Annotated in this window: 45 protein-coding genes and 2 pseudogenes (1 of these 47 running past the window's edge); 30 read left to right on the top strand and 17 right to left on the bottom strand. The window is 62.6% G+C overall.

Translation table 11 applies throughout. The features are described from left to right. Positions 1-128 precede the first annotated feature (128 nt). The 3 genes from DIE13_RS20020 to DIE13_RS20030 all read left to right on the top strand — a co-directional run bounded on the left by DIE13_RS20020 (position 129) and on the right by DIE13_RS20030 (position 2,453). Entirely contained in the window at positions 129-944 is an 816-nt protein-coding gene (locus DIE13_RS20020; RefSeq protein WP_124828715.1) for a DUF1835 domain-containing protein, read from the top strand. A 22-nt stretch (positions 945-966) separates the two neighbouring features. Further along, entirely contained in the window at positions 967-1,572 is a 606-nt protein-coding gene (locus tag DIE13_RS20025; RefSeq protein WP_124828716.1) for a TetR/AcrR family transcriptional regulator, read from the top strand. A gap of 233 nt (positions 1,573-1,805) precedes the next feature. Beyond that, on the top strand, positions 1,806-2,453 hold the full coding sequence (locus DIE13_RS20030; RefSeq protein ID WP_124828717.1) for a GNAT family N-acetyltransferase: 648 nt from the start codon (positions 1,806-1,808) through the stop codon (positions 2,451-2,453). Positions 2,454-2,520: 67 nt separating this feature from the next. On the opposite strand, the gene DIE13_RS20035 is transcribed toward DIE13_RS20030, so the two are convergent. Continuing rightward, complete coding sequence (locus DIE13_RS20035; RefSeq protein WP_096508218.1) at positions 2,521-3,045, bottom strand: Lrp/AsnC family transcriptional regulator; 525 nt, start codon at positions 3,043-3,045, stop codon at positions 2,521-2,523. 200 nt (positions 3,046-3,245) lie between these two features. Here DIE13_RS20035 and hppD point away from each other — a divergent pair, with 200 nt between their 5' ends. Next, positions 3,246-4,343 (top strand): 4-hydroxyphenylpyruvate dioxygenase, encoded by a 1,098-nt coding sequence (gene hppD, locus DIE13_RS20040; RefSeq protein ID WP_124828718.1) that lies wholly within the window; start codon positions 3,246-3,248, stop codon positions 4,341-4,343. 133 nt (positions 4,344-4,476) lie between these two features. Here hppD and DIE13_RS20045 read toward each other — a convergent pair whose 3' ends face one another. Further along, a complete protein-coding gene (locus DIE13_RS20045) occupies positions 4,477-4,671 on the bottom strand; it encodes a hypothetical protein (protein WP_124828719.1) in 195 nt (64 codons plus the stop codon). Positions 4,672-4,991: 320 nt separating this feature from the next. On the opposite strand from DIE13_RS20045, the gene DIE13_RS20050 reads away from it, so the two are divergent. Further along, complete coding sequence (locus DIE13_RS20050) at positions 4,992-8,582, top strand: indolepyruvate ferredoxin oxidoreductase family protein (protein WP_124828720.1); 3,591 nt, start codon at positions 4,992-4,994, stop codon at positions 8,580-8,582. Positions 8,583-8,729: 147 nt separating this feature from the next. Here DIE13_RS20050 and DIE13_RS20055 read toward each other — a convergent pair whose 3' ends face one another. Beyond that, positions 8,730-11,000, bottom strand: a complete 2,271-nt coding sequence (locus DIE13_RS20055) for an NADP-dependent malic enzyme (RefSeq protein WP_124828721.1) — start codon at positions 10,998-11,000, stop codon at positions 8,730-8,732. A 463-nt stretch (positions 11,001-11,463) separates the two neighbouring features. On the opposite strand from DIE13_RS20055, the gene DIE13_RS20060 reads away from it, so the two are divergent. From DIE13_RS20060 to DIE13_RS20090, 7 genes are all read left to right on the top strand, one after another. After that, on the top strand, positions 11,464-12,150 hold the full coding sequence (locus tag DIE13_RS20060; protein WP_006752465.1) for an orotate phosphoribosyltransferase: 687 nt from the start codon (positions 11,464-11,466) through the stop codon (positions 12,148-12,150). A gap of 242 nt (positions 12,151-12,392) precedes the next feature. Continuing rightward, positions 12,393-12,995, top strand: a complete 603-nt coding sequence (locus DIE13_RS20065; RefSeq protein WP_124828722.1) for a YbhB/YbcL family Raf kinase inhibitor-like protein — start codon at positions 12,393-12,395, stop codon at positions 12,993-12,995. Positions 12,996-13,223: 228 nt separating this feature from the next. Further along, a complete protein-coding gene (locus DIE13_RS20070) occupies positions 13,224-13,796 on the top strand; it encodes a flavodoxin family protein (protein WP_096508212.1) in 573 nt (190 codons plus the stop codon). A gap of 165 nt (positions 13,797-13,961) precedes the next feature. After that, the gene (gene argC / locus DIE13_RS20075) at positions 13,962-14,912 is read left to right on the top strand and encodes an N-acetyl-gamma-glutamyl-phosphate reductase (protein WP_124828723.1); all 951 of its coding nucleotides are present in this window, start codon (positions 13,962-13,964) and stop codon (positions 14,910-14,912) included. Between the two features lie 431 nt (positions 14,913-15,343). Continuing rightward, positions 15,344-16,771, top strand: coding sequence for a DUF2957 domain-containing protein (locus DIE13_RS20080; RefSeq protein ID WP_124828724.1), 1,428 nt, complete (start codon positions 15,344-15,346; stop codon positions 16,769-16,771). A gap of 161 nt (positions 16,772-16,932) precedes the next feature. Continuing rightward, entirely contained in the window at positions 16,933-18,174 is a 1,242-nt protein-coding gene (locus DIE13_RS20085; protein WP_124828725.1) for a DUF2957 domain-containing protein, read from the top strand. A gap of 16 nt (positions 18,175-18,190) precedes the next feature. Continuing rightward, complete coding sequence (locus DIE13_RS20090) at positions 18,191-19,024, top strand: OmpW family protein (RefSeq protein WP_124828726.1); 834 nt, start codon at positions 18,191-18,193, stop codon at positions 19,022-19,024. Between the two features lie 204 nt (positions 19,025-19,228). Here DIE13_RS20090 and DIE13_RS20095 read toward each other — a convergent pair whose 3' ends face one another. Continuing rightward, the gene (locus tag DIE13_RS20095) at positions 19,229-20,149 is read right to left on the bottom strand and encodes a LysR family transcriptional regulator (RefSeq protein ID WP_124828727.1); all 921 of its coding nucleotides are present in this window, start codon (positions 20,147-20,149) and stop codon (positions 19,229-19,231) included. Between the two features lie 97 nt (positions 20,150-20,246). Between DIE13_RS20095 and DIE13_RS20100 the strand changes: the two genes are divergently transcribed. After that, positions 20,247-21,518 carry an MFS transporter gene (locus DIE13_RS20100; RefSeq protein ID WP_124828728.1) on the top strand — a complete coding sequence of 424 codons (1,272 nt, stop codon included), beginning with the start codon at positions 20,247-20,249 and terminating at the stop codon, positions 21,516-21,518. A gap of 73 nt (positions 21,519-21,591) precedes the next feature. Here DIE13_RS20100 and DIE13_RS20105 read toward each other — a convergent pair whose 3' ends face one another. Continuing rightward, positions 21,592-22,227 (bottom strand): LysE family translocator, encoded by a 636-nt coding sequence (locus DIE13_RS20105; protein WP_124828729.1) that lies wholly within the window; start codon positions 22,225-22,227, stop codon positions 21,592-21,594. 71 nt (positions 22,228-22,298) lie between these two features. Beyond that, a complete protein-coding gene (locus DIE13_RS20110; protein ID WP_311768336.1) occupies positions 22,299-23,375 on the bottom strand; it encodes an NAD(P)-dependent oxidoreductase in 1,077 nt (358 codons plus the stop codon). Here DIE13_RS20110 and DIE13_RS20115 point away from each other — a divergent pair. Then, entirely contained in the window at positions 23,265-24,026 is a 762-nt protein-coding gene (locus DIE13_RS20115) for a Mut7-C RNAse domain-containing protein (RefSeq protein WP_124828731.1), read from the top strand. The genes DIE13_RS20110 and DIE13_RS20115 overlap by 111 nt on opposite strands. Before the next feature lie 79 nt (positions 24,027-24,105). Here DIE13_RS20115 and DIE13_RS20120 read toward each other — a convergent pair whose 3' ends face one another. Beyond that, a complete protein-coding gene (locus DIE13_RS20120) occupies positions 24,106-24,339 on the bottom strand; it encodes a hypothetical protein (RefSeq protein WP_124828732.1) in 234 nt (77 codons plus the stop codon). Between the two features lie 369 nt (positions 24,340-24,708). Here DIE13_RS20120 and DIE13_RS20125 point away from each other — a divergent pair, with 369 nt between their 5' ends. Genes DIE13_RS20125 through DIE13_RS20140 form a run of 4 tightly spaced genes read left to right on the top strand, consistent with a single transcriptional unit; the run spans position 24,709 to position 28,967 of the window. Beyond that, the gene (locus tag DIE13_RS20125) at positions 24,709-25,914 is read left to right on the top strand and encodes an efflux RND transporter periplasmic adaptor subunit (RefSeq protein ID WP_124828733.1); all 1,206 of its coding nucleotides are present in this window, start codon (positions 24,709-24,711) and stop codon (positions 25,912-25,914) included. Positions 25,915-25,924: 10 nt separating this feature from the next. Continuing rightward, on the top strand, positions 25,925-26,623 hold the full coding sequence (locus DIE13_RS20130; protein ID WP_124828852.1) for an ABC transporter ATP-binding protein: 699 nt from the start codon (positions 25,925-25,927) through the stop codon (positions 26,621-26,623). Positions 26,624-26,641: 18 nt separating this feature from the next. After that, complete coding sequence (locus tag DIE13_RS20135; protein WP_124828734.1) at positions 26,642-27,796, top strand: ABC transporter permease; 1,155 nt, start codon at positions 26,642-26,644, stop codon at positions 27,794-27,796. Positions 27,797-27,800: 4 nt separating this feature from the next. Next, positions 27,801-28,967 carry an ABC transporter permease gene (locus DIE13_RS20140; RefSeq protein ID WP_124828735.1) on the top strand — a complete coding sequence of 389 codons (1,167 nt, stop codon included), beginning with the start codon at positions 27,801-27,803 and terminating at the stop codon, positions 28,965-28,967. Between the two features lie 32 nt (positions 28,968-28,999). Here the strand turns inward: DIE13_RS20140 and DIE13_RS20145 are convergent, their stop codons facing one another. Further along, complete coding sequence (locus DIE13_RS20145) at positions 29,000-30,331, bottom strand: carotenoid oxygenase family protein (RefSeq protein WP_124828736.1); 1,332 nt, start codon at positions 30,329-30,331, stop codon at positions 29,000-29,002. Positions 30,332-30,347: 16 nt separating this feature from the next. Next, the gene (locus DIE13_RS20150) at positions 30,348-30,992 is read right to left on the bottom strand and encodes a DUF2239 family protein (protein WP_124828737.1); all 645 of its coding nucleotides are present in this window, start codon (positions 30,990-30,992) and stop codon (positions 30,348-30,350) included. Between the two features lie 296 nt (positions 30,993-31,288). Here DIE13_RS20150 and DIE13_RS20155 point away from each other — a divergent pair, with 296 nt between their 5' ends. The 6 genes and pseudogenes from DIE13_RS20155 to DIE13_RS20175 all read left to right on the top strand — a co-directional run bounded on the left by DIE13_RS20155 (position 31,289) and on the right by DIE13_RS20175 (position 36,687). Next, complete coding sequence (locus DIE13_RS20155; RefSeq protein WP_124828738.1) at positions 31,289-32,629, top strand: MFS transporter; 1,341 nt, start codon at positions 31,289-31,291, stop codon at positions 32,627-32,629. 62 nt (positions 32,630-32,691) lie between these two features. Next, on the top strand, positions 32,692-34,089 hold the full coding sequence (locus DIE13_RS20160) for an enolase C-terminal domain-like protein (protein ID WP_124828739.1): 1,398 nt from the start codon (positions 32,692-32,694) through the stop codon (positions 34,087-34,089). Positions 34,090-34,497: 408 nt separating this feature from the next. Beyond that, the gene (locus tag DIE13_RS20165; RefSeq protein WP_124828740.1) at positions 34,498-35,277 is read left to right on the top strand and encodes a hypothetical protein; all 780 of its coding nucleotides are present in this window, start codon (positions 34,498-34,500) and stop codon (positions 35,275-35,277) included. A 14-nt stretch (positions 35,278-35,291) separates the two neighbouring features. Next, positions 35,292-35,450 (top strand): annotated as a pseudogene (locus DIE13_RS33840) (TniQ family protein); the annotation flags it as partial. A gap of 3 nt (positions 35,451-35,453) precedes the next feature. Then, entirely contained in the window at positions 35,454-36,356 is a 903-nt protein-coding gene (locus tag DIE13_RS20170; RefSeq protein WP_244097722.1) for a hypothetical protein, read from the top strand. Between the two features lie 43 nt (positions 36,357-36,399). Then, positions 36,400-36,687 carry a CopG family ribbon-helix-helix protein gene (locus DIE13_RS20175; protein ID WP_124828742.1) on the top strand — a complete coding sequence of 96 codons (288 nt, stop codon included), beginning with the start codon at positions 36,400-36,402 and terminating at the stop codon, positions 36,685-36,687. 170 nt (positions 36,688-36,857) lie between these two features. Here DIE13_RS20175 and DIE13_RS20180 read toward each other — a convergent pair whose 3' ends face one another. Next, entirely contained in the window at positions 36,858-37,166 is a 309-nt protein-coding gene (locus DIE13_RS20180) for an H-NS family nucleoid-associated regulatory protein (protein WP_124828743.1), read from the bottom strand. Positions 37,167-37,865: 699 nt separating this feature from the next. Between DIE13_RS20180 and tssI the strand changes: the two genes are divergently transcribed. From tssI to DIE13_RS20210, 6 genes and pseudogenes are all read left to right on the top strand, one after another. Continuing rightward, positions 37,866-43,835, top strand: coding sequence for a type VI secretion system tip protein TssI/VgrG (gene tssI, locus DIE13_RS20185; protein ID WP_124828744.1), 5,970 nt, complete (start codon positions 37,866-37,868; stop codon positions 43,833-43,835). Between the two features lie 17 nt (positions 43,836-43,852). Then, positions 43,853-44,116, top strand: a complete 264-nt coding sequence (locus DIE13_RS20190; RefSeq protein WP_124828745.1) for a hypothetical protein — start codon at positions 43,853-43,855, stop codon at positions 44,114-44,116. Between the two features lie 36 nt (positions 44,117-44,152). After that, the gene (locus tag DIE13_RS20195; RefSeq protein WP_244097723.1) at positions 44,153-44,449 is read left to right on the top strand and encodes a PAAR domain-containing protein; all 297 of its coding nucleotides are present in this window, start codon (positions 44,153-44,155) and stop codon (positions 44,447-44,449) included. Positions 44,450-45,132: 683 nt separating this feature from the next. Then, positions 45,133-46,380: pseudogene (locus DIE13_RS20200) on the top strand (ATP-dependent nuclease); the annotation flags it as partial. Positions 46,381-46,382: 2 nt separating this feature from the next. After that, positions 46,383-47,792: a DUF2130 domain-containing protein gene (locus DIE13_RS20205; RefSeq protein WP_124828746.1), complete on the top strand. Its 1,410-nt coding sequence runs from the start codon at positions 46,383-46,385 to the stop codon at positions 47,790-47,792. 611 nt (positions 47,793-48,403) lie between these two features. Further along, positions 48,404-49,522, top strand: a complete 1,119-nt coding sequence (locus DIE13_RS20210) for a site-specific integrase (protein WP_124828747.1) — start codon at positions 48,404-48,406, stop codon at positions 49,520-49,522. A 4-nt stretch (positions 49,523-49,526) separates the two neighbouring features. Here the strand turns inward: DIE13_RS20210 and DIE13_RS20215 are convergent, their stop codons facing one another. The 7 genes from DIE13_RS20215 to traI form a co-directional block, all read right to left on the bottom strand. Further along, entirely contained in the window at positions 49,527-50,435 is a 909-nt protein-coding gene (locus DIE13_RS20215; protein WP_124828748.1) for a DNA adenine methylase, read from the bottom strand. 15 nt (positions 50,436-50,450) lie between these two features. Further along, the gene (locus DIE13_RS20220) at positions 50,451-51,953 is read right to left on the bottom strand and encodes a hypothetical protein (RefSeq protein WP_124828749.1); all 1,503 of its coding nucleotides are present in this window, start codon (positions 51,951-51,953) and stop codon (positions 50,451-50,453) included. A gap of 865 nt (positions 51,954-52,818) precedes the next feature. Further along, positions 52,819-53,049, bottom strand: coding sequence for a type I toxin-antitoxin system ptaRNA1 family toxin (locus tag DIE13_RS20225; protein ID WP_124828750.1), 231 nt, complete (start codon positions 53,047-53,049; stop codon positions 52,819-52,821). A gap of 66 nt (positions 53,050-53,115) precedes the next feature. After that, complete coding sequence (gene trbL / locus DIE13_RS20230) at positions 53,116-54,549, bottom strand: P-type conjugative transfer protein TrbL (RefSeq protein ID WP_124828751.1); 1,434 nt, start codon at positions 54,547-54,549, stop codon at positions 53,116-53,118. A 10-nt stretch (positions 54,550-54,559) separates the two neighbouring features. Further along, positions 54,560-54,751, bottom strand: coding sequence for a hypothetical protein (locus DIE13_RS20235; RefSeq protein ID WP_124828752.1), 192 nt, complete (start codon positions 54,749-54,751; stop codon positions 54,560-54,562). Positions 54,752-54,761: 10 nt separating this feature from the next. Further along, entirely contained in the window at positions 54,762-55,541 is a 780-nt protein-coding gene (gene trbJ / locus DIE13_RS20240; protein WP_124828753.1) for a P-type conjugative transfer protein TrbJ, read from the bottom strand. A gap of 173 nt (positions 55,542-55,714) precedes the next feature. Then, positions 55,715-57,671, bottom strand: partial view of a TraI/MobA(P) family conjugative relaxase gene (traI, locus tag DIE13_RS20245; RefSeq protein WP_124828754.1) — the 3' portion only. It continues 29 nt past the right edge of the window; 1,957 of the gene's 1,986 nt are visible here — the last part of the coding sequence; the start codon falls outside the window, past its right edge; the stop codon is at positions 55,715-55,717.

The raw sequence follows: 57,671 nt of genomic DNA on the forward strand, positions 1-57,671 counted from the left end.
GGCGGCCCCCGGGCCGCCCCCCAGGGTTCCGCCGCCCCCCAACACCCCCCTACCACGCGGCCCCCCCGCCCTGGGCGCCTCTCCACCGCCCGCCCGCCCGGCGGTTTTCTTTTGTTGATGACAGGCCGATGAGTACCATTCACGTGATTCAGGGCGGCACCGCTGCCGCGTCGCTGCGCGAGGCCCTCGCACAAGCCGGACGCGACGAGCTAGTCGTCGGATTGCTCGACGATCTCGCCGTCGGGCCGCTGAAGGGCGCCGACGAGACGCCCGACACGCGCGCCGCCTTCTGGCAGCGCGTGCTCGGCGACCAGGTTCCCGACTGGAACGCGGAAGTCGAACACGAATTCGCACGCCTCGACCAGCTCGCGATGGACACGGGTCAGGTGGTCGTCTGGCACGCGCCGAGCGTCGGCGACAAGCTACTGCTGCGGCGCGTCGCCTATCATCTGCGCAACGTGCCGCAGCGCCTGAACGAGGTACGGCTGTCCGCGGCCGACCTCGACGCGCCCGAGCGCGCGGCGCTGGCCCGCAGCGACCAGGCATGCTCGACCGGGATGTTCTCGCCCGCGGCGCTTGCCCGCAAACGGCCGGTGGCCGCGCCGATCTCGGTGCTGCGCATCGGTCGCCTCGCGCTCGAATGGCAGGAGGCGAAACACCTGAATGCCGAGCTGCGCTACTGGGTCAGCAACACGATCAAGAGCGGCCAGTACGCGGACCTCGATGCGCTGATCGTCGCGCATGCGGAACCCGGCTGGCTGCCCGCGCGACAGCTCGTCGGCGCCATCATGGCCGGCGCCGACCGCGGCGGGATGTTCGTCAGCGACGCGATCGCCTGGTGGCGCTGTCGCGAACTCGCGGCGGCCGGACGACTCGAGTTGCAGGACGACGCGCCGACCGCCCTCTCTTCCACGCAGGTGCGCGCGGCAGCCGCGTATCGCTAACGCTACTCTTCAGCATTCGACCATGGCCCGTACCCGAGCGCCCGACCACGAATCCCAGCGCGAGCAGATCCTCGATCTCGCCGCCGAGAAATTCGCGCAGACGAGCTACCCGAGCACGTCGATGTCCGATCTCGCAACCGCGAGCGGCACGTCGAAGGCACGTCTTTACCACTATTACGAGAGCAAGGAAGCGATCCTGTTCGACCTGCTCGATCGCTACACGAAGCGGTTGATGCTGATCATCGCGGAGGTCGAGGGCGCGAGCCAGCGGCGCGGGCTCAGCGAGCGCGACGCGTTCGCCGAACTCGTGCGCGCCTTCCTCGCCGAGTACGAGACATCGCACAGCCGCCACGTCGCGCTGCTCAACGACGTGAAGTATCTGGAGGACGCGCAGCGCGAAATCGTGCTCGATCGCCAGCGCGACATCGTCGCGGCCTTCTCGCGTCAGCTCGCGCGCGCCTATCCGGACCGGATCTCGAAGGAAAACCAGACGTCGGTCACGATGATGGTGTTCGGGATGATCAACTGGACGTTCACATGGCTGAAGCCGGGCGGCCGCCTCGGCTACCGCGACTTCGCCGAACAGGTCATCGACCTGATGGAACGCGGGCTGGCCACGGGCGCCTGATTGCCGCGCAGCAACATGCGTTGCGCAGCAGGCACAGTGCGGCGCCCCGCCGCACATTTCATGCGATGAATTTAAAATCCCTTTAAAATCAATAAGATATATTGTTAACTAAGCAGATTTAGAATTCATCCTCAAGACAAAGTACGGGTTTTCCCCAATCCTGGGGCTGCACTCGGGTAAAATGCTGCTGCAATGCACAACCCGTTGTGCGGTCACACACTGAGGAACCCACGATGAACATGCAATTCAACGGCCGTGCCGATGCTGTCGGCAGCGCCGCCAATGCGCCGGTTCTCGTCAGGGAACTGGCTTCCAAAGACCGTGAGCAAATGCTCACCCACTTTCTCTCGCTCGACGAAGAGGACCGCCTGCTGCGCTTCGGCCAGATGGTCCCCGACCACGTGATCGAGAACTATGTCCGTACGATCGATTTCGGTCGCGACACCGTATTCGGCGTGTTCGACCACGCGCTCGAGCTGATCGGCGTCGGCCATCTGGCATACCTGCCGGCCGACGGCGACAAGCGCACGGCCGAATTCGGCGTGTCAGTGCTCGAAAGCGCTCGTGGCCGCGGCGTCGGCTCGAAACTGTTCGAGCGCGCGGCCATCCGCAGCCGCAACACGCGCGTGACGATGCTGTACATGCACTGCCTGTCACGCAATGCAACGATGATGCACATCGCGAAAAAGTCCGGGATGCGTATCGAGTATGCGTACGGCGAAGCCGACGCGTACCTGTCGCTGCCGCCGGCAGACCACTCGACGATCGTCGCCGAGATGCTGCAGGAGCAGGCCGCGGTGTTCGACTACGCGCTCAAGCGCCAGGCCCACCGCACGTCGAAGTTCATCGAATCGCTGATGCCCGCCGCGCTGACGGCGTGACGTCGGCCGCCCGGGCTGCCACACGGCGCCCGGTCTTCTCCTTTTCCCTCCGCCACGGCGCGGCGCCCTAGCGCACCGACCGGATCGGCAACGCCGTCGTCTCCTTGAAACATTCGAGCGAAAAGCTCGTCTTCACGTCGATCACCGACGGATGGTGCAGCAGATGCTCCTGCACAAAGCGGGAGAAATGCGCCATGTCCTCGACCTGCACGCGCAGCAGGTAATCCATGTCGCCCGTCATCGCGTGGCACGCGACCACTTCCGGCCAGGTCTGCACGGCCGCGCGGAACAGCTCCGCGTGGGTCGCGCCCGCGCGCGCAGACGTCTCGTCGGCACGGACCGGCGCCAGGCCGCCGCGCTTCTCGAGCCGCACGCTCACATACGCAAGCAGATCGAGACCGAGCTTCTGCGGATCCAGCAGCGCAACGTAGCCGGTGATCACGCCGATCTCCTCGAGCCGCCGGATTCGCCGCAGACACGGGCTCGGCGACAGGTTCACACGCTCGGCGATCTCCTGATTCGACAGGCGGCCGTTCTGCTGAAGAATCGCGAGAATCCGCCGGTCGATCGCATCCAATTCGACCTGCGCCATTTTCTGCCCCCCATGAATTATTTTGAGACTAGTAATTGCGCCATCGTAGGCACGGACGATCAAGTTCGCAAGTTTACGCTCCGCCCTGCCCGCTACACTTTGTCGCATGAACCGATGCGTGGCGCGCGCCACCTTCGACATGAAACCGGCCCGGACCCTGTAACGCCCGGGCGAATCGCAAAGCACACTGGAGACACGGCATGCAGATCCCCAACTGGGAAAACCCCGTCGGCACCGACGGCTTCGAATTCATCGAATACACCGCACCGGATCCGAAAGCACTCGGACAACTGTTCGAACGGATGGGTTTCACAGCGATCGCACGCCACCGCCACAAGGATGTGACGGTCTACCGTCAGGGCGACATCAACTTCATCATCAACGCCGAACCCGATTCGTTTGCACAACGCTTCGCGCGCCTGCACGGCCCGTCGATCTGCGCGATCGCGTTTCGCGTGCAGGACGCCGCGAAAGCATACAAGCGCGCACTCGAACTCGGCGCATGGGGCTTCGACAACAAGACGGGCCCGATGGAGCTGAACATCCCGGCGATCAAGGGCATCGGCGATTCGCTGATCTACTTCGTCGACCGCTGGCGCGGCAAGAACGGCGCGCAGCCGGGCGCGATCGGCGACATCAGCATCTATGACGTCGATTTCGAGCCGATCGCCGGCGCGAACCCGAACCCGGCCGGCCACGGCCTCACCTACATCGACCACCTGACGCACAACGTGCATCGTGGCCGCATGCAGGAATGGGCGGAATTCTACGAGCGCCTGTTCAACTTCCGCGAAGTGCGCTACTTCGACATCGAAGGCAAGGTGACGGGCGTGAAATCGAAGGCGATGACGTCGCCGTGCGGCAAGATCCGGATTCCGATCAACGAGGAAGGCTCGGACACGGCCGGCCAGATCCAGGAATACCTCGATGCGTACCACGGCGAAGGCATCCAGCACATCGCGCTCGGCACGAACGACATCTACGGCGCGGTCGACGGCCTGCGCGGCAAGGAAGTAAAGCTGCTCGACACGATCGACACGTACTACGAGCTGGTCGACCGCCGCGTGCCGAACCACGGCGAATCGCTGGAAGAGCTGAAGAAACGCAAGATCCTGATCGACGGCGCGCGCGACGACCTGCTGCTGCAGATCTTCACCGAGAACCAGATCGGGCCGATCTTCTTCGAGATCATCCAGCGCAAGGGCAACCAGGGCTTCGGCGAAGGCAACTTCAAGGCGCTGTTCGAATCGATCGAGCTCGACCAGATCCGCCGCGGCGTGGTTCAGGACAAGGCCTGACCCATCGCGCGATGCGGCGGCCCGAGGTAGCCCGGGCGTCCGCGCGAACCGGCGGCACAAAGAAAAAGGGCGGGAATCACGAGATTCCCGCCCTTTTGTCGTTCCGGCGCGGCCCGACGGCCGCGCGAACGGATCAACGCACGCTCGCCTTCGGCGCGACGGCGTGCCCGGCTGCCGGCTGCGCGTCGGCGTCCTGCGCCGGCGCGATCTGACGCATCTGTGTGCCTGCTGCCGCCAGCGCGCTCGCGCCTTGCGCGTGCACCGGGCCGGTCATCGCGAAAAACGCGGCGGACACGATCAGGAAACTCTGGATATGACGTGTGTTCATTGCACCTCCTTTAAAACTGCCGGCGCCTCCCCGGTTGCATCGAATCGGGCCGACGCGGCCGGGCACCTCCGGCAGGTCGACAAGATTAACGGCATTTGTAGGAAGAAGGGAACGGCTTTACATGCTTTTACATGATGTAACTCAGCGCCTCGCGCAATTTCGGTGATGCATCGCGGCAGGCCAGCTGGTGGGCGGCGGGTTTATCCCAGTGCTACCATCACTTAAAACCGGCCAATATGCCGGCCACTGCCGACATGTTCACAAGACATCGAAGCAACTGAAGTTTTGGAGATCCCAAACTGGGTGGAGGAGACATTTCAATGAATGCCCCGCTAGACGCAGGCCAACGCGCGTCGCTTGAAGCCGCGCTGAAGTCCGTCACGCTTGACGACAAATACACGCTCGAACGCGGCCGCGCATACATGAGCGGCATCCAGGCACTGGTGCGTCTGCCGATGCTCCAGCAGGAACGCGACCGCGCCGCCGGCCTCAATACGGCCGGCTTCATCTCCGGTTATCGCGGCTCTCCGCTAGGCGGCCTCGACCTGTCGCTGTGGAAGGCCAAGCAGCACCTCGCCGCCCACCAGATCGTATTCCAGCCCGGTCTCAACGAAGACCTCGCCGCCACCGCCGTGTGGGGCTCGCAGCAGGTGAACCTGTATCCCGGCGCGAAGCACGACGGCGTGTTCGGCATGTGGTACGGCAAGGGTCCTGGCGTCGACCGTACCGGCGACGTATTCAAGCATGCGAACTCGGCCGGCTCGTCGCGGCACGGCGGCGTACTCGTGCTCGCCGGCGACGACCACGCGGCGAAATCCTCGACGCTCGCGCACCAGTCCGAACACATCTTCAAGGCGTGCGGGCTGCCGGTGCTGTTCCCGTCGAACGTGCAGGAATATCTCGACTTCGGCCTGCACGGCTGGGCGATGAGCCGCTACTCGGGCCTGTGGGTCGCGCTCAAGTGCGTGACCGACGTGGTGGAATCGTCGGCATCGGTCGACATCGACCCTCATCGCACCCAGATCGTGCTGCCGACCGACTTCATCATGCCGGACGGCGGCCTGAACATCCGCTGGCCGGATCCGCCACTCGTGCAGGAAGCGCGGTTGCTAGACTACAAGTGGTACGCGGCGCTCGCGTATGTGCGCGCGAACAAGATCGACCGGATCGAAATCGATTCGCCGCAGGCGCGCTTCGGCATCATGACGGGCGGCAAGGCGTATCTCGACGTGCGCCAGGCGCTGATCGACCTCGGCCTCGACGACGAAACCTGCGCGCGGATTGGCATCCGGCTCTACAAGGTCGGCTGCGTGTGGCCGCTCGAAGCGCAGGGTGCGCAGGCATTCGCGCGCGGCCTCGACGAAATCCTCGTCGTCGAGGAAAAGCGCCAGATCCTCGAATACGCGATCAAGGAAGAGCTGTACAACTGGCCCGATACGCAACGGCCGCGCGTGTTCGGCAAGTTCGACGAGAAGGACGGCGCCGGCGGCGAATGGTCGGTGCCGATGGGCAACTGGCTGCTGCCCGCGCACTACGAACTGTCGCCCGCGATCATCGCGAAGGCGATCGCGACGCGTCTCGAGAAGTTCGAACTGCCGTCCGACGTGCGCGCACGCATCGCCGCGCGGCTCGCGGTGATCAACGCGAAGGAAATGGCGCTCGCGAAGCCGCACGTGCAGACCGAGCGCAAGCCGTGGTTCTGCTCGGGCTGTCCGCACAACACGTCGACCAACGTGCCTGAAGGCTCGCGTGCGATCGCCGGCATCGGCTGCCACTACATGACCGTGTGGATGGATCGCAGCACGAGCACCTTCAGCCAGATGGGCGGCGAAGGCGTGCCGTGGATCGGCCAGGCACCGTTCACCGAAGAAAAGCACGTGTTCGCGAACCTCGGCGACGGCACCTATTTCCACTCGGGCCTGCTGGCGGTGCGCGCGGCGATCTCGTCGAAGGCGAACATCACCTACAAGATTCTCTACAACGACGCTGTCGCGATGACGGGCGGCCAGCCGGTCGACGGCGTGCTGACGGTGCCGCAGATCACGCACCAACTCGCGTCCGAAGGCGCGAAGAAGATCGTGATCGTCACCGACGAGCCGGAGAAGTACGACAGCCAGAAAACGCTGCTCGCGCCGGGCGTGACGATCCATCACCGCGACCAGCTCGACGACGTGCAGCGCGAACTGCGCGAGATCGAAGGCACGACGATCCTGATCTACGATCAGACTTGCGCGACCGAGAAACGCCGCCGCCGCAAACGCGGCACGTATCCGGATCCGGCCAGGCGCGTCGTGATCAACGACGCGGTGTGCGAAGGCTGCGGCGACTGCTCGGTGCAGTCGAACTGCCTGTCGGTCGAGCCGCTCGAAACCGAATTCGGCACGAAACGCCAGATCAACCAGTCGAGCTGCAACAAGGACTTCTCGTGCCTGAAGGGCTTCTGCCCGAGCTTCGTCACGGTCGAAGGCGGCCAGTTGAAGAAGCCGAAGGCCGTGGCAGTCGACGGCGGTGGGCTGCCGCCGATTCCTGAACCGACGCTGCCGGCAATCGACCGTGCGTACGGCGTGCTCGTCACGGGCGTCGGCGGCACGGGCGTCGTCACGATCGGCGCGCTGCTCGGGATGGCGGCGCACCTGGAGAACAAGGGCGTAACCGTGCTCGACGTCACGGGCCTCGCGCAGAAGGGTGGCGCCGTGATGAGCCACGTGCAGATCTCGCACGCACCGACCGACATCCACGCGACGCGGATCGCGATGGGCGAAGCGGACCTCGTGATCGGCTGCGACGCGATCGTCACGGCCGGTGACGAATGCACGTCGCGGATGCGCCATGACACGACCCGCGTGGTCGTCAACAGCGCGCAGACGCCGACCGCCGAGTTCATCAAGAACCCGAACTGGGCGTTCCCGGGCCTGTCCGCGGAGAACGACATCCGCGCTGCAGCCGGCGAGGCCGTCGATTTCATCGACGCGAACCGCTTCGCGGTCGCGCTGCTCGGCGACGCGATCTACACGAACCCATTCGTGCTCGGCTACGCATGGCAGAAGGGCTGGCTGCCGCTCACGCTCGCGTCGCTCGAACGCGCGATCGAGCTGAACGCGGTGTCGGTCGAGAAGAACCGGGCGGCGTTCGGCTGGGGCCGGCGCGCCGCGCACGACCTCGCGAGCGTGAAGCAGGCCGCGGCCGGCGATGCACGCCCGGCGCAGGGCGCCACGGTAATCGCGCTGCACACGAAGAAGGCGGTCGACGCACTGATCGCGAAGCGTGTGACGGTCCTCACCGCGTACCAGAACGCCGCGTATGCATCGCGCTATTCGGCATTCGTCGACAAGGTGCGGGCAGCAGAACGCGCGCTGGCCGACGGCAACGCCATGCAGGAGCCACTGACCGAAGCGGTCGCGCGCAACCTGTTCAAGCTGATGGCGTACAAGGACGAATACGAGGTCGCGCGGCTGCAGTCCGATCCCGCGTTCCTCGCACGCCTGTCGTCGCAGTTCGAAGGCGACTGGAAGCTGAAATTCCACCTCGCGCCGCCGCTGTTCGCGAAGACGGATGCACACGGCCATCTCGTGAAGAAGGCGTACGGACCGTGGATGATGTCGGCCTTCCGGCTGCTCGCGAAAGCGAAGTTCCTGCGCGGCACGAGGCTCGACCCGTTCGGCCGCACCAGGGAGCGCCGCACCGAGCGCGCGCTGATCGGCGAGTACGAAGCGCTGATCGGCGAAGTGCTGGCCAGGCTGAGCGAAGCCAACCGCCCGCTCGCACTCGAGCTCGCGGCGCTGCCGGACGGCATTCGTGGCTACGGCCACGTGAAGGAGAACAACCTGCGCGCGGTGCGCCAGAAGTGGGACACGCTGCTCACGCAGTGGCGTTCGCCGACGGACGGTCATTCGCGCCAGCAGGTAGCGTAACGGCAGACGGCGGGCGTTCACGATCAGGATGCTCGCCCGCACTGCCGCGGTTCACCGGAAAGCCCATAAAAAAAACGCCACGGAACGCAGGTTCCGTGGCGTTTTTCATTGCGCCGCGCACGAGGCGCGGCACACGCGGGCGCGAACTTACTTCGTGTTCGCGTTCGCGGCGGCCACCGCCGTCATGTTGATGATCCGGCGCACGGTCGCGGCCGGCGTCAGGATGTGGACCGGCTTCGCTGCGCCGAGCAGGAACGGGCCGACCGTCACGCCTTCGCCGCCGACCATCTTCAGCAGGTTGTACGCGATGTTCGCCGCTTCGACGTTCGGCATGATCAGCAGGTTCGCTTCGCCCGACAGCGTCGTGCCCGGGAAGGCAGCCTTGCGGACCACTTCGGACAGGGCCGCATCGCCGTGCATTTCACCGTCGACTTCGAGGTTAGGGGCACGCTCGCTGATCAGCCTGCGGGCTTCCGCCATGCGGCGCGACGACGCCGAGGGCGCGCTGCCGAAGTTCGAGTTCGACAGCAGCGCGGCCTTCGGCACGATACCGAAGCGCTCGATCTCGGCCGCAGCCTGGATCGTCATGTCGGCGAGCTGTTCCGCGCTCGGCAGTTCGTTCACGTACGTGTCGCACAGGAACAGGTTACGGCCCGGCAGCATCAGCAGGTTCATCGCCGCGTAGTGCTCGGCGCCCTTCGCACGGCCCAGCACCTGCTCGATGAACTTCAGGTGCGTGTGGTACGTGTCGATCATCCCGCAGATCATCCCGTCCGCATCGCCAAGGTGCACGAGCATCGCGCCGATCAGCGTGTTGAACTTGCGCAGCGCGGCCTTCGCGACTTCCGGGGTCACGCCGTCGCGCGCGCCGATGTCGTGATAGGCCTGCCAGTAGCGGTGGTAGCGCGTGTCGTCTTCCGGATTCACGATCTCGAAATCGACGCCGGCCTTCAGCTTCGAGCCGATCTTCTGCAGGCGCATCTCGACGACCGACGGACGGCCGACGATGATCGGCTTTGCGATCTTCTCCTGCAGCACGAACTGAGCGGCACGCAGCACGCGCTCGTCCTCACCTTCGGCGAACACGATGCGCGCCTGCTTCTTCTTCGCGGTCGCGAACACCGGGCGCATCACCATGCCCGTGCGGTAGACGGTCGCGCCGAGCTGCTCGCGATACGCATCCATGTCCTCGATCGGGCGCGTGGCGACGCCCGAATCCATCGCGGCCTGCGCGACGGCCGGCGCGATCTTGATGATCAGGCGCGGGTCGAACGGCTTCGGAATCAGGTAGTCCGGCCCGAACTCGAGCGAGTGGCCTTCATAGGCCTTCGCGACTTCCTCGCTCTGGTCGGTTTCCTCGGCCAGTTCGGCGATCGCGCGCACGCATGCGAGCTTCATTTCTTCCGTGATCGTCGTCGCGCCGACATCGAGCGCGCCGCGGAAGATGAACGGGAAGCACAGCACGTTGTTGACCTGGTTCGGGTAGTCCGAACGGCCGGTCGCGACGATCGCGTCCGGACGCACGGCCTTCGCGTCTTCCGGGCGAATTTCCGGCTCCGGGTTCGCGAGCGCCAGGATCAGCGGGCGGTCGCCCATCGTCTTGACCATGTCCTGCTTCAGCACGCCCGCGCTCGAGCAGCCCAGGAACACGTCCGCGCCGACGATCGCATCGGCGAGCGTGCGTGCGTCGGTGGTCGCCGCATAGCGCTGCTTCGACGGATCGAGGTTGCCGCGCCCTTCGTAGATCACGCCCTTCGAATCGGCGACGAGGATGTTCGACTTCGAGAGACCGAGGTTCACCAGCAGGTCCAGACACGCGATCGCTGCGGCGCCCGCGCCCGAACACACGAGCTTCACTTCCGACAGCTTCTTGCCGACGACCTTCAGACCGTTCAGGATCGCGGCCGATGCGATGATCGCGGTGCCGTGCTGATCGTCGTGGAAGACGGGGATCTTCATGCGCTCGCGCAGCTTCTGTTCAATGTAGAAGCACTCCGGCGCCTTGATGTCTTCGAGGTTGATGCCGCCGAGCGTCGGCTCGAGCATCGCGATCGCCTCGACGAGCTTGTCGGGGTCGGACTCCGACAGTTCGATGTCGAACACGTCGATGCCCGCGAACTTCTTGAACAGGCAGCCCTTGCCTTCCATCACCGGCTTCGCGGCGAGCGGGCCGATGTTGCCGAGGCCCAGCACGGCCGTGCCGTTGGTGATGACGCCGACGAGGTTGCCGCGCGACGTGTACTTCTGCGCGTCGAGCGGATCGGCGTGGATCGCCTCGCACGCCGCGGCGACGCCCGGCGAATACGCGAGCGAGAGGTCGAGCTGGTTCGACAGCGGCTTGGTCGGGGTGACCGAAATCTTGCCGGGTTTCGGGTTCAGGTGATACGCGAGAGCAGCCTGCTTCAGTTGTTCGTCCATGATTGACCTGCGAGAGACATGCGAAATTTTGACGGTTCAGTACACAGCACCTTGAGCCGCGTCTGCTTGAATCGAGGGGATGGTCGACTGCGAGACGGCACGCGACGCGCCGGGTCGGCACGCCATCGAACCTTGGCGGGTAGTGGCAAGAAGAAAGTACAAAGTACTGAACGATTTCTAAGGGTCGCTTAGTGTACACCCCCTAAATGGCGCACGTTGGTGCAGCGCCGCATCCTCGGCATCAGCATCCAGCTGGTCGAACCCCGTTTGTTTCGCCGGTGGTGAGCGGCGCGCCGAACCTGCGCGAATTCCGCCGAAAACCGGCCTGAATCGGGTAAAATAGCGGGCTACGCGCGCAGCGATGCGATCGGCCCTCCGATCGCGCCCCGGCCCCTCCGGCAGGTTCCCCTTGCTGCGCCACCGGGCCCGCGCCCGCTCTTCGCTCATCACCCAAGGAATGCCCATGACAGGCTACGATCGTCAGTCGATCTCGGATACGACCGCCAAAATCCTGCTCGAAGTGCAGGCGGTGCACTTCAACGCCGAAAAACCGTTCATCTTCACGTCCGGCTGGGCGAGCCCCGTCTATATCGACTGCCGCAAGCTGATCTCGTATCCGCGTGTGCGCCGTGCGCTGATGGAAATGGCGGAAACGACGATCATGCGCGACGTCGGCTTCGAGCAGATCGACTCGGTGGCGGGCGGCGAGACGGCCGGCATCCCGTTCGCGGCATGGCTCGCGGACCGCATGATGGTGCCGATGCAGTACGTGCGCAAGAAGCCGAAGGGTTTCGGCCGCAACGCGCAGATCGAAGGTCATCTGGAAGAAGGTTCGCGCGTGCTGCTGGTGGAAGACCTGACGACCGACAGCCGCAGCAAGATCAACTTCGTCAACGCGCTGCGCACCGCGGGCGCGACGGTGAACCACTGCTTCGTGCTGTTCCACTACAACATCTTCAAGGAAAGCGTGTCGGTCCTGAAGGACATCGACGTCGACCTGCACGCGCTCGCGACCTGGTGGGACGTGCTGCGCGTCGCGAAGGCATCGGGCTACTTCGAGACGAAGACGCTCGACGAAGTCGAGAAATTCCTGCACGCGCCGGCCGAATGGTCGGCTGCGCACGGCGGCGCGACGGCCCCGAAGGAATGACGCCGCGCCGGCATGCAGGCCGGCATCCTGGCTGAAAAAAACCGCTCGCTTCATCGCGAGCGGTTTTTTTTCGTCCGTCGGATCCGCATCAGGAACGATCGAAGTCGCGCGCCGCACGTGCGTCGCTCATCGAACCCTAATGCTAGACTTGATCCATCGCCGCCATCAGCTGCGCGAGCTACGCACAACGCCAACAAACGCCGGGCTCGTCGGGCCGGCCCACGTGACGGGAGAAGCGCCATATGCGTGTGGATCGCCGGATCACTTCGCCTGCGCCCTCGGGTCGTCCGCCTGCGTTCATCGCCGCCCTTCTCTGCATCGCCGTCTGCGGCGCATTCGCCATTCGGCCCGCGCGCGCCGAAGGCCCGTTCACCGTGTCGAGCGACGACCTGACGCCGGGCGGGCGCGTCGGCCCCGCGAACGTGTTCGATCGCGGCGACTGCAAGGGCGAAAACCGCTCGCCGCAGCTCACGTGGCGCAACCCGCCCCCCGGCACGCGCGGCTACGCGGTCACGATCTTCGATCCCGACGCACCCGGCCACGGCTGGTGGCACTGGGCCGTCGCCGGCATTCCCGCAACCGTCACGAGCCTGCCCGCCGATGCGAGCGCGTCCGGCTTCCTGCGACGCATCGGCGCGAGCGAGGCGCGCAACGACTTCGGCACCGACGGCTACGGCGGCCCGTGCCCGCCGCCTGGCAAACCGCACAGCTACGTGATCACCGTCTACGCGCTGAAGGGAACGGACCTGCGCGTCGCGCAGGGTCGCCCCGCGCCGATGTTCGAGCACGAGATCGGCACGCTGACGATCGGTACCGCGCGGCTCACGGTCACTTACGGGCAATAGCCGAGCGCGCATCGCACGCACCGTATCGCGCCGGCCGCCTGGCCGATTCCCCGCAGCAACGAATTTCTGTGCGCGCACGGCGCGCGTTTTTCCCGTCATTCCGGCTTGCTAGACTCTGCTGCACCGGTCGCGGCATCCCGCCGTGCATCCGCCGCGTCGCCTGACCGCGACGCGTGACGCGGCAGGCCGCGGCGCCTGCCGTTGTCGTCCCTTTCCGGAGAACGCTTCATGTCGAACATCGTCATCGTCTATCACAGCGGCTACGGTCACACGCAGAAACTGGCCGACGCCGTTCACGCGGGCGCGCAGGACGCCGGCGCCACCGCACGCCTGATCGCCGTCGGCGAGCTCGACGACGCGAGCTGGGCTGCCCTCGACGCGGCGGATGCCATCGTGTTCGGCGCGCCGACTTACATGGGCGGGCCGTCCGCGCAGTTCAAGCAGTTTGCCGACGCAACGTCGAAACCGTGGTTCACGCAGAAGTGGAAGGACAAGATCGCCGCGGGCTTCACGAACTCGGCGACGATGAACGGCGACAAGTTCTCGACGATTCAGTATTTCGTCACGCTCGCGATGCAACATGGAATGGTGTGGGTCGGCACGGGCATGATGCCGGCCAACTCGAAGGCGGCCACACGCAACGACATCAACTATGTCGGCGGCTTCACGGGCCTGCTCGCGCAGTCGCCGGCGGACGCGACGCCCGACGAGGGCCCGCTGCCGGGCGACCTCGAGACCGCGAAGGCGTTCGGCCGGCGCGTTGCCGAAGCAACGGCCCGCTGGGTGGCCGGCGGCCGCTGAACGCGCCCGCGCCGCCGGCGAAGCAATGCCGGTGCGCGTCAAAGGGACACAAGACGGCCCGCAGGCCGTCTTTTTTTCGCCCCGTGCGGTGCAGGCCCGCCGGATGACGTCTTAAAATATTGGTTTAAGGGCGCCGCGGCTCCCGTTTCATTCAGCGAGAACGAAATGAGCACCAAAGTTTTTGTCGACGGCCAGGAAGGCACGACCGGCCTCAAGATCTTCGAATACCTGTCGGCACGCAACGACATCGAGATCCTGCGCATCGATGAGGCGAAGCGCAAGGACGTCGACGAACGCCGCCGCCTGATCAACGCGTCGGACGTCACGTTCCTGTGCCTGCCCGACGTCGCGTCGCGCGAATCGGCATCGCTGGTCGAGAACCCGAACACGACGCTGATCGACGCGAGCACCGCATTCCGCACGAGCGCCGACTGGGCGTACGGTCTGCCGGAACTGACCCGCACGCAGCGCGAGAAGATCCGCACGTCGAAGCGCATCGCGGTGCCGGGCTGCCATGCGTCGGCCTTCGTGCTCGCGATGCGTCCGCTCGTCGACGCGGGCATCGTCGCGCCGACGTTCGCCGCACACAGCTACTCGATCACCGGTTACAGCGGCGGCGGCAAGTCGATGATCGCCGAGTACGAAAGCGCAGCGCCGGGCGGCAAGCTCGCGAGCCCGCGTCCGTACGCACTCGCGCTCGCGCACAAGCACCTGCCGGAAATGGCCGCGCACACGGGCCTGGCGCACGCGCCGATCTTCACGCCGATCGTCGGGCCGTTCCTGAAGGGTCTCGCCGTGACGACCTACTTCTCGCCCGAGCAGCTCGCGAAGCGCGCGACGCCGCAGGACGTGCAGCGCGTGTTCGCCGAGTACTATGCGGACGAACCGTTCGTGCGTGTCGCGCCGTTCAACGCGGACGCGAATCTCGACAGCGGCTTCTTCGACGTGCAGGCGAACAACGACACGAACCGCGTCGATCTGTTCGTGTTCGGCAACGAAGAGCGCTTCGTCACGGTCGCGCGACTCGACAACCTCGGCAAGGGTGCGTCGGGCGCGGCGATCCAGTGCATGAACCTCAACATCGGCGCCGCCGAGGACAGCGGCCTGAAGCGCTGATCCTCCTTGCACGCGATGCAAAGCCGGCCGCTGGCCGGCTTTTTATTTACCCGTGCCAGGCAATATATAAAACCATGCCCGCGCATTTACAAATATTTACAAGCTTTCCATTGCGCGATTACCGGTGAATTAATTCACCCTTCTTTTTATCCAGTAAATCCCGAATAGGGATAAACCGGATACCGTCACTTTAAACGCTGCCGTTATACGCAGGAAGGCCGTTCGCAAGCCGGCCGTGCGTGGCAGCGGCCCCACTTCGGCAGCGCCTCGCCAGCCTCGTCGCGTTTTAATTCTTACTTGAAGCCCCATCCGGAAAGGAATTGAAACATGCAGGTCGTTTCAATCGCCTTTTTTAGACGAGTTCATCAATTGACAGCAAAAACCCAGGCAGCGACATTAGCTCGCACAATTAAACGATTGGAGACAGCGGCATGTCGCACGCCTTATCGAAGGGGGTGGCAACGGCCTTTGCCATCGCCCCTTTCCTGATTGCCTGTGGTGGAGGAGACGGCGGCTCGCCCGCGCCGATCAACACACCACAATGTTCCGGGTCGAACTGCGGCACGCAAGGGCCGCCGCCATCGCAGCCCGTCAGCGGCGCGCTGTGCCCGGCGGACGCCGACATCGTGAAGAGCACGTATCTCGGCGGCGCCGGTAGCGGCGAGATCGTCAGCGTCAACATCGACGCGGTCGCGATGACCTACACGCTCAAGTGGCTCGAATCGCCGATTCCGCTCGCGACCGGCACGGTCACGCCGAGCCGCGCCGGCACGACCATCACCGGCAAGGTGATCCACCCGCCAACGGGCACGCTGCCGACAGCCGAACAGACGCGCTGCGCGTTCGTCCTCACGCCGGGCACCGGTACCGCGCCGAACGGCTCGACCTATTCGACGGCCGCCGACTTCAACCAGGCGAATCCGCCGATGCTGCTGGTCGGCATGGGTGTCGCAGGCGGCGGCATTCCAGGGGCGACGGTCCAGTACGACGGGCTGACGATCAGCCTCGCCGGTATCCCGCTCTACAAGAACGTCGGCCAGGTGCCGAACCGCCACTTCGATTTCTATCCGTTCCTCGGCTTCGCGAACACGACGACCGATCTCACGAAGCTACCGGGCACGTACAACGCACTGCTCTACCACCTCGTGCCGTCGGGCAACTATGCGACGAAGGGCATCAACGCGAGCGAGACGTTCGACGCGAACGGCGCATGCACATCGACCTCCGGCAGTTGCGAAACGACCGGCAATCCGTGGACGGTGAACGCGAACGGCAGCTACCTCGACAGCACGCAGGCCCCGCAGATCCTGCCGCAAACGTCGCTCCCGGTGGTCGGCACGACGGGCAAATCGGGTACCGCGCACATGGTGATCGGCCAGCTCAACGGCGCGACGGTGCCGGTGGTCGTCCGCACGGGCTACGTGTATCTCGGCACCGATGCGGCGCTGCACACCGACGCAAAGGTCGACGACGAATCGGGCATCGCGGTGCTCGCCGCTGCGAGCGCGATCCAGTCCGGCGCAATCGACGGCGGCTACGCGGGCGCGGATTCGAACTTCAAGTACACGGCCGCACTGATCCGCGGCAGCAACGCGTCGTTCATCAATCCGACCACCCAGGCCGAAGAAGACGGCTTCACGCTCGACTACGGTCAGACGACGGCAGGCCTGCTGAACGCAACGACCACGCCGCAGAGCGGCGCGAGCTACCCGTCCGCATCGGGCGTGGTGATCGCGACGGGCGGGCTGTATGCGGCGCTGATCCAGGGCACGGTGAACGGCGGCGTCACTCAGACGTCGGCGAATTCGACGACATCGTCGACACCGTACTTCGGCGTGGGTGCGCAGATCAGCAAGTAGCGATCGGGGACGCGGCGGCGGCCGGTGCGCCGCCGCGTATGGCAGGGAGAGGAAGGCACGACACGACGGCGTCAGGCACGACGCAAGCGCAACGCGCACAAGCAAACAGAAGCGGTCGACAGGGAGCCGGCCGCCGTACAAGACAAATCTGGAGGAGCAACATGAAGCGCAACCTCATTCTGGCGGCGGCCCTTGCCGCCCCCCTTCTTTCCGGCTGCGGCGGTGGCGACGACAATCCGCCCCCGCTCGTCGAAGACCGGCTCTGCCCCGCGTCGCTCGACTACAGCACCGTATTCACGGGCGGTGCGGGCAGCGGCGAACTCGCGAAGGTCCAGCTCGACACGACCAAGATGACCTGGCAGGTCACCTACGTCGAATCGCCGGTTCCGGAAACGACCGGCACCGTCACGCCGACCCGCGCGGGCACCGTCGACAGCGGCACGCTCACGCAGGAAACGCTGCTGCCGACCAACAAGCTGAACCAGTGCGCGTTCCGCCTGAACGGCGCGAGCCTCGATCCGTCGCGCCCGGCGCGCATCTTCGTCGGCGAAGGCGTCGCGGGCGGCACGATTCCGGGCAAGGAAATCCAGTTCAACGGCGTGCTCGGTCAGGCCGCGGTGCCCGACACGAAATTCCCGTACTACCCGTTCATCGGCTTCTCGTCGATCGAAACGGACATCACGAAGGTCGCGGGCACGTACAGCCATGTCGGCTTCGGCGAAGTGCCGTCGCAGAACTTCGCGCCGGCGTCGATCGATGCGAAGGTGACGATCAACGCCGACGGCTCGTGGACCAAATGCGACACGACCGGCCAGTTCGCCGGCGGCGCGTGCACGCAGCAAGGCACGAATTTCGTACAGTCGGCCGACGGCAGCGGAGCGTTCCAGAGCAACAACTACCAGAGCCAGCTGAAGCCGACGCTGTCGGCGACGCCGCAGGGCAAGGGCTTCATGATCGTCGGCAAGCTGCGCAACCAGCTCGTGCCGATCCTTGTGCGCACGGGTGTCGCGAACCCGAACCCGACGCCGGACAGCAACGGCGTGCCGGGCCTGAGCGCCGACGACGAATCGAGCATCTCGATCCTCGCGCCGCAAACGACCATCGCGCTCGGCTCGCAGAACGGCGAGTACATCGGCGTCGACAGCCAGTTCGACTACCGCACCACCGCTCTGGCCGACACGCAGGCCACGCTGCTCGATCCGTTCCAGCCGTCGCAGGCATCGCTTGCGACCGCGCTGAACCTCGACTACACGCAGGCGGTGCCGGGCACGGTCACGACGACCCACGTGGGCGCGAGCAGCACGACGCCGACCGGCAAGTTCATCTTCACGGGTGGCGTGTTCGGTTTCCTCGACAACGCGGGTTCGACGCCGTATTTCACGATCGGCGCGTTCGTCCAGTAAGAGGAGGCAAGCCGTGATGAAGAAGACCCTTCTCTGCGCGGCGGCCGGCGCCGCCGCCCTGGCGCCGCTCGCGGCGCACGCGCAGAGCGCCGGCAGCAACGTCGTCACGCTGGGCTGGTTCCACGTGATGCCGCAGCAGAGCAGCACGCCGATGACGACCAACGTCGCGCCGACGCCGATCAACACGCCGCTGCGGTTGCCGCCGTCGTTCACGTCGCCGGGTACCGGGCTGCGCACCAGCGGCGCGGATACCGTCGGCCTGACGGTCAGCCACTTCCTGACCGATCACATCGCGGTCACGTCGGTGGCCGGCGTGCCGCCGGTGTTCAAGGTGTCGGGCCAGGGCACGATCAAGCCGCCCGGCCCTGCCGGCGCGCTGGGCACGCAGAACATCGGGCTCGCGTCGGTCAACCCGATCGTGAAGAGCGTGCGGCAGTGGAGCCCGGCGGTGATCCTGCAGTACTACTTCGGGCAGGCGACCGCGAAGTTCCGGCCGTTCCTCGGCCTCGGCGTGTCGTACAACTGGTTCAGCGACCTGCAGCTCAACACGAACTTCATCAAGCAGACGCAGGACAACCTCGGCGCGATTCTCGCGGCGGGCGCGGGCAAGCCGGGTACGACATCGGTGGAGGCAAAGGCGTCGTCGTCGTGGCAGCCGGTGTTCAACGCGGGCCTGCAATACAACATGACCGAGCATTTCGGGCTGGTGGCATCGGTGACGTACATCCCGCTGAAGACGACATCGACGGTGACGATCAAGGCGGCCGACGGCTCGGTGCTCGCCGAGTCGAAGTCGGACCTGAAGGCGGACCCGATCATCAGCTACGTCGGGATGACGTACAAGTTCTGAGGCCGGCGACGGAGGACGAAACGAGGGAAGATGGATGACCCGCACCAAAAACGCGGGCAAAAAAAAGCCCGCCTAAGAGGCGGGCTGAATCCATATCAGAGGAGACATGGAGGAGACAGGTGTAACTATAGCGAATCGATTTCCGCATTGCAACATTTCCGTAGAGAAAATAAGGATTTTCCCTCGAATGCGCACTCTAGATCGCTAGTCAGTATCCGACCCCTTCATGTTTTCCCGCTCGAGCACGTCGCCGAGCGCATCGCCCAGCAGCGCGACCGGCCGCGTCAGGCGGACCGGCAGCGCGGCGTGCACGATCCACACGTTGATCCGCGTTTCCAGCCCCGTCGTTTCCACCACCCTCAGCGCATCGCGATGCGCGCTGCGTGCCAGCGCGTTCGGCGGCGCGATGCCGATGCCCGCGCCGCGCGCGACGAGCGACAACTGCAGCTCCGAGCCGAACGCCTCGACCGCGACATCGAACGGCAACCCGGCTGAGCCGAGCGCGCGGCTCAGCGCCGAGCGCATTCCGCAGCCGTCCTGGCTCAGCACCCACGGAAAACCCGACAGCACGTCAAGCGATAGCGGACCGTCCGGCAACGGGAAATCGCGCGCGGCGACGAGCACCGTCGGCTGCGTGCCGAGCAGGGTCGCCGCCAGCGTGTCGGGCAGCGCCGCGCTGGCCGGCACCATCACCGTCGCGACATCGAGCGAGCCGCGCTCGATGCCCTGCACGAGCGCCGGCGACCAGCCGGCCGTCACGCGCAACGTCAGCCGCGGAAATGCATCGCGCAACCGGTCGATCGGCCGCTCGAGCGCGAGTTCGGACAGGAACGGCGGCACGCCGATGCGCAGCTCGCCGGACGGCTCGCTGTCCGGCGCCCCCGCGGCCATCAGCTCGTCGACCGCGCACAGCACGTTGCGCGCGAGCGCGTAGACGTCGCGCCCGGCGGCAGTGGGCTTCAGCGGCTTGCTCTGCCGTTCGAGCAGCGACACGCCCAGCAGCGTTTCGAGATTCTGCACGCGGCGGGTAAGGCCCGGTTGCGTCAGATGGAGCCTCGCGGCAGCGGCGACCATCGATCCGCTGTCGACTACCGCGACGAACGCCTGGAGGTCACGCGTATTCAAAACAAACTCGCATAATCATGTTAGATATATTTCAATTGTCGCATAAACATCGGCCACCTACGATGGGGATTCCTTCGCTCCTCCCCCCAGGCTTCCGATGAACTGCCCTGCCGATTCCTGTCCTGCCGCCATGCGCCGCGGCGCACCGCCCGCGCTGAGCACGGGCATGACGCTCTTCTTCGCCGCGACGGTCGGCGTGATCGTGATGGACCTGTTCGCCGCGCAACCGCTGACGGGCCCGATCAGTGCCGACCTGCGCCTGCCGCCCGGCCTCACCGGCCTCGTCGCGATGCTGCCGCAGCTCGGCTACGCGGCCGGCCTGGTACTGCTGGTGCCGCTCGTCGACCTGCGCGAAAACCGCCGGCTGATCGTCGCGACGCTCGTCGCTTGCGCGGCGGCGCTCACGCTGCCGGCGTTCACGCGCTCGGGCGCCGTGTTCCTGGTCGCGACGCTGATCGCCGGCGCCGCGTCGAGCGTGATCCAGATGCTGGTGCCAATGGCCGCGTCGATGGCGCCCGAAGCACAGCGCGGCCGTGCGGTCGGCAACGTGATGAGCGGACTGATGCTCGGCATCCTGCTGTCGCGGCCGCTCGCAAGCCTGATCGCGGGCACGGCGGGCTGGCGGGCGTTCTACGCGCTGGCCGCGCTCGCGAATGTGGCGATCGCCATCGTGCTGGCACTGCGGTTGCCGGTGCGCCAACCGGCGGTGACGGCCGGCTATCGCACGCTGCTCGCGTCGATGGGCCGGCTGCTCGCCGACGAACCGGTGCTGCGCCGGCATGCGCTGTCGGCCGCACTCGCGATGGCGGCGTTCAGCGCGTTCTGGACGGCCATCGGGCTGCGGCTCGCGCAGCCGCCGTTCGGCCTCGACCTGCACGGGATCGCGCTGTTCGCGTTCGCCGGCGCGAGCGGCGCGATCGTCACGCCGCTCGCCGGCCGCGCAGGCGATCGCGGCCACGGCCCGGCCGCGCAGCGCATCGCGCACGTGACGATGCTCGTGGCGCTCGCCGTGCTCGGTGTCGCCGGCGCCGGCTGGTTCGGCTTCGACGTGCACGCGCATCGCGGCGTCGCGCTGGCACTGCTGGCCGGCGGCGCGGCGCTGCTCGACGCGGGCGTGATCGTCGACCAGACGATCGGCCGGCGCGCCATCAACCTGCTGAACCCGGCTGCGCGCGGGCGCCTGAACGGCTTGTTCGTCGGGCTGTTTTTCGTCGGCGGCGCACTCGGCGCGGCGCTCGCGGGCAGCGCGTGGGCGTGGGGCGGATGGAGCGCCGTGTGCGGCGTCGGCTTCGCGTTCGCCGGCGCGGCCGCGGGGTTCGGTCTGTCGGCCGCGCGCCGGACCGGTGCGGCCGCATTGCCGCGCGCATAGGCCGAGGCCGGATGTGCAAACGCCCCGCCCTCTGACGAGGCGCGGGGCGTTGCGCAGGCCGCGAGGCCCGGAATCAGTGACGGACCAGCGCCATCATCGCGCCGAAACCGACGAAGATGCCGCCCGTCAGCCGATTGAAGATCTTCGCGACGCTTTGGCTCTTCAGCGTCGCGCCGATCCGCGTGCCGAACGACGCGTAGACGAGATACCAGCTCACCTCGATCACCGCGAACGTGACGACCAGGATGCCGAACTGCGGCAGCGTCGGCTCCGACGCGTTAATGAACTGCGGCAGCAGCGCGGCCGCGAACAGGATCGCCTTCGGGTTGCTGCCCGCGACCAGGAAGCCATTGCGGAACAGCGCCAGACGCGATGCCGACGCGCCCGGCGACACCGCGTCGACGTCGGCGGCCGGCGCGTCGTCGACGCGTGCGCGCCACGCCTTGACGCCGAGATAGATCAGATAGGCGGCGCCCGCGAAGCGCAACGCGTTGAACATCGCCGGCCATGCCTCCAGGACCGCGCCGAGGCCCGCCGCCGACACCGACAGCATCAGCACCAGCGCACTCAGGCAGCCGGCCATCGTTGACGACGAGCGGCGCAGCCCGTGCCGCGCGCCGTGCGTCATCACGAGCAGCATGTTCGGGCCCGGAATCGCCGACACGACGAACACCGTCGCCACGAAAAGCCACCACGTATGCAGGTTCATGACCGCCTCGACCGAAAGAAAAACGAAACGTCGATTATGCCGCGTGTGCCGCGCTTCTGTCGCGCGCCGGCTCAGCGGCCCGCGCGGCGCAGCGCGACTTCGCCGAGCACCGCGAAGTCCTGGTCGCCGCCGCCGTGCGCGAGTGCGTCGAGCAGGCTGTCGCGCACGACGCTCGCCACCGGCAGCGGCACCGCCGCCGCGTCGCCGGCTTCCAGCGCGAGCCGGACGTCCTTCAGGCCAAGCCGCGCCTTGAAGCGCGCGGGTTCGTAGCTGCGCTCGGCGATCATCCCGCCGTAGCCCTGGTAGACCGGCCCGGGAAACACGCTGTTCGTGATCACGTCGAGGAAATCGCGCATCGCAACGCCGTGCGCGCCGAGCAGCGCGGACGCCTCGCCGAGCGTCTCGATCGCCGACGCGAGCGTGAAGTTCGCCGCGATCTTCGCGACGTTCGCGTGCTGCGGCAGCGAACCGAACCGCCAGGTTTTCTGGCCGATCGCGTCGAACAGGGGCTGCACGCGGTCGATCGCCTCGGCCGGGCCGCCGGCCATGATCGTCAGGCGCGCGGCGGCCGCGACGTCCGGGCGCCCCATCACGGGTGCGGCCACGTAGTCGAGCCCGCGCGACGCATGCGCGTGCGCGAGCGATTCGGCCAGTGCGACGGAGACCGTCGCCATGTTCACGTGGATCAGGCCGCGCGGTGCCTGCGCGAGCAGCGCGTCGTCGAACACTTCGCGCGCGGCCGCATCGTCGGCGAGCATCGAGAACACGGCGTCGCCGCGAAACGCATCGGCTGGCGACGCAACGATCTGCGCACCGAGTGCCGCGAGCGGCTCGGCGCGCTCGCGCGACCGGTTCCAGACACGCACGGTGTGCCCCGCCTTCAGCAGGTTCGCCGCGATCGCCTGCCCCATTTCGCCCAGCCCGATAAATCCCAGATCCATTGCCCGCTCCTTCGATCCATGAAGCCGCGAGTTAAACACAGATGACGACGGCTTGCAGCGGCCGCGGCCGGCCGTGCGCGGTGCGATACTGGACGAATGGCGACCGCGACCTTCCGCTTCCACGGCGAACTGAACGCGTTTCTCGCGCGGGCGCGGCGCGAGTGCGCGTTCACGCATGCGTTTGCGCGCGACGCAACGCTCAAGCATGCGATCGAGGCGCTCGGCGTCCCGCATACGGAAATCGGTCAGCTTTGCGTAGACGGCGCGCCGGCCGACCTCGACCGGCCGCTCGGCGACGGCGAGCGCGTCGACATCCACCCGCAGCGCGCCAGGCAAGCCGCGAACGGCGCGCCCGCGCCGCAGCCGGACCGGTGGCGCTTCGTCGCCGACGCACATCTCGGCGGCCTCGCGCAGTTGCTGCGGCTCGCCGGCTTCGACACCTGTTACGACAATCACTACCGCGACGACGAGCTCGTCGCGCTCGCCGCGCGCGAAGACCGCATCGTGCTGACCCGCGACCGCGAGCTGCTCAAGCGCCGCGCGATCGTACGCGGCTGCTACCTGCATGCGCAGCAGCCGGCCGAGCAATTGCGCGAGCTGTTCGGGCGGCTGGACCTCGCGCCGCACATGCGGCCGTTCCGGCTGTGCCTGCGCTGCAACGCGCCGCTGCACCCGCTGGAGGCGGCAGCTGCCGCGTCGCGGGTGCCGCCCGGCATACGCCAGCGGCACCGGCGCTTTGCCGCGTGCGACGTGTGCGGGCGCGTGTTCTGGGAAGGCTCGCACTGGCGGCGCATGCGCACGGTGGTCGACGCGATGCGCGCGCCACCGGCCGACGCGCCGGACATTCCAGACGCCTGAAAAAACAAAACCCCGCATGCCGAAAGCGTGCGGGGTTTCGCGACGGGCGGCCGGCGGTGCCGGCCCCGACGAGACGCGCTTAGTTCGCTGCGCCTGAGTCGTTCGTACCGGCGGCCGATGCGGCTGCGGCCTTCGCCTTGCCCTTTGCCGAGCCGTGGTGCTTCAGCATGTGCTTCGGCTTGCTGTGATCCTTCTTCATCGGTGCCGGCGCAGCAGCCGACGTGTCGGCGGCCGGCGCGGACGCCTGTGCGAATGCCGAAACCGATGCGAGAGCGAATGCTGCGGTCATGATCGAAGCGAGCGTCTTCTTCATTGTTCTTCCTTTAACGGAGAAAAAGTCAAACGTACCGGTAAAAGATGCGAGGCATCCGCATCGGAACGTCAGTCGCGCCGGGTTCACGGTCGCCGCCGGGCGGCTCGGCTCTCGCCTTTTCGCCTCGACAAATACTGACGCACTGGCTCCATAACGCACCGCCCGCGCGGCCAGTTGACACGTTCCTTGCAACCCTCGGGTTTCCCCGGAGGCGCAGGTTGCGGGCCCGCCCGACGTGCCGCCCGGGCCCGCGCCAATCGTCCGACAAACCGGCTCTCGCGCCCGCCGCAGCAACGCTATACTGGCCTCCTTCCGTTCCAACCGGATCGCGGCCGGTCATGAGACCGCCGCCGTCGCGAGGCGCCCAAATTGCCCGATCACAATCTGGACAAACTGAAAATCGACCGGCGTCCGATCGCGCCCGCGCCACGCCGGCGCCGGTGGGTCCGCCATGTGGTCGCGACCGCAATCCTGGTTGCCGCGATCGTCGCCGCGCTCCTCCTCACCGGCCGGCCTACGGTCGACACGACATCCGTCACGTCCGCCTACCCCTACCAGAACGACACGCAGCTCAATGCGACCGGCTACGTCGTGCCGCAGCGCAAGGCCGCGGTCGCGTCGAAGGGCCAGGGGCGCGTCGAGTGGCTCGGCGTGCTGGAAGGCACGCGCGTGAAGAAGGACGAGATCATCGCGCGGCTCGAAAGCAGCGACGTCGAGGCGTCGCTCGCGCAGGCGCTTGCACAGGTGAAGGTCGCCCACGCAAACCTCGGCGTCGAGCAGGCCGAGTTGAAGGATGCCGAGATCGCGCTGCGCCGCACCTCGGTGCTTGCGCCGAAGGGCGCCGTGCCGGCCGCCCAGCTCGACACCGACACGGCCCGCGTGAACAAGGCGCGCGCATCGGTCAACAGCGACCAGGCCGCGATCGCGTCCGCCGAAGCCAACGCGCAGGCCGCGCAGGTCGCGGTCGACCAGACGGTGATCCGCGCGCCGTTCGACGGGATCGTGCTCGCGAAGCACGCGAACGTCGGCGACAACATCACGCCGTTCTCGTCCGCGTCGGACAGCAAGGGCGCGGTCGTGACGATCGCCGACATGGACACGCTCGAGGTCGAAGCCGACGTCGCCGAATCGAACATCGCGAAGATCCGCGCCGAACAGCCGTGCGAGATCCAGCTCGACGCGCTGCCGGACATGCGCTTCGCGGGCCGCGTGTCGCGCATCGTGCCGACCGTCGACCGCTCGAAGGCGACCGTGCTCGTGAAAGTGCGTTTCGTCGACCGCGACGAGCGCGTGCTGCCCGACATGAGCGCGAAGATCGCGTTCCTGTCGAAGCCGGCGACGCCGCAGGACCGGCAGCCGGTGACGGCCGTGCAGGCGAGCGCGGTGGTCGAGCGCGACGGCCGGCCGGTCGTATTCGTCGTGAAGGACGACACCGTGCACGCGACGACGGTGACGGCCGGCACGCGGATCGGCGAGCTGGTCGCGATCCGCGGCGTAAAGCCTGGCGACACGGTCGTACTCGCGCCGGGTGCGAAGCTGAAGGACGGCGCGAAAGTGACCGTCGCGAAGAAATAGCGTGGCGCGCGTGAACGACGCATCGCCGCCCCTCGTCGAGATCAGCCACGTCGCGAAGTCGTACCGGCGCGGCAACCAGGTCGTGCCGGTGCTGACCGACATCACGCTCGACATCGGCGAAGGCGACTTCGTCGCGCTGATGGGGCCATCGGGCTCCGGCAAGAGCACGCTGCTCAATCTCATCGCCGGCATCGACCGCCCCGACAGCGGCGAGTTGCGCGTGGGCGGCCTGGACATCTCGCAGCTCGAGGAGGCGCAACTGGCCGAATGGCGCGCGGCGAACGTCGGCTTCATCTTCCAGTTCTACAACCTGATGCCGGTGCTGACCGCGTTCGAGAACGTCGAGCTGCCGCTGATGCTCACGCACCTGTCGCGCCGCGAGCGGCGCGAGCGCGTCGAGATGGTGCTCGACATGGTGAATCTGGGCGACCGGACGAGCCATTACCCGTCCGAACTGTCGGGCGGCCAGCAGCAGCGCGTCGCGATCGCGCGTGCACTGATCACCGACCCCGTGCTGATCGTCGCCGACGAGCCGACCGGCGACCTCGACCGCGCATCGGCCACCGACGTGCTCGCAATGCTGCAACGAATGAACGCCGAGCTCGGCAAGACCATCATCATGGTGACCCACGACGCGCATGCGGCCGGCGCCGCGCAATCGCTCGTGCATCTGGAAAAAGGGGAGCTGATCGATGGGCACGCCGTCTGAGCGACGGGAGCGCGCACGATGTACGTGCTGAAGCTGATCGCACGAAATACGCTGCGGCACCGGCTGCGCACGCTGCTGACATTGCTCGGGCTGACCATCGCGGTGCTGGCGTTCGGGCTGCTGCATACCGTCGTCGACGCGTGGTACGCGGGCGCGGCCGCCGCGTCGAGCGGACGGCTCGTCACGCGCAACGCGATCTCGCTCGTGTTCCCGCTGCCGGTCAGCTACGAGAACCGCATTCGCGGCGTCGACGGCGTGACGACTGTGGTCCGCTCGAACTGGTTCGGCGGCGTGTATCGCGATCCGAAGAACTTCTTCGCGAGCTTCGCGGTGTCGGACAACTACCTCGATCTCTACCCCGAATTCATTCTCCCGGCGCAGCAGCGCGCCGACTACGACCGCGATCGTCGCGGCTGCCTCGTCGGGCGCCAGCTCGCGACGCAGTTCGGCTTCAAGGTCGGCGACGTGATTCCGCTGAAGGGAACGATCTACCCCGGCACGTGGGACTTCGTCGTGCGCGGGATCCTCGACGGCCGCGACGATTCGACGATCACGCGTCAGCTGGTGTTCCACTGGGACTACCTGAACGAGACGGTGCGCAAGCGCACGCCGAAGCAGGCCGACCAGGTCGGCGTGTTCGTGGTCGGCGTCGCGAACCCGGACGACGGCGCCACCATTGCGCGCAACGTCGATGCCGTCTTCAAGAACTCGCTCGCCGAGACGCTGACCGAGACCGAACAGGCGTTCCAGCTCGGCTTCGTCGCGATGTCGAACCAGATCATCGCGGCGATCCGCGTCGTGTCGTATGTCGTGATCCTGATCATCATGGCCGTGATGGCCAACGCGATGGCGATGAGCGCGCGCGAGCGCACCGCCGAATACGCGACGCTGAAGGCGCTCGGCTTCGGTCCCGGCTTTCTCGCACTGATCGTATTCGGCGAATCGGTCGTGATCGCGGTGGCCGGCGGCGGGCTCGGGATGCTCGCGACGCCGCCGGCCGCGAGCCTCTTCAAGCAGGCGGCGGGCGGCATCTTCCCGGTGTTCAGGGTATCGACCGAAACGATGGCGCTGCAGGCCGCGTGTTCGGTCGCGGTCGGCATCGCGGCCGCGCTCGTGCCGGCGTGGCAGGCCGCACGGGTGCGCGTGGTCGAAGGCCTGCGGGCGATCGGGTAGACGCATGGCGATTCCGCTCACCTACATCGCGCGCAACCTGTGGACCCGGCGACTCACCACCGCGCTCACCGCGGGCGGGATGGCGCTCGTGATCTTCGTGTTCGCAACGGTGCAGATGCTCGATGCGGGGCTCACGCAGACGCTCGTGTCGACCGGTGAACCGGACAACGTCGTGGTGATCCGCAAAGGCGCGGAAACCGAGATTCAAAGCTCGATCGACCATCAGCAGGCGAACGCGCTCGAAATGCATCCGGCCGTCGCGCTCGGCCCCGACGGCCGGCCGCTCGTGTCGAAGGAAGCCGTCGTGCTGATCTCGCTCGTGAAGACGTCGACCGGCAAGCCGTCGAACGTCGTGATCCGCGGGGTGTCGCCGGCCGGCCTCGCGCTGCGTCCGCGCGTGAAGCTCGTGGCCGGCCGCCCGTTCGCGCCGGGCTCGTCGGAGATCATCGTCGGCAGCGCGATCGCGAAAGGCTTCAGCGGCACGCAGCTCGGCGACAGTCTGCATTTCGCGCAGCGCGACTGGACGGTCGTCGGCGTGTTCGACGCGGGCGGCAGCGGCTTCGATTCGGAGATCTGGGGCGACGTCGATCAACTGATGCAGTCGTTCCGGCGCACCAGCTATTCGTCGATGGTGCTGCGCATCCCGAGCGCCGACGGCTTCGCGCGATTCAAGGCCGACATCGACGTCGATCCGCGCCTGACCGACGAAGCGAAGCGCGAGCAGACCTTCTACGGCGACCAGTCGAAGGCGCTGTCGACCTTCATCAACATCCTCGGCATCACGCTGTCGACGATCTTCTCGATCGCCGCGATGATCGGCGCGATGATCACGATGTACGCATCGGTCGCGAACCGCACCGCCGAGATCGGCACGCTGCGCGCGCTCGGCTTCAAGCGCATGAACGTACTCGCCGCGTTCCTGCTGGAAGCGCTGCTGCTCGGCTTCGTCGGCGGCGTCGCGGGGCTCGCGTGCGCATCGCTGATGGGGTTCGCGTCGTTCTCGACGACCAACTTCCAGACGTTCTCGGACCTGTCGTTCCGTTTCGTGCTGACGCCGGCGATCGTCGTGAAGACGCTGCTGTTCTCGCTGGTGATGGGGCTCGTCGGCGGGTTCCTGCCGGCGATGCGCGCCGCGCGGCTGAACATCGTCGACGCGCTGCGCGCGCAGTGACGCGCGCAGCCGCTCAAGGTCACCGCTCGCGGTCATCGTTCGCGCGGCACCCATGCGCCGTGGAACCCGGCCGGCACGCGGCGCGGCAGGTGCACGGTCGCGACCGGCCCTGCATCGATCGCGCGCGCATCGAGGATCACGACGTCGCTCGTATCCGTCGCCGCGCGGTAGACCACTACCAGCAACCAGCCGTCGTCTTCGTCGGCGCCGCCCGGACGCGGCACGAACACCGGCTCGCCGTTCTGGTCGCCGGCCGGTACCCTGTAATGCGTGCTGGTGCCGCGCGCGTGGTCGAAGCGCATCACGCCGCGCATTTCCGCGGCGTTCGGCTGCTCCACCGCATACAGGTAGCGGTAGCGACGCCCCGTCCGGCTTTCGTTGATGCGCGGCAACTCGATGCCGCCGTCGGCGAGCGGCCCTTCGTCGACCAGCCCGTTCGCGGTATCGATCACGTAGCGCCACAGCTCGCCGACCGGATTCTCGGCAAAGCGGCCCGTGCGCGCGTCGAGCCGCAGGAACCATGGATAGCGCACCGCATCGAGCACGATGCACGACGCGTCGCAGTCGTACGCGTTCACGACGTGCATGATGAAGCACGGCTCGACGCCGAACCAGCGCACGTCGCCACCGTGGCGCCGAATCACGCCGATCCGCGCGGCGCGGTCGTCGTGCCAGCGCAGCGGCATCCGGTGGCCCTGCTCGAGCATCGAGAAGTCGTAGCCGACGCCCAGATCGAGCAGCAGGCTGCGGGTTTCGGTGATCGCGAGATCGTGCATCATCGACGGCGCGCTCACGTCGACCTCGATATCGACGCGCTGCACGCCCTGCGCGTCCGCGACACCATAGCGCAGCCACGGCGCGCGCCAGTCCGCGCGAAACGCGATCAGTTCGCCCGTCACCGGATCGACCTTCGGATGCGCGGTCATCCCGCCGCCGAAGCCCGCGTGCCGCGCGCTCGCACCGAGCGAATCGAGCGCGGCGGTGATCGCGAACGGCGCACCGCCCTCCGACAGCGCGAGCAATTCACCCGCGTGCTGCATCACGCTCACATTCGGATTCGTGTCGGGCAGATGCGGCGCCTGTGCGGGCGCATGCACGGCGGCCCAGCGTTGCGTACGCGCCCAGCGGTTGCGGTAGCCGGCCGCGCGGCCGTTTTCGAACGCGATCGCGTGCAGCATCGCGGCCTCCGGCCACCACGACAACATGTCGTTCCCTTCGAAGCGGCCGCCCGGCGGGTTCGGGCCGTTGCGCAGCAGCGTGCCATCGAGTTCGGACGGGATGGTGCCGGTCACCCGCAGGTCGACGAGGTCGACTTCGTCGGCGACCGGCGCAAGCCCGCCGCGGTTCAGATCGAATACGGTCATCGCGTCACTCGCTCCATCAGCAGTCTTCGGTCGACGGTGGCAGATCGCCGCGCGCCAGCGCGAGCGCATGGTCGCGCACGTCGTCCGGCCAGCCGGCGATCAGCTCGGCCATCCGCGCGAGGTCGTTCGCGTACAGCACACGCACGGCTTCCTCGAAACCGGGCAAGTCGCCCGCGATCGCCGACATGAAGTGGTACGCGCGCGCCTGCGCGTCGCGGCGCCGGTCGGCCGCCGCATGCGTGCGCCGCGCGTCCTCGACGAGCTTGCGCAGCGCGACCGACGCGCCGCCCGGCTGCGCGGCAAGCCAGTCCCAGTGACGCGGCAGCAACGTGACTTCGCGCGACACGACGCCGAGCTTCGGACGGCCGCGACCACGCTGTTCGCCCGCGCTGGCCGGCTCGCCGGTCAAGGCAGAGGGCGTGGCTTCGGCAGATGCATCGGCCGGCGGCGGCGCGTAGCGCGCCCGCACTTCGTCGGCCGACCCGCGCAGGTCGAGGTCGATCGAGCGGCCGGTCGTGTCGTCGAAAATCACGATCGCGCCGGACATCGCCTCGCCGGCCGCCTGCCGGACCGCCAGCGCCACTGTCGCGGGCGGGCCGGACGCAACGCGCCGATGGCCGTCGAAAGCCGTATAGGAAGGAAGCAGCGTGGAAGAGGTCATCGTGGTTGCCCGTTGGCAGGAATCGGAATGACGTTATTTTTATCCGGGTATAAATTGAATGTCAATATCACCCGGGTAAAAATATTATTCACTGTTGCTGACCATCAATTCAAACCTTGAATCGATCAAGTCATTAATTGGCATGAAAGCGCATATTTCGCCGTGACAGAATGGTCCGGACGCACGGCCCGCCAGTCCGGCGTCCGGCTTTCGGCCGACAACACCGCACGAAAAAACGCGCGCACTCGACGCGCCTGCCGCACGACGGCACCTTCCGCCATTCGGAGGAGACAGTCATGAATCCGCTTCAAGCGCTGCCGGCGTCCGCGTCGGCAACGGCCCGGCGCACCCGCGTGCGCTGGCTCGTGCTGGCCGTGCTGTTCGCCGTCACGACCATCAACTACGCGGATCGCGCGGCGATCGCGATCGCGGGCCCGGCCCTCGCCCGTTCGCTGCACCTGAACCATGTGCAGATCGGTTTCATCTTCTCGGCGTTCGGCTGGTCGTACGTGGTCGCGCAATTGCCGGGAGGCTGGCTGCTCGACCGCTTCGGGTCGCGCATCGTCTATGCATGCAGCATCTTCTTCTGGTCACTGTTCACGCTGTTGCAGGGAACGATCGGCTTCTTCGGCGGCGCCGCCGCGTTCGCGCTGCTGTTCGGGCTGCGCTTCCTGGTCGGCGCGGCCGAGGCGCCGTCGTTTCCCGCCAACAGCCGGATCGTGTCCACCTGGTTCCCGGCACCCGAGCGCGGCACCGCGTCGGCGATCTTCAATGCCGCGCAATATGCGGCGACCGTCGTGTTCGCGCCGCTGATGGGCTGGCTCGTGCATGCGTTCGGCTGGCAGTCGGTGTTCGCGGTGATGGGCGTGCTCGGCTTCGCGTTCGTGCTCGTGTGGAACCGCACGATGTACGACCCGAAGGTGCATCCGCGCATCAACCGCGCGGAGCTCGACTACCTCACCGAAGGCGGTGCGCTCGTCAACATCGACCAGGCGACGGGCGCGCGCGACGGCGGCCCGTCGCTGCATCACGTGAAGGCGCTCCTGAGAAACCGGATGCTGGTCGGCGTGTACGTCGCGCAGTACTGCATCAACGCGCTCACCTATTTCTTCATCACGTGGTTTCCCGTCTATCTCGTGCAGGCGCGCGGGATGTCGATCCTCAACGCGGGGCTCGTCGCGTCGATCCCGGCCGTGTGCGGATTCCTTGGCGGGATACTCGGCGGCATCGTGTCCGATGCGCTGCTCAAGCAGGGCCGGTCGCTGTCGGTGGCGCGCAAGGTGCCGATCGTGATCGGCATGCTGCTGTCGATGTCGATGATCGTCTGCAACTACACCGACTCGCACGTGCTCGTCGTGCTGTTCATGGCGCTGTCGTTCTTCGGCAAGGGACTCGGCGCGCTCGGCTGGGCCGTCAACGCCGATACCGCGCCGCGCCAGATCGCGGGTCTGAGCGGCGCGCTACTCAACACGTGCGGCAACCTTTCCAGCATCACGACGCCGATCGCGATCGGCTATATCGTCGACCGCAGCGGCTCGTTCAACGGCGCGCTCGTCTACGTCGTCGCGCACGCGCTCGTCGCCGTGATCTGCTACCTGTTCGTCGTCGGCGAGATCCGCCGCGTCGAGCTGACATGAACGGCGCTGGCTGCGCCGGTGCGTCCGGCGGGCCCGCGCATTACGGAACCAGGAGCGAACCGATGTCCGAATCCCGCCGTGCCGGCACCCCGCGCGTCACGCGCATGCAGGTGATCCCCGTCGCCGGCCGCGACAGCATGCTGCTGAACCTGTGTGGTGCGCACGCACCGTATTTCACGCGCAACCTCGTGATCCTCGACGACAGCAGCGGGCATACGGGCGTCGGCGAAGTGCCGGGCGGCGAAGGTATCCGCCACGCGCTCGAACGGATGACCGATCTCGTCGTCGGCCAGTCGATCGGACGCTACCAGGCGACGCTCAACGCGGTGCGCGCGGCGCTGTCCGGCACCGGTGCAGGCGCAGGCCGCACGATCCGGCACGAGGTGACGTCGGCCGGCGAGGCGGCCGTGCTGCGCCAGCCGCACGAGATCAACCTGCGGCTCGACAACGTGATCACCGCGATCGAGGCCGCGCTGCTCGACCTGCTGGGCCAGCATCTCGACGTGCCGGTCGCGGCGCTGCTCGGCGAAGGCCAGCAGCGCGATGCGGTGCCGATGCTCGCGTACCTGTTCTATATCGGCGAGCGGCGCCGCACCGACCTGCCGTATCGCGACGAGACGCACGCGGCGGACCCGTGGTTCCGGCTGCGCAACGAAGCGGCGCTCACGCCAGCTGCGATTGCGCAGCAGGCCGAGGCCGCGGTCGAGCGCTACGGCTTCGTCGATTTCAAGCTGAAGGGCGGCGTGATGGCCGGCGCGGACGAGATGGAAGCGATCGCCGCGATCAAGGCGCGCTTTCCCGACGCGCGCGCTACGCTCGATCCAAACGGCGCATGGTCGCTCGACGAAGCCGTCGCGCTGTGCCGCGGGCAAGGCCATCTGCTCGCGTATGCGGAAGATCCGTGCGGGCCGGAAGGCGGTTATTCGGGCCGCGAAGTGATGGCCGAATTCCGCCGCGCAACCGGCATTCCGACCGCGACCAACATGATCGCGACCGACTGGCGGCAGATGGATCATGCGGTACGGCTGCAAGCAGTGGACATCCCGCTCGCCGATCCGCACTTCTGGACGATGCAGGGTTCGGTGCGGCTCGCGCAGCTGTGCCGCGACTGGGGGCTCACGTGGGGCTCGCATTCGAACAACCACTTCGACGTGTCGCTCGCGATGTTCACGCATGCGGCCGCGGCGGCGCCCGGCACGATCACCGCGATCGATACGCACTGGATCTGGCAGGAAGGCGATGCGCGGCTCACGCGCGAGCCGCTCGAGATCGTCGGCGGCCGGGTGGCCGTGCCGGAGCGGCCAGGGCTCGGGATCGAGCTCGACATGGCGCAGGTCGAGGCCGCGCACGCGCTGTATCGGGAAGTCGGCGGCACCGCGCGCGACGATGCGATGGCGATGCGTTATCTGGTGCCGGGGTGGACGTACGATCCGAAGCGGCCGAGTTTCGGGCGGGGGTGATGGCGGCTGCCGACGAACGGTCGGGATAAGGGGCCCAGCCGGCGTGCAGCGCAATCCGCGCGCGAATGCGTCGCGCGATTGCTTCGTGCGATTGCCAAACCGCGGAAACGACCGCATCCTGCCGGCCAGCATCCTCGGCCTTCGACAGGCACCCGCCTGTCACCCTGATGTCACCCGGCAGGGTGTCGAACCAGGCTATGACGGAAGTAGAGCCCAAATGAAAAAACCGGCCTAAGTGTGCGACAGGGAGCATATTTCCACGATGGCTGGAACCATGTCTCTGCACTGACGCCGCATCAGTTGGCCTCCGAAATCCGTCCTCGATGATTTGGGCGGAACCATATATTTGCACTTTGTCGGGATGCGAACGAATTCGTTGCACTTTGTTCAGTCGAGGACGAACCGTGAATGTCTAAGCGGGTTGCGGCCGAGCAGGCAGCCTCAGACCTCGGCGCGACCTTCGTTATCCGCTCGTCGCGAGAAAACTCATGGGCGCTCATCGAGAACCTTGAATTTTTGCGCGACTACAAAGCGTGGAAGCCCCAGAACGACGTGTCGCAAATTGCCCGCCTCCACGAACGCATCGCGTGTCGCCCGTGGAGCACTATCGCTTCAGTACTTAATGACCTCCTTGATATCGCCGACACGTTGTACTCCGAGATCTCATGTGGGCGGGTTGTGTTCAATTTGCCCAGCGATCGCCTAACGAATCCGCAGGAAGCGCTGGTTTTCCGGGACAGACATGCAGCCGTCGCATACCGCTCCTTCGCAAAATCCGAAACTACATCCCCCCGTCAATCGGTCACGCTCTCGATCAGCCCCGGCGCTCGCTTCCTGTGGGACGGACAGCTTTGGGAAGTCCTGAACCGCGGTGATTCATCGATCGCATGCCGCAGTATCGATCAGAAGCCAGGCCGCCACTCAAACTTCATTGAGCTTACCCCTGCCGTCCTCGACGAACTTGCTCAACAGGGAAAGATCATCCCCGAATTCGACAAACCCCTTGCCGATCGGCGAGACGCGTTAGCAATCCTCGAACGCGTCAGTATTCAAAAGCTAGAAATCGCCGTCGAACGATATCGTGTCCTATTCGAGCCTGATGCTGCCACCACACTGGCTCATCGCACGCCCCGCACACAGAGATACTGGCTCGCAGCGTATCGAGAAGCGGAACTCCATTACGGGTAAGCGAATGCTCCTTCATGCTTTGGTCCGGCCTACTCGACCCGCGAGCACTGGGGTTACTGTCTACGCATCCGAGATGGTGCCCACTATGCTTCCTCGAATGGCGTGACGCGGGTCACGAACCCTATTTGCCGTTGATCTGGCAAGCCGCCCCCATTTTGGTGTGCCCAGTCCATAGCATGGCGCTGCAGTATGAATGCCCAACCTGCCGGCGGGTTCAGCCATTTGTGCCGCGCCACGCGCATGTGGACTTTTGTTCTCGGTGCGGCAGTTGGCTGGCGGCAAACCATAAGGAGCTTCGGGGAATCGCCAAAGCCAGCCGTCTCAGCCCACAGCAGCGGTACAACATCGATGCCATCGGCGAGATGATTCTCCGAGGCCCGGAAATCAGCGAGCTGCTCACGGCACAACATCTGCAGACTCGCATTGCCGAGATGGCCGACCATCACTTCGACGGCACCGTCGCGAACATCGAGAGAGCCCTCGGATTCACAAAGAGAGTCATTAGCCAATGGCGTTATCGAGATGTGCAACCGTCACTGCCGGCCTTTCTTCTAATGACACAAGGGTTACGCACTACGCCCGTTGCGTTGCTACGGGATGGACTCGACGAATCGTTTGCAGCACCTCCGCAACGGCAATTCCGGAAACCTACACGACGCACCCTAGATCTATCAGTTCGGCAACGCAACGCGTTGACTGAGGAGCTCCGGACCATCATTGCCAAAGGGTACTCCGAGCACCCGATGAAAGACGTCGCGGAGAAATTGGGTTACAAGTACACGTATCTTCGATACTGGTTCGAAAGCGAGTGTCGACAGATCTCACAACTCCACCGACAGTGGGTTCTCGCGCAACGCGTGGCGAAGGAAAAACACGACGCCGAACTTGCAACGCAGCTCGTCCGGACACTGTATTCAACACAGGCACATGTTACTCGACGTCACATCGAAAGGCGTTTGCGGGAAGTCAGCTTATCACTCGCCAACCCGGTCGTACGCGAGGCAGCCAATCGTGTAAAGGTTGACTATTTTTCTGCCGGTCATCCGCCGCGACATTGCGATTCGAGCGAAGCATCATGATCAGCTGCATTCACTTCCCATTCAACACAAAAAGGGTGTCGCTATGAGCAAAGCAACCTATACGTTTCGGGTCGATGCCGCCCTGAAAACAGCGTTCTCGGCTGCGGCCAAGGCTCATGACCGAACGGGCGCACAACTCTTGCGCGACTTCATGCGGGACTACGTAATGCGGCAACAGAAAGCGACGGAGTACGACGCTTGGCTGCACGCCAAGATCGAGCGGTCGCGAGCCTCAGCCAATACTGGCTATTTGGTACCGGCAGTTGAGGTCGATGCCAAGTTCGCTGCTCGTCGAACAGCATTGCGTCGCCGGATTGACGCGACGAAGTAATCAGCCTGTTTTGGACACCAGAGGCGATTCAATACCGTTACAACATTAGCGGTGGCATCACTGAAGATGGTCCAGAGACAAGTGCACGTTGTTCCGGCGTGCACTCTCGCGCTATGTTGAGCGCAGCATCGTCGACCGATCGATCGACGATGAGGATCGAAAAAAATGCCTTATTCGACGTCAGCGGCAACAATCAGAAAGCGTTCGCGGTTCTTCGCCTTGGCGATCCATTGAGGCGGCTTGCCGCGGCCGCTCCACGTAGCACCGGTCTTCGGATCCTGGTACTTCGGAGCCGCAGGCGCACGCTTGCCAGCGACGCTCCCACGCTTTCGCCCGAAGATCTGCTCAGGCGTAATACCATATTCCGCCACTTGTTCCCGAATCGCCGCGACAATCGTTTCAAGTTCCGCGAGACGTGCAGCCTCTGCCTGTTTGGCCAACGCATCCGCCTGTGCTTTCAGTTCAAGGTAAGTTGCCATAGGCTTGGGGAGGTCGATTAGTTAAAACCCGAAGACTAGCCTCCAAATTTGGTCGGGTCAACCCAATGGCTCACTCTCTAAGGAGTCCGTTTCATTGATGAAACTTTCCGTCATCACAGGAGCATCTCTCGTGAGTCGAAGCTGCGTCAGTGATGAAATCTAGAACATCGATCAGGCACCGACCGACATATTGATGGACGCGGCATCGGTACACAACGCCCTCACTGATTTCGGGTTGTAGCAGACGATTCCGGTGATGCAACGCAGCGATGTCGGCAGAAGAATTTCCCCTATATTCTGGCGTGTCAACTTAATTCTATATGTTGAATGGCGGTTAAAAATCCCCTCAATAGGCGTAGTCATGAACATATCTGAAGATGCCCCAATAAAGTTCGCCGTTCGATTTTGCTCGAGGTACGGGAGCAGGCACTGCAGCGGTGCAACTGATTATTGCGCATCGGACGATGTCATCGCGAGCCGCAGCGACACGTTAATCCACAATTTCGCCAACAATATGGCGCACATCTCTCCAGTTCGGCATCGATAAGAAACAATAGCCAAAAAATCGTGCCTAGCGAAAACGACTTTGCTACGATCACACGATTGGGCAGTGTGCCTGATGAGAGAGGGACCGATATATGGGAGGAGGCTGCCTCCCGGTCCGATAGAAGAACCAACAACGACAGGACGTCATCGCCTATGTCGCCGATTTCCCTTCAAGAGATCGCAAAGCAATTCTTTGCGCTGCAAAACAATCGGCTGTTCACGATCGACACGCCGCTGTCCGGTCGCTCAGCGGTCGTGCTGACCGAGTTCGTCTGCGATGAGGGGTTGGGCGAACTGTTTGAAATGAAGCTCATGCTCGCGTCCCAAGACCCGAACATCGAGCTCAAGCAATTGATCGGCAAGCCGGTGACGGTCACCCTGCAGCTGACCGACGCGCTTGCCAGCACGGACGTGCGCTATTTCCACGGCTACGTCACCGATTTTATACACACCGGCACCGATGGCGGTCTGGCAACCTACGAGGCCGTCGCCAGGCCATGGCTCGCCTTCATGGATCGCCGTCAGGATATCCGGATTTTTCAGGAACAGACGGTCGGCGAGATCCTCAACGACGTGATGCATCGATACCGGAGATTCGGTGACGTCGTGTTTCGTTTGTCCGCGCCAACGGTTAATCGCAGCTACTGTACCCAGTACAAGGAGACTGATCTCGCTTTCGCGCTGCGCCTGATGCAGGAAGAAGGGCTGTTCTTCTATTTCGAACACAAGAAGGACGGCCATACATTAATCATCACGGACTCGTCGATCAACGCCGGTCCGATTGCCGGGTACAGTCCGGTGCTGCGCTATTCGACCGACGAGATCCTAGAAAGCAACCAGGTCGTTACATCATTCGTATCGCGTCGCAAATTCACGTCGGGCAGCGTCGCGCTCAAGACCGGAGACTATAAAGCGCCTGGTGCGCGGCGCTACGTCGAACGCGACACGGCTGTCGATCAGGGTGAAGTCGACAACTATGAGCTCTACGACTATCTCGGCGCCCACGGCTTTCCCGATTCCGATCGAGGCGAACAACTCGCCCGATTCCGGACCGAGGCGCTGGCTGCCCACAGCAAGATCTTCGTCGGCAAGAGTCACTATCGCAGGCTCGAGCTTGAGCGGTACTTCGAGCTCGACGCGCACTACGATCACGAGCAGGCGAAGCCCGAGGACCGGCAATTTCTATTGACGTCGATCCGGCACCACGGAACGAACAACTACCAGGCAAAGCCGGAGTCGCAAATCCTAACCGCGCCGGGCAGCGCGATCTATACGGCCGAATTCCGCTGCATCCGCAAGAAGATTCCGTATCGGCCGCTGCTGACGAGTCCGCGACCCATGATCCATGGCGTGCAGACAGCAGTGGTGGTCGGGCCGAAAGGCGAGGAAATTTACACCGACAGGCTTGGTCGCGTGAAGATCCAGCTGCCTTGGGATCGGCTCGGCAAGCAGGATCAGGCGAGTTCGTGTTGGGTTCGCGTCGCTCAACCCTGGGCCAGTAGCGGATTCGGGATGATCCAGCTTCCTCGCATTGGGGACGAGGTCGTCGTGACATTCACCGACGGCAACCCTGATCGCCCCCTAATTATTGCATCTGTCTACAACGCGGCGAACATGCCACCGTGGGCGCTGCCGGACAACGCGACCCAGAGCGGCATCCTGACACGCTCAACGACAGGCGGCGACAACGGAACGGCGAACGCACTGCGCTTCGAAGACCGAAAGGGGCAAGAAGAAGTCTGGTTGCATGCGGAGAAAGATCAGCGCATCGAAGTCGAGAACGATGAATCGCACTCGGTCGGCAACGATCGCGAAAAATCGGTTGGGAACGACGAGAAGGCCAGCATTGGCCAGAACTGGACCTTATCGACTGGTGGCGTCAAGTTTGAGACCGTCGGTCTGGCCTCCGTGCAATCGGTCGGACTTGGCAAAATGCTCAACGTCGGTCTGGCCTACAACGTCAACGTCGGCGGCCTGTATCTACGCAATGTCGTACTGCAGATGGCCAGCACGGTCGGCATGGATCGCGTTGATCGCGTGGTACAAGACTGGACCGCGCACGTGGGACATACCTATGAGGTAACGGTACGAGGCAAGGCCGTCGGCGATGCGGTCAAGAAAGACCAGGAAGCGCCGCTCGACATTTCCCCCAGCTTCAGCCCGCAAATCCCCGATCCGGTCCAGAGTGCGAATAGCAATCAGATCCGAATCACAGACTCGGGCCAGGCAAGCCTCTCAGGCGCGAAGACAGCGCAACTGATCGGTCCGGGCGGCACGATCACGATCGACGCGGCCGGTATTCACCTAAAGGGCAAGGGAATCTATCTCGAGGGACCGGTCACGCAGAGCGGCGGCAGTGCAAAAGGTCTCGCGCCCGTCACGGAGGCCGATTGCGCGGAATGCGCTAAAAAGACCACTAGCGCGCATCCAGTGGACGTCGCAACTGGCCAGAAGTTGCTCACGCACGACGATTTCACATTGCCAGGAAGAGTGCCGATCCGCTGGAACCGGCGTTATCGCAGTGCCGATCAGCGAACCGGCAGTTTCGGCGTCGCATGGAAGCTTCAGTACGCGACCGAAGTACGTCGCGTGACGATCGCTGACATACCGAAGCTTGTCTATATCGACTTCGACGGCCGACAGCTGCAATTTCCGTTGCTCGATTCGGGTCAGGAACACTTTCATCCGATCGAGAAATACACGCTTCAGCGGCTTGACGATATCGATGGGCTCACGAGGTACGCGGTACGCTTTCCGAATGGCATCGTCGAGACGTATAGCCCGCATCCGAGCGAATCCGATCATTGGCTGTTGGAGCGCTACGAGACCCGCGACAAGCAATCGCTGTCGTTTAGGTATACGCCCAGCGGCAACCTGCATCAGATCCAGAACAACTGCCATACGGTCTCGTGCCAGCATGACAGTGAAGGCCGCATCATCGAGGTCCATCTGCTCGACGAGCATGGCACTTCGACGCAGAAACTTGCCGCGTATCGATACGACGATCACGGCGATCTCGTTCAGGCGATCGACAGCGGCAATCTAACCTGGACATACGCGTATCACACGCACCTGCTGACGCGCTACGAGACGCCGGCCGGCGCAACGTTCGTCGCCGAATGGGACGGCGAGACGCCACAGGCGCGCTGCATCAGAACCTACGCGTACACACTCGACGCCGACGGCCAGCCAGTCGTGACGCGCGAGGCACGCTTCTCGTACCAGCCGACGGCCCGGATGACGCAGGTAACGGATGCACTCGGGAACACGACGACATACCGCTACAACGGCCTATGGGCAGTCGACCAGATCGTTCATTCGGACGGCAGCGCGGACCAGACCGAGTTCGATGAGACGGGTAATGTCGCGGCGCGCATCGACGCGCTCGGCCGCAAGACGCAATCAATCAGCGACGCAACCGGGAATCCGATCGCGATCCGTGACGCCGCAGGTCAGCTGACGCGCATTGAATACAACGACCAGAACTTGCCTACGCGAATTACCGATCCCGCCGGGCATATCTGGCAGCGCGAATACGACACCGACGGCCATCTGGTCAAGGAGATCGACCCGCTCGGCAACACATCTAGTACCACGTTTGAGAATGGCTTGGCTGTTGCGCACACCGACGCGCTCGGTAACGTGACGAAAACACAATTCAACGACGCCGGTCAGATGATCGCACGCACCGACTGCTCGGGCTTCACAACGCAGTACGGTTACGACGAGCGCGGGCGGCAAACCCACCAGACGAACGCACTCGGGCAGACGAGCAAATTTTACGGTAATGCTGCCGGACTGCCGACGGCGATCGCCCCGGCTGGGCTCGGCGTCTGGAAAACGACATACGATCGGGCAGGACAGGCGATTGCCTATACCGATCCGCTCGGGCGCACGACGCAGGTGACAAGGGACGCCTACGGCCAGATCGTCCGGGTTGAAGCGCCGGATGGCACCACCACCGATTACGGTTACGACGCGCTCGGGCGGATCGTGGCGCTGACCAATGCCAAGGGCGAGCGCTGCACGTTCGAGTATGACGCACAGGGTCGCATGATTGCCCAAACGGGATTCGATGGCCGACGCCAGCAAGTCGAATACAACGCCGTTGGCGAACAGATCGCGCAAATCAATCACGGCAATGACGGCCAATTGCGCACGACGCTGCTGTACGACAGTCTGGGACGGCCGATCGAGCGACGACTCGGGGATGGCACACACACCACATTCGGCTACGACGCTCGTGGCCTGCTGACGCAGATCCGCCACGAACCGAAAGACAGCGAACCATCGCAGATCACGTACGAATACGATGCTGCCGGACGGCGCACGGCCGAGGTTCAATCGCACCACGGGCGAGTTTGGCGACTCCAGCACACGTTCGATGCAGCCAACAACCGCAGCGGGATGCAGTTGCCCGGCGTCGGCTTGCTGACGTGGCAACGTTACGGCAGTGGTCATATCCACGGACTACTGCTCGACGGCGAACCGCTGGCGAGTTTCGAGCGCGATGCGTTGCATCGGACGATTCATGCGGCTCAAGGCCCTATCGCACAGCTGTTCGCGTACAACGACGCCGGGCTCCTTCAAACTCAGCGCTTGCAGGACCTCGATGAACGGGGGCAGCCACGTGCGGAGCCGCGTCCGTGGCGCACATGGGATTACGACATGGCCGGGCAGATCACGCGGCTGGCCGACACGTGGCGAGGCGAGCGTCATTTCGAATACGATCCGCTCGCGCGGTTGACTGGTGTGAACCGGCGGGGCGGCGAAGCCGTCCCGCAACCATCGGGTGAAATATATCGGTACGATCCAGCCGGCAACCTGCTCTCGCGACTAGACCACGGATCGGAACGCGACAGCACAGCTACGTCGATGGCCGATGCGGCCGCCGTCCCGGAGGCGCCTGGCGATCGACTGAAGAGATTCATCACAGTCGCCGGACTGACACGCTCCCAACTTGATTTCAGCTACGATGGGCACGGCAACCGTACAGGGCGCGTAGAGCGTCCGATACAGGACGTTCCCGAGTCGGATCACAATCCGGGGCTGCTCGACCGGTTACTGGCCCGCAGGGAGGCCGTCACCCCAGTAACCACACCTGAATCCGTGGAAACGCGCTACCGCTACGACAACGGGCATCAATTGAGCAGTATCGAACAGGCCGACGGCAGCCGCACCGAATACCGGTACGACGCGCTCGGCCGACGGATCGCAAAGGTTCACACACCCGCCGGCGCAGCGCCGTCCACGACGCTGTTCGTCTGGGACGGCGACTGGATGCTGCAGGAGGTCCGTGCGGGTCAGGCTCCTCGTAACGATGAGTCCGTGACCTATGTTGCCCATCCGGACCATGCCGGGCCTATGGCTCGGCTCGAGCGCGGCAAAAGGTACTTCTACATTACCGATCACCTTGGCGCTCCGCAAGAACTCTACGACGAGATGCGCCGGGTCGTGTGGGCGGCAGACTTCGACGGCTATGGACAGACGAAGTCGATGATCGCCGACGAAATCGACAACCCGATTCGGTTTCCGGGGCAATTCAGGGACAGAGAGTCCGGGCTGTACTACAACCGGCATCGATACTACGATCCAGCTATAGGTCGATACATCAATCAGGATCCGATCGGACTGCGTGCAGGGCTAAATTTCTACGCCTATGCGGACGGCATTCCGACACACAAGATCGATCCCGATGGTCTCGGCACAATAGCAATGGGGGCCGGTATCGGAAGCGTCGTTCCGGGACCGGGAACACTGATCGGCGCAGGAATCGGTGCGCTGGTCATGATCGGAGCGGGCATTTGGTACATGACGAGGTCCACGGACAGTACGCAAGAAAAGGTCAAAGAAAAAGATGATTGCCCGAATAAATGCAACCCGTGCAAAACCGTGTCGGGGAAAATCATCGCGGTTGGCACATTTGCGTACAGGCCGCTTGATGTGATACCTGATAATGAAATGCAACATGGCGTGTACGGGTCGCATCACAATATATTTCAGGCTAATCAGTCGCCATATCCGAAATGCATTTGCTTCTGGGCGAAGCAAAAATATGTGCTTAAGCCGGAGCAATTAACGTCAAGCATGGTGCCGATTGAGCCATTTCTCAACACGCCTTGATAGGGAGGAGGCGCATCGTGAAATACGTTTCATCTGGACTAGATATCCACATTGGCGATCATGTTATCGTCGAGGGGGATGTTGCTGGCCTTGTCGTCTGTGATTTCGACAAGCGTCAATGTATAGATGGATACGACGACTGGCTTATCGATGAAGAGTTGGTCGGAGGCGGAAAATTGTCAGAAGGTATTCTTGTGGAAACAAAGGAGCTTGGATTTCTTTACTACTCCAGCGACGATGAGGACATAGTGAAGGACCCGAAATTTACCGATGCGAAATGATATTTTCGAAATATCACGACGACAGTCGAGTAATAATTGATAAAGAATGACGTATTGAGTTGGCAAAAAATGCAACCCATCATTCGTAAGGGCGATTTGACGGATCACGGTGGCGTCGTGCTCGACGGCTTCGGAGGCATGGATCTCAGTGGTCAGCCAGCGGCTGGCGTTGGCCATATGGTCAGTTGCCCGAAATGTAAAGGTATATTCCCGATCATTCAGGGATCGAGCCAGTATTCGATTGAAGGTCGCGCTGTCGCCCTGCATGGCATGAAGACCGCCTGTGGCGCATCACTAATCGCCAGTCAGCAGCAGTTTCTCGCGGATAAGTAAAATGCCCCCCTTTTAGTTCATCAACAGTAAAAAGAGGACACCGCACGCTAGTTTCCTGCACCTTTCATAACTGAGATCGCTATAGTTTGGTGAGCAAGTGCATACGCTTGCATTCACTGGCTTTCTGTAATAACGCGGTGGTTTGAAGTGAAGATTGTCACCAAGCCGAACCCGCGTACCCTACATCACATCATGCGAGCCTCTTGAACGCTCCATGTCTTTACGCAACTCATCCGCACATGTATTCGTAAGCTGGCATTTGTTGACCGGAACCCATGGACCATCAGGCATTTTCTTGTCTAGCCAGTACAAAGACGCAATTCCCGCATAATAGCTCCCTGTCACCCCCGAAAACGCGACCTGTTCACCATCCTTCGGAATCCCATCGTATACCGTTACGGCAGCTCCACTTTCAGGAGTGAGCGTGACCACCGTTCTACCAGATGCTCGACATGAAATGCCGACAATTGCATTGGTATACGAATCTCGTTCCCTATCACCATATGCTTTCTTGATGGAAACGCCGTCCGGGCGTTTGCAGTGCTCGGGCGAGAGGGTACGCGTCTAGGGCCTAGCGGAAAAAAGCGCCGCGACGACCGGCGCGCGGTTCGTTGCGCGTTTGCCGAAACCGGACTCAAACTTGAGCACGAACACCCGAGCCCGATTCGGAAGTTGACTGTACCGACGGCAAAGCAAGCATCATTGGTCGCATCCTTGAACGATCAGTTGATCGTGCTGCTGCCGACGATGAGATCGCGACGATCGTCGAAGAGTCGCGCGCGAAGCAGCAGAAAGTCTACGAGGAAAAGTTCAAGGCGCAGCTGGAAGTCATGACGACGCAGCTCAACGGGGTCCTCACGTCTTACACGCCAGGTCGGGCTGTCATGGTTTCGCCTGCCGAAGTCGAACTCAAGGCCCCGCGGACCACGTTCGAAGTGGCCGTGCTTGATGGCGCAACCGAGACAGCTGTCGAGCGACAAGGGCATGGCTTTCAGCGCACGCTTTTGATCTCGGCGCTCCAACTCCTGGCGCAGTCAGGTGCAGCATCGGCAGAGGGTGTGATCTGCCTAGCGATCGAGGAGCCGGAACTCTATCAGCACCCGATACAAGCCCAGACCTTTGCGAAGGTACTGAGGTCGCTGGCCGAGAATGCTAGCAAACGCATCCAAGTGACCTACGCGACTCATAGCCCCTACTTCCTCGAGGCTCGATATTTCAACCAGATTAGGCGGCTGACGAGGTCGTCTGATGAGACGCCCGTGGTCACTGTCCATTTCGCCACGATCGACGAGGTGAAGGCGAAACTCAATGGAACGGTAGATGCCGATCAGGTTGGTCGTCAACTCGATGGCATCGTCACGAATCGCCTCTCGGTCGCGTTGTTCGCAGCACGTGTGCTGCTGGTCGAGGGGGATACAGAGGGAGCCGTGTTCTACGGAATCGGCGATCGGGACGCCGTGGGTCGCCTCGAATCCCTCGGACTGTCGATTATTTCGGCCGGAGGCAAAGGTGGAATCCCGCTTGCTCATGCCATCCTTACCTGTCTTGGGATTCCGACCTACGTACTCTTCGACGGAGACAGTGGTTTCGAAGTGCGAGCTAAAGCTGCGGGCAAGAATCAGACCGCTATAGATGGTGAGCGTACGAAGTTTTCGACAGAGAACCGTCGACTGCTAAAGTACCTCGGTGAAACAGAGGTTGATTTCCCATCGGAACAGGTGGGGGATCGTGTAGCGACGCTAAGCGACCACCTCGAGACCTACCTAGAGTCCAATTGGGCGGAGTGGGTCACGTCGTGTGCGGCTATTGAGACCGCTGCTGGAATCCAGCTCGCAAAAAATCAATATGCTTACCGAACTGCGACGCTTGAGGCGAGCGGAACTGTTCCGGAGATGCTCAAGCAGATCCTCACAAAGGCGGGAGGCGCGTAGACATGCATGAAATCATCTGCCCACACTGCGGGAAAGCATTCAAGATTGACGAAGCTGGTTACGCGGACATCCTGAAGCAAGTCCGCGACAGCGAGTTCGAAAAGCAGTTGCACGAGCGGCTTGAGCTGGCGGAGCAGGATAAGAGGAACGCCGTCGAACTCGCCCAAACCAAGGGCGCCAGCGAATTGCAAAAGGCTGCCGCAGCTAAAGACGCCGAGATCCAAGAACTGAAGGCCAGGCTCGATGCCGGTGAGGTCGCGCGAAAACTAGCCGTGACCGAGGCCCTAAGCGCCGTAGAAAAAGAGCGAGACGCACTCGCAAACGAACTTGAGCAGGCGAAGCAGGACAAGCAAGCTGCTTCTGATCTAGCCGAGATGAAGCTCGTTAGCGAACTGCAGAGGGCCGCCGCTACGAAGGACGCGGAGATCCAAGGCCTGAAGGCCAAGCTCGACGCCCTTGAGGTTGCGCAGAAGCTGGCAATTACCGAAGCAGTCGGCGTGGTCGAGAAAGAGCGAGATGAACTTAAGAGCGGCCTCGAGCGGGCGGAGCTTGAAAAACGACTCGCAGAGAACTCGCTCAAGGATAAGTACGAAACGCAGATCAAGGACCGCGATGACGCGATCGAGCGCCTCCGAGACATGAAGGTTCGCTTGTCGACCAAGATGGTCGGTGAAACCCTTGAGCAGCACTGTGAGACCGAGTTCAACCGCATTCGAGCGACGGCGTTTCCGAGGGCATATTTCGAGAAGGACAACGACGCGCGGACTGGCAGCAAGGGCGACTACGTCTTTCGCGACTCGGACGAAGCGGGCACCGAGATCGTCTCCATCATGTTCGAAATGAAAAACGAGAACGATCGCACCGCGACGAAGAGCAGGAACGAGGATTTCCTGAAGGAACTCGACAAGGACCGCACTGAGAAGGGGTGCGAGTATGCAGTGCTGGTCTCCCTGCTCGAACCTGACAGTGAACTCTACAACACCGGGATCGTCGATGTGTTCCACCGCTACCCGAAGATGTACATCGTGCGACCGCAGTTCTTTCTTCCAATCATCACACTTCTGCGAAATGCGGCGATGAACTCGCTCAAGTACAAGTCGGAGCTAGCACTCGTCAAGGCGCAGAACATAGACATCACGAACTTCGAAACCGAGCTCGAGACGTTCAAGACCGCATTTGCGAAGAACTATGATCTCGCCTCTAGGCGCTTCCAAACGGCGATCGATGAGATCGACAAGTCGATCGACCACCTGCAGAAGACGAAGGAAGCCCTGCTCGGCACCGATCGGAACCTTCGTCTTGCAAACGACAAGGCTCAGGACGTGACGATCAAGAGGTTGACTCGGGGCAACCCGACGATGGCGGCCAAATTCGCCGAGCTCAAGAACGATGACCCTCCCGATGCTGGATGAGTTAGGCCATCTACGCCCAAGACTCGTCTTGGATCCGCAGATCACCCCCAGCGAGTTCAGGTGATTGCACGATCGATCGCTTGAAATATTCGTTGAGTTGTCACCAGCCGAGGAACCGACTGGCGGATTGTGGCCGATTATGCGCCTGAACTCGTGCGGCGCACGAGACCCACACTCGATCTAAGCCACTCTGCTCATGATTTCATCGACGATCGCCAACAGATTTAGGGGTGAAAGGGGCCACGGTCGGTCGCGTGATCTCGACGGCGCATTCACCTATTCGCCTAGGCTCGATACATGTCCGGGCACGGCCGAGCTACAGTTAGTCGCGCAAAAACAACAAAGCCGGCACAAGGCCGGCTTTGTTGTTCGAGAAGCATAACGTTGCACTTTGTCAGGGAAGCATATCTTTGCACTTGGGGCAAAAATATGCTTCCTGTCTCAGGCTGCCGGTTTTAAAGGAAATTCTTGGTGGAGCGGAGGAGGATCGAACTCCCGACCTTCGCATTGCGAATGTAAAAACACACCCATATATATCAATCACTTCACGAGATTTCTGCCATTTATGGCACAATTTTGGCACACTGAGTTCGAGATAACTATTTCCACCGATGGCTACCATCACCAAACGAGGCCCTTATCAGTGGCGCGCGCAAGTGCGGCGACATGGCTACCCAGCGCAAAGTAAGACGTTCGATACGAAGGCCGAAGCGGAAGCCTGGGCCAAGATGATCGAGTCGGAAATGGCTCGCGGCATCTGGGTCAGCCGCAGCGAAGCCGAAGCGACTACGCTCTATGAAGCCCTCGAGCGTTACCAAGAAGAAATTTCTGCCGCAAAAAAAGGAGCGGCTCAAGAAGTGTCGGTTTTGAAAGCATGCAAGTCTACGGAATTGGCGAAGCGGCCGCTGGCATCGATCCGCAGTGCCGACCTGGCAAAAATTCGCGACGAGTGGTTGAAGGATTACAAATCAGCGACGGTGCTGCGTCGCCTCGCAGTCCTCTCGCATGTTTTTAGCGTGGCCCGAAAGGAATGGGGCATGGAAAGCCTCTCGAACCCGGTTGAGCTCGTGCGTAAGCCGCAATCGAACAACGCGCGCACACGTCGCATTGCCATCGACAGTGGCTCAGCCAGTGCCATCGCGAACGATGACGATTCTGACCGGACCACACCAGACGGTGAACTGGAGCGCGTGGTTGCAGCGAGCAATTCAACGCTGCTGCCATCCATTATTTGGCTGGCAGTCGAAACCGCCATGCGTCGTGGGGAAATTGTTGCGATGCGTTGGGAACACATCGACCTTAAGCGGCGTGTCGCTCATCTACCGGCAACCAAGAACGGCAGTGCCCGCGATGTACCACTGTCGTCGCGTGCTATCGCGACGTTGCAAGCGCTCAAAGGATCCAGCGATACCGACCAAGGTAGCCACGACGAGCCAAGCTCCGGACCAGTTTTCCAAATACGCGGCGATGCAGTCACTAGAGCCTTTGAGCGCGCTGTCACGCGTGCCCGAAAGCTCTACATTGAAGAGTGCAGGGAAGTGGGCCGATCAATCAGCGATAAATTTCTAACAGATCTTCGCTTTCACGATTTGCGACATGAAGCCACCTCGCGCTTGGCGTCAATTTTTCCCATGCATGAGCTAACGAAGATCACCGGGCACAAAGATCCACGCATGCTCATGCGTTACTACCATCCTCGCGCAGAAGAACTAGCAAAGCGCCTAGCGTAACCATCTATGCGTGCAATGGCGGATAAAGAGATCGCGAATTTGATCTGAGCGCCTTCGCAATATATGGAAGCGAAGATCTGCGCGGAATGACTGTATTATCCGAGAAGATAAATACCTCACTCCCTTTATAAGCACGAGACGCGTTGTATTGCAGTTGATACAGAAATTTACGGCGCTCCGAGTAATACTCAAGTATCGGAGCAACCCCATCATATGAGACCACCCACTTTACACGCTTTATCTTCTGAATAGTTTTCGCGATGCGCCCATGATCCTCCGGATCGTAGTGGTTCAAATAAAGGCGACTAGCCTTCTCAAAATATGGCGGATCGCAATATATCAGAGACTTCTTCGGCAAATCCTTCACGCACGTCGCGAAAAATTTCTCCGCATCGAGATTATGAAGCGTGATCGATTCCCGGAGAGATGCAATTAACTCAACTCTTGTGATAAGCTCATTCCTCGGAAATCGAGCGTCTATCTTCCATTTCCCAGACTGATCAAGCCCACCGATCACGCCGCCAGTCAAAACGCCCGATCGATTCGTTCTATTGAGGTAAAAAGTGGCAAACCCGACCTCAAACTCGCTGTGATCTTCCGGGTGCCGCAATATTTCGCGATGTATCTTCCATTCATCTACGTTTAGAAGCGATCGCGATATTCTCGAACAAAAATCGTCAGTATGATCTAGTATAGATCGCCAAAACGAATAAACGTGATACGAAGAATCGTTCAGATGAACATGTTCAACGTGTCCATCCGCCAGAAGTTCCATAGCGACGCCCGCACCACCCGCATACGGCTCGACATAATGCCCCCCCTCAAGATCATTTGCCTTGAGCAGTTCCAGCACAAAAGGAGTGAGCTTCTGCTTCCCCCCGGGATATCGCAATGGAGTTCGATTCTGAGCCATTTCCCTCTCCCATCCTCACTTATTCATTTGCTCAAGAAGAGGGAAAATATTCGCAAACAACGTTGGAATATCACCCGGCATGATAGTAAAAGAGGCGTTATGGACAAGCTGATTCATAGAGGTCAAAGACAATATCCCGTCCTTTCGTTGAATTTCCGTGTGAGGACCGTGAAGCAATCGCTGCATCTGCTTATCAGTGCCATTTTGCGTCAAATGCGACACTATGTCTCGCAAAACATCCGAGAGCGTACGGTCACTGCCATCAGCCTTCGCCGACTTTGGCGCACCGGGCTCTGACGCATGGTCTTGGCAATATGCCTTGGCCGATATTTCAAACATACTTCGCAGCAAAAAGCAGAAAGCGATCGGATTATCTTTCAGCTTCAGCTTCATCGCCTCTTTTCGCAAAGTTTCAACTTTCGACCGGTTGGGGCCAAAGAGCTTCAGTGCTCGCAACGACCTTTTCACGGACCGCTCATCATTAGTCGCTGTAGTAGTAGGTTTTCCGTTAGACGACGAGCCAGAAGATGAGTTGGCACCCCCCGTTGCGTTCGTCGAAGTGCCACCACTAGAGGCGCCCGCAGAGTTGTTGCCAGGCTTGGTAGATGAAGTAGAGGACGAACTAGATCCCGCTGCACTACTCCCCGGGCTCGCAGTCGAAGCACCGGACGAAGGATTCCCTGCCGCACTCGCCCCACTTGGATTGCCAGCATTACTTGCAGAAGTCGCCGGAGGAACACCGAAACGTAGCGCAAAATCCGCCGACTCCCGAATACTTGTAAACGTCAGCGATTCCACACCAATGGCGTAGATTATCTCATCCAGCGGTTGCTTATAGGAAATTTTTGGATATTTTTTTGCAAGCTCCGGGCTGGAATTCACCGAAAATCTCGGCGCGACTTTCTTAATCGCCTCATCAAGAACCGTCAGATTATATCTACCAGCCCATCGCACCTTTTGCTCTGGCGTAAGATTTTCGCCATGCTTCAAATATTTTTCCAGCAAGTCCAAACCTGGCTCGGCAGCCCCATTCGCAATTTTATTATGCCGTGCACGAGCCACTGCTTCCCAAGGATCGCGACCTGCCTTCTGTCCTTTGCCGTGAGTACGCGTGACAATGCGATCGACCAAATCCGCCTCAGATTCCTTGTAGACGGTGCAGGGAATTTTTGAGTTCTCTTTTTCCCACTCTTGCGATAAATCAGCGATACGTTCAGACAGCTTGTCCGGCAAATTCAGCGAAGCCGCTTTAATTTGACCCAATATAATTTTTAGAGATGCAACACGACGATTCCCCTCTTTCACCACCTTTTTGCCGTCATCCGCCTCGAGAACAATTATGTTTTCGGTAGGAAGATAACCATCGTCGAGCAAACTTTCCATCAGACCCCAGAAATAATCTGGGCTAATGGAAATCATAGCCTTTGTTGCCTCCAACTCACTTCTTTGCGCCACCGTACGGAAATTATGCAGATCGATGGTTAAATCTTTAACAGGCAAGAGCATTGTTTTTGACATGGTCCCCGTCCAAATTTCGCATCAACTTGCTATCGATGCAGGCCCCAAAACGGCGTAAGCGGCGTTCATAGATTGAACACATTCCCCCGAAATTCGCTGCGCCATGGCGAGATACTAACTCGCTCGGAAAGAAATTAACTGCCGATCTTAACGAATCCCCGTGTTTTACTCCAGTGAAACTACTGAAAAGCTTGTCAGCCTGCGCTGAACAGCTACCTTACATCTCTCAACCGACAAGTCGTGACAAACGCGGGAGGCCCGCCTTCGCGCGCGACAGCCTCTTCCGGGCTACCAGGCTCGACGAACCGTGGAGTGTCAGCCGCTCGCTCCTCGATGACAGCACGTTCATCAGGTACATCCTCGCAACATGGAACCAGCTGTTCCGTTTCTGGCGGCGGATCATCACGTCGCTTGGCTGCCATTGCTTCGCCCAACTCGTGAAGCCCTTGCCGGCGTACTTCCTCATTGTTGAAAACTGTCATGTCGTATAACTTCCTGTCTGACGGATGCTACGGGCTTACGGTGCAGAAGGTTATTCTGCGTGTCACGTATGAAATGAATGTAAGGCGGCGTCTGATGGGAAACAGATCCAGAAAATCGTCGAAATCTCGGCACACGCTCCGTGGCGGACTGAGCCGCAAAGCGCACAACGTACAATTGCCCCTCGACAAGGCGGTTGCTCCACTTATCGCACGCATCACGCCGAACAACAGGCAGGCCGAGGTTAGCTTCGGCCCGCCTGTTGGGCATGAGGTTTGGCCGCCGTTCGACGATAGCGGAGCTAGGTCTGAATGCCCTACTTCCGACGAGTCGAGGTAACTGCCTAGCAGGACGCAAGCTACTACGTAGTTTCGCCATGTCACCGTTAGTGCGGCCGCAACGCCTCACGTATCGCGATCATCGCCTCGTTGAAGTCCGAAGCCGTCGCACGACCGGTCTCAGCCTGGTAGAAAACAACCACGAACAAGTTGGCGAGCGCCTCGGCCACCTGCGAAAGTTGTCTTGCGGAATCTTGATCAACAAAATTCAAAGCAGCCAGTTGAACGGCCGCACGATGGACGACTCGCTGCGCTTCGATATCATGTGTAGTTGCCATGCTTCACCTCTCTAGCAGGTGTTGTTACGTGGAAGTGCCGGCCGGTTGCAGCCGGCCGGTGCGCTCTCATGCATCCGGCAAAGGCTGTCGGTTGACGAATGCCGCTACCTCATCGTTCATAGGTGTCGCCGGATCTACACCGCCCACACTGCTACCGGCAAAACTGGCCGTCTCCCCACCGGCCGATCTCCGGAAATCAGAATCTCCTCGGATATCCGACGCGATTTTTCCGCCCGTGGTTTGCGCCACGCGCTCTTTAGCCGAATCCATCATCGAGACGGCCTTATCCGTCGCGATCTGGCCGGCACCCTTCGCGAGATTGGCGCCCATGTCGGTCGCAAAGCGACCAGCGTTGCTCATGAATGAGCTGAAACCACCGCTGCCCCCAGAGGCGCTGCTGACGCCAGCACTACCGCCCCCGAGACTGCCGGAGCCGGAGCCGGAGCCGCTGCTGCTGCCGCTAAACATGCCCGTCCCCTCGGTCATATTTCGTTGCGCCACTTGGAACGCCGCCTGCAGGGCTGAGGCTCCACCTGCGGCATTGGTCGCCCCGGCCAATATCGAGGAGCCAACCGATGCGGCTGCGCTCGCCGTCATGGCGGCCGCTGCCATTACTGAACCAAGGCCGACACCGCCGATCGAGCCAACACCGCCAACGCCGACGATACCTGCAACCCTGGGAGGTATCTTGTTTGTGAGATACATCAGCACGAAAGCAGCAATGACCATGACTGCCATTTCCTTGAGGTCAATGCCGGCTGTCATGCTCGAGTAGTACTCGTTGATGAACGTCTTTCCGATACCGATGAGCAGGAGCATCACCATCAGCTCCGCACCTATCGCCAACACGTGCTTGTAGAAGCTGATAGCAATATCTGAGGTCCAGCGCGATCCCCCAAAGCCGAGGAAAAATACTCCACCGTAAATCATGATCCAGGCCGACACGAAGACCAGGAGCAGATTCACGCCGACGATCGTCAAGACAATCATCACGACCAGCGCCATGAGAAGCCCTACGACACTGTCGGTCGGCGACCAAACAGACGACTGGTCAAGCGCGTTGGTAAAAATGTCGTAGCCGACTTTCACGATACCGCCGGGCGTGAAATCGGTTGTCTGCCCGATGGCCTTTGCTCCTATCATCCACATCGACTTGACGATGGCGTCCCCGATCGCAGGCCCGTTGTACAAAATCCACCAGAAGAAGCCCAGCGTGCCAAAAAATCGAATCGTCTCGGCAAAGAACTCTTGAATGTCGGCACGACGGAGCGCCATCATCGCGTACGTCCATACCATGCTGACGAGTGCCAATCCCCAGAAAAGCCACGATCCGTAGCTCACCATGACGTTGCCCCATGCGCTGGCCGCAGATTGGTATTTCGCCATCACGGAATCAACGACGTTGTCGCTCATCGGTGCGGCAAAGGCGGTAGCAACGTGAAGAAGAATCATCGCCCCGATCGCAAGCTGCTTACCGTGCGTAAAAACCTTCGCTCTCATGGTGTAGCCCTCATTGATCTTTCTTCGATGGTTGCGACGGTGCGTCGCCCCACGTCCAGTTCTTCGGCGGAGGACTGACGATATTGCTACCGTCACGCAATTGCGCGGCAGCCGCCGCTTGTTTCGCTTCCACCGATGCGTTCTTGTCGTCACACCCAGCGAGCATTGCGACAGATATGAGAGTCCAAATGACTACTTTCATGTCCATCTCCTTATTCGAAAGTCCAGTTCTTGGGAGCTGGGTGCGTGATGTTGCTGCCATTGCGCAGTTGCGCACTCGCGGCGGCTTGTTGAGCCTCGCGATCTGCAACGATCTGCGCACGCGTTGCAGTAGCAGCCTGTTGAGCGACGAGCAGCCCACGGATCTGGAGAAGTTGATTCGTTTGAGCACTGGCAAGCTGATTGGCCGCCTGGATCGCCTGCATTTGGCCCTGTGCACTCGACGCCTGGGTTTGCAATGACCGCAGGTTCGCGGCATCGGTGAGCAAGGTTTGTTGTTGCTGATCGACGCCCTTCAGTACGGCATCGTTTGCTCGCTTTTGAGCTTCAGAACCGTTTGCCTGAGCGTCGGTCAACGCTTGCCGCTGCACTTCCGAACATCCAGTCGCTGTGAAACATGGGGACGATCGGTAGTACGCCACGTCCTGGTATCGAGACAGGTAAGCATCGATGTTGCCCACCTGATTCTTGTAGTAATTCAACATGTCCTGCGCTTGCAGGAGCTTGTTGATCGTGCCGTTCACCTGATCCCACACGTAGGCCGCTGGCGCCAGCGTGTTCTGAAGCATGTTTTGGTACTGCTGCAACTGCGTTGTGTATTGCTCGATTTGCTTCTGAACCGATTGCACGTTGTTGATCGCGCTGATCGTTGTCTGCATGACGTTTGTGACATCGATCACCGGAATACCGCCAGCGTGAACCGGTTGCGATGAGATGTAGGCGATCGCTAGTGCGAGCGTCACCGTTTTAGCGGCTAAAATTTTCTTCGTCATGACGATAGTCCTTCGGTATGTGGCCCTGGAACATCGAGTAGCTTCGCCACGGCAGCTACCGGTAGGTGACCAGAGCGACACCGAAGCCCGGCCTCATTTTTGTGATGTCACGGTGTCAACACGCTTGACCGTCGATGGACCGCCAAGCGTCTATGCCTTGTCGGCTCTCCGCCTCATCGCGACCGACCTTTCTCCTTTTTCGCGCCGTCCAACGATGACAATTCACCATCGCGACGCGCCACAACCTCGCGCTGCATCCTTGCCAGCTCGATCTCCTGGCGTTCTGGCGATTGCGAATTGAAACGATCGATCCGCTGCCGCAACTCGTCTGGCAAGTTCTTCCAGGCCTTGCCTTGGTCGCCATAGCCGATTGCACGCACCTTCCGCCGATTTGCGGCGGCCTTAAATCGGCTCACTGCCTGTCGCGCCACCTGCTCGACCTGCCGACGCGCTGGATCGCCTGCGATCGGTGATGGAGCCGGGTGACGGCTCGCCGTTTGATCGCCACCTTCGATCGACAGCGCTTCGAGTTGGGACAGTGTGCGCAGACGATTCCGGGCTTGCGGAGGAGGCTCCTGCCCGACAGGCTTCACTGCCGGACGACTGGCCCGAGCAGGTTGACTGGCCGTCATGTACTGTTGCCGCAACCGCTCCATCGACGGATCATCGAACGTGATGGGAAGTCGCATATCAATGGCCGCTCCGATGACGCGCGCTTTGAACTCAGCGCTGCCAGAGACCGTTATACGGTCGCCGTACCGATCAACGGCCAGTCGTAGCGCCTGCTGCACGCCCTCCTGGCCCGCCTTTTCGGATACCTGCAAGCGGTCGCCATCATCCCGCACGGCGGTACTGCCGGCTCGATAGATGATCTTTCCCGTCTTGGTGATGTTGTCGATCACGGGGGCATAGCCAAGCTGCGGTTGTCCCTTGGCCTTGATCGTGCTCCCGTTCAGGCCTTGGGCGGCTTCTCTGGCGCGCAGCGCAGTCAGGGCCTCTGCGCTGCCCTGCAAAGCCTCTTGCTTGAGCCAGTCGGCCCACGTATGCCGGCGGTACTGCTCATAGAGGCGCTGGCACGCGACTCGATGCTGCGTGTAGATTGCTTCCAGCTCTGATTTCAGGGCACCGCCCGCTTGGGCATACAACACCTTTTTCGTCAGGCGACCACCGCCCAATAGCGTGATTGCCGCGCGCCGAGCCTGCCCCTTCCTCTTGGCGTTCTCAATCTGCTTTTCCTTCTGACGGCGCAACTCGGCCAAACCAGTCGCCCGATCGGCCGTCGCACGCTGCTGGGCAATCTGATATTTCGCGTACAACTCGATCGTGTTCACCCGAAGCCGTATAGGGTCCTTTTGGTACTGGCGCTTCGACGGGACATCGGCCTGCCGCACCGACAAGGCCTCGAATGGACCATACCGACCTTCCAGCTTCGCTTTCGAGAAGTCGCGGCCCAACGTGCTTGCCTTGATCTGCGTACCGTTGCCGGCCTCTATCACCAGCCCGTTCCCTCTTGCCCGGATTTCCAGCCCGTTGGCACGCATGACCTGGTGCATGTCAGCCCAGCTCCGCGCACCTCGAATTTCTTCCAAGCACTCGCGCTTGATCCAGCCGACCAGGCTTTCGATGCCGGAATGTCTTTCCATGTCAGCCGCCCGCGACTCGGCACCACACCGACGCGGTGCGTGGTTGTCGCATTGCAGTCCGTAGCCCCGCTCGAGGACGTCGCACAGCTCGGCCAACGTCCGGTGTGGGTAATACGGCTCATGAATGGTGTTCCGCGTCGGGTGAATCTTGTTGATGGCGATGTGTATGTGCAGGTTGTCGGTGTCGTGATGCACGGCACTGACGCGCTGGTGATCGCTAAACCCGAGGCCCGCACATATCCGGGCCTCGATAGCTTCCAGCGTCGCAGCATCGGGCTGCTCGCCGGCGCGGAAGCTGACCAGGAGGTGATAGGTCTTGTCGCTCTTGGCTCTGGTGTTCGCCTGTTGGGTGGCCAGCACCTCGATCACCGCGTCACGAACCGTGGGCGCTGCGCAATTCGTCAGCCGCACCTCCCCGATCCGGTGCTCCTTGGCCTGGTCTGCCGTGATGTACTTCACCAAGCCCGCGAAATCACTCTTGCCGAGG

Source organism: Burkholderia sp. Bp9016, from assembly GCF_003857765.1.
Taxonomy (GTDB): domain Bacteria; phylum Pseudomonadota; class Gammaproteobacteria; order Burkholderiales; family Burkholderiaceae; genus Burkholderia.

What these genes read in the sequence shown, in the direction of transcription:
- DIE13_RS20135 (WP_124828734.1), top strand. Translation starts at nt 26,642, where the DNA reads ATGTACGTGCTGAAGCTGATCGCACGAAATACGCTGCGGCACCGGCTG.
- DIE13_RS20170 (WP_244097722.1), top strand. Translation starts at nt 35,454, where the DNA reads ATGGCGCTGCAGTATGAATGCCCAACCTGCCGGCGGGTTCAGCCATTT.
- DIE13_RS20145 (WP_124828736.1), bottom strand. Translation starts at nt 30,331, where the DNA reads ATGACCGTATTCGATCTGAACCGCGGCGGGCTTGCGCCGGTCGCCGAC.
- DIE13_RS20210 (WP_124828747.1), top strand. Translation starts at nt 48,404, where the DNA reads ATGGCTACCATCACCAAACGAGGCCCTTATCAGTGGCGCGCGCAAGTG.
- DIE13_RS20115 (WP_124828731.1), top strand. Translation starts at nt 23,265, where the DNA reads ATGGCGACCGCGACCTTCCGCTTCCACGGCGAACTGAACGCGTTTCTC.
- DIE13_RS20050 (WP_124828720.1), top strand. Translation starts at nt 4,992, where the DNA reads ATGAATGCCCCGCTAGACGCAGGCCAACGCGCGTCGCTTGAAGCCGCG.
- DIE13_RS20085 (WP_124828725.1), top strand. Translation starts at nt 16,933, where the DNA reads ATGAAGCGCAACCTCATTCTGGCGGCGGCCCTTGCCGCCCCCCTTCTT.
- DIE13_RS20060 (WP_006752465.1), top strand. Translation starts at nt 11,464, where the DNA reads ATGACAGGCTACGATCGTCAGTCGATCTCGGATACGACCGCCAAAATC.
- DIE13_RS20100 (WP_124828728.1), top strand. Translation starts at nt 20,247, where the DNA reads ATGAACTGCCCTGCCGATTCCTGTCCTGCCGCCATGCGCCGCGGCGCA.
- DIE13_RS20030 (WP_124828717.1), top strand. Translation starts at nt 1,806, where the DNA reads ATGAACATGCAATTCAACGGCCGTGCCGATGCTGTCGGCAGCGCCGCC.
- DIE13_RS20045 (WP_124828719.1), bottom strand. Translation starts at nt 4,671, where the DNA reads ATGAACACACGTCATATCCAGAGTTTCCTGATCGTGTCCGCCGCGTTT.
- DIE13_RS20150 (WP_124828737.1), bottom strand. Translation starts at nt 30,992, where the DNA reads ATGACCTCTTCCACGCTGCTTCCTTCCTATACGGCTTTCGACGGCCAT.
- DIE13_RS20225 (WP_124828750.1), bottom strand. Translation starts at nt 53,049, where the DNA reads ATGGCAACTACACATGATATCGAAGCGCAGCGAGTCGTCCATCGTGCG.
- hppD (WP_124828718.1), top strand. Translation starts at nt 3,246, where the DNA reads ATGCAGATCCCCAACTGGGAAAACCCCGTCGGCACCGACGGCTTCGAA.
- trbJ (WP_124828753.1), bottom strand. Translation starts at nt 55,541, where the DNA reads ATGACGAAGAAAATTTTAGCCGCTAAAACGGTGACGCTCGCACTAGCG.
- DIE13_RS20105 (WP_124828729.1), bottom strand. Translation starts at nt 22,227, where the DNA reads ATGAACCTGCATACGTGGTGGCTTTTCGTGGCGACGGTGTTCGTCGTG.
- DIE13_RS20155 (WP_124828738.1), top strand. Translation starts at nt 31,289, where the DNA reads ATGAATCCGCTTCAAGCGCTGCCGGCGTCCGCGTCGGCAACGGCCCGG.
- DIE13_RS20035 (WP_096508218.1), bottom strand. Translation starts at nt 3,045, where the DNA reads ATGGCGCAGGTCGAATTGGATGCGATCGACCGGCGGATTCTCGCGATT.
- DIE13_RS20055 (WP_124828721.1), bottom strand. Translation starts at nt 11,000, where the DNA reads ATGGACGAACAACTGAAGCAGGCTGCTCTCGCGTATCACCTGAACCCG.
- DIE13_RS20140 (WP_124828735.1), top strand. Translation starts at nt 27,801, where the DNA reads ATGGCGATTCCGCTCACCTACATCGCGCGCAACCTGTGGACCCGGCGA.
- DIE13_RS20160 (WP_124828739.1), top strand. Translation starts at nt 32,692, where the DNA reads ATGTCCGAATCCCGCCGTGCCGGCACCCCGCGCGTCACGCGCATGCAG.
- tssI (WP_124828744.1), top strand. Translation starts at nt 37,866, where the DNA reads ATGTCGCCGATTTCCCTTCAAGAGATCGCAAAGCAATTCTTTGCGCTG.
- DIE13_RS20110 (WP_311768336.1), bottom strand. Translation starts at nt 23,375, where the DNA reads ATGCTTGAGCGTTGCGTCGCGCGCAAACGCATGCGTGAACGCGCACTC.
- argC (WP_124828723.1), top strand. Translation starts at nt 13,962, where the DNA reads ATGAGCACCAAAGTTTTTGTCGACGGCCAGGAAGGCACGACCGGCCTC.
- DIE13_RS20205 (WP_124828746.1), top strand. Translation starts at nt 46,383, where the DNA reads ATGCATGAAATCATCTGCCCACACTGCGGGAAAGCATTCAAGATTGAC.
- DIE13_RS20220 (WP_124828749.1), bottom strand. Translation starts at nt 51,953, where the DNA reads ATGTCAAAAACAATGCTCTTGCCTGTTAAAGATTTAACCATCGATCTG.
- DIE13_RS20020 (WP_124828715.1), top strand. Translation starts at nt 129, where the DNA reads ATGAGTACCATTCACGTGATTCAGGGCGGCACCGCTGCCGCGTCGCTG.
- trbL (WP_124828751.1), bottom strand. Translation starts at nt 54,549, where the DNA reads ATGAGAGCGAAGGTTTTTACGCACGGTAAGCAGCTTGCGATCGGGGCG.
- DIE13_RS20080 (WP_124828724.1), top strand. Translation starts at nt 15,344, where the DNA reads ATGTCGCACGCCTTATCGAAGGGGGTGGCAACGGCCTTTGCCATCGCC.
- DIE13_RS20065 (WP_124828722.1), top strand. Translation starts at nt 12,393, where the DNA reads ATGCGTGTGGATCGCCGGATCACTTCGCCTGCGCCCTCGGGTCGTCCG.
- DIE13_RS20215 (WP_124828748.1), bottom strand. Translation starts at nt 50,435, where the DNA reads ATGGCTCAGAATCGAACTCCATTGCGATATCCCGGGGGGAAGCAGAAG.
- DIE13_RS20070 (WP_096508212.1), top strand. Translation starts at nt 13,224, where the DNA reads ATGTCGAACATCGTCATCGTCTATCACAGCGGCTACGGTCACACGCAG.
- DIE13_RS20025 (WP_124828716.1), top strand. Translation starts at nt 967, where the DNA reads ATGGCCCGTACCCGAGCGCCCGACCACGAATCCCAGCGCGAGCAGATC.
- DIE13_RS20090 (WP_124828726.1), top strand. Translation starts at nt 18,191, where the DNA reads ATGAAGAAGACCCTTCTCTGCGCGGCGGCCGGCGCCGCCGCCCTGGCG.
- DIE13_RS20120 (WP_124828732.1), bottom strand. Translation starts at nt 24,339, where the DNA reads ATGAAGAAGACGCTCGCTTCGATCATGACCGCAGCATTCGCTCTCGCA.
- DIE13_RS20235 (WP_124828752.1), bottom strand. Translation starts at nt 54,751, where the DNA reads ATGAAAGTAGTCATTTGGACTCTCATATCTGTCGCAATGCTCGCTGGG.
- DIE13_RS20180 (WP_124828743.1), bottom strand. Translation starts at nt 37,166, where the DNA reads ATGGCAACTTACCTTGAACTGAAAGCACAGGCGGATGCGTTGGCCAAA.
- DIE13_RS20175 (WP_124828742.1), top strand. Translation starts at nt 36,400, where the DNA reads ATGAGCAAAGCAACCTATACGTTTCGGGTCGATGCCGCCCTGAAAACA.
- DIE13_RS20165 (WP_124828740.1), top strand. Translation starts at nt 34,498, where the DNA reads ATGTCTAAGCGGGTTGCGGCCGAGCAGGCAGCCTCAGACCTCGGCGCG.